Origin of the sequence: Oceanobacillus sp. FSL K6-3682, from assembly GCF_037976165.1 — a bacterium.
Taxonomy (GTDB): domain Bacteria; phylum Bacillota; class Bacilli; order Bacillales; family Amphibacillaceae; genus Oceanobacillus; species Oceanobacillus sojae.
The window spans coordinates 1093295-1150965 of the sequence record NZ_CP150263.1; the positions used below are offsets into that span (position 1 = coordinate 1093295).

Sequence of the window (57671 nt, forward strand, 5' to 3'; positions counted from 1 at the left end):
CATGGATGCAATTCTGGATAATGAAGAACGGCATGCCTGGCTTGATTTAGTCAATTTAATAGAAGAGAATATAGTTGTTGATGAATATACCTATAAACTGGTCCTGAAGCATCCGTATTACCCAACATTAACTGAATTAGGACTTACACGTCCATTTCGTTTCTTGTCTCCAAATGATTTTGTGGATGCAACAACAAGAGATGGAGTTGATGGTTATTCAGGAACCGGGCCCTGGATTCTAACAGAGCATAATGAGAATCAGGAAGCAGTATTTACTGCAAATGTAGAGTATTGGGGAGAACAGCCGGAAGTTGACAATGTAAGGTGGAAAGTGATGCCTGACCATCAGACCATCCTGCTTGCACTTGAAAAAGGGGAAATTGATCTGATTTTTGGTTCTGATGGAGATATGATCGATCTTGACTCATTTTCAGCTTTGGAGGAGCAAGGGAAATATATAACGGAAATGAGTGAACCAATTGCTTCCAGGGCTATTTTATTGAACTCCAATCGTCCAATTACGAAGAATGTTGATGTGAGAGAAGCTTTGCAATATGCGATTGATAAACAATCGATTGCTGATGGTGTTTTAAACGGGACTGAGTCTGTTGCACCTACACTACTTTCTTCAACAGCTCCTTATAGTGATCTTGGACTGGAGGCGCGGGAGTATAATCCCGATAAAGCGAGTGAATTACTAGATGAAGCCGGTTGGAAATTGGATGACAGCGGGTACCGGTATAAAGATGAGGAGAAATTAGAACTCAGCTTGTATTATAATTCAGACAATGCTCAAGAAAAGACAATTAGTGAATATATTCAGCATGATTTGAGAGAAATAGGTGTAGACCTGCATATAACAGGGGAACAGAAACAAGCATTTTTAGACAGGCAAAAATCTGGAGAATTTGACTTGCAATATTCTTTATCATGGGGCACGCCTTATGATCCACAATCCTATCTGTCATCCTGGAGAATTCCGGCACATGGTGATTATCAGGCGCAAATAGGATTAGACAGGAAAGTATGGCTGGATGAAACAATAACAGATTTGATGATTGAAAATGATGAAGCTGAGAGAGAAGCTATGTATGATGAGGTATTATCTTATATCCACGATGAATCCGTGTATATTCCACTCGTGTATTCACGTACAAAAGCTGTTCATCGCCCAGAGCTGCAGGGAGTCACTTTTAATGTTTCTCAGTATGAAATACCATTTGAAAAAATGTATTTTGAAGCGGAATAAGCCAAAAAAGCGGATTTCTATCCGCTTTTTTGGTTCTTTAGCGTAAGAATGTAGGTGAACTAAATGAAGCGTTATATTATTAAAAGATTATTAAGCGTCATCCCTTTATTAATTGGAATATCTTTTTTAGCTTTTATTTTAATTAATTTAAGTGAAAGTGATCCAGCTGAAGTAGCACTGCGCGTAAATGAAATCACACCAACCGGTGAAGCTGTTGCACAAATGCGGGAGGAGCTGGGTCTTGATAAATCTTTTATAGAAAGATACTTAACGTGGGTGACAAGCAGTATCAAAGGCGACTTTGGAAACAGTTTTATTAATAATAAACCAGTGATAAATGAAATAGTACAAGCTTTACCGGCAACGTTACTGCTTGCGCTGGTTTCCTTCATTATTATTGTTGTTATCAGCGTCTCCGCATCCATTATATGTACTATTTTTGAGGAGAGCTGGATTGACCGTACGATTCGCGGACTTGTATTTATAGGCGAAGCTATGCCGGGCTATTGGATTGGACTTTTACTTATGTGGTTTTTCTCTATTAAGTTAAATTTACTGCCGACAAGTGGAATGACTTCATGGGCATCTGTTATCCTCCCTGGAGTAACATTAGCACTTGCTTATATTTCAACCTATGTAAGACTATTACGGAATAATATGGTACAAAACAAAAGTGAAAATTTTGTTTTGTACGCAAAAGCGCGGGGAATGAAAAAGAGAATTATTTTAAAGCGTATTTTTAAAAACTCCCTTCAAACAACAATTACAGCGCTGGGAATGTCTATCCCAAAATTAATTGCAGGTACGGTAATTGTAGAAAATATTTTTGCGTGGCCAGGAATAGGAAGACTAAGTGTGGCGGCGATTTTTAATTATGATTATCCAGTTATCCAGGCGTATGTTTTTCTGATGGCGGTATTATTTGTTGTTTGTAATTTGCTGGTAGACATCGTTACTGCTATGTTAGATCCAAGAATGAGAAAAGAGGTATAATCATGGGGACTCTAAATAAATTGATACAAAATCGTTTCGCCATGATTTGTATCATTTTTCTAGTCACTGTGGTATTAACAGGGTTTTTTGCACCGTGGCTAGCACCGCATAATCCAGTTGATGTGAATGTAAAAGAAAAGCTTGCGGGAATAAGTACGACCTATCCAATGGGAACGGATCAACTAGGAAGGTGTATTCTTTCAAGACTGCTTTATGGTATTCGCACTACTGTATTAATTGCATTTATCACAATGGCGGCAACGATTATAATTGGTACTTTAATTGGTGGAATAGCAGGATTATTTCGAGGGAAAATAGATGAAATAATTATGCGAATCTGTGATATTTTTATGTCTTTTCCAAGTGAAGTAATGATTCTTGCTATCATCGGAATGATGGGACCGGGAATTACTAATATCATTATTGCCAGTATTATAGCAAAGTGGGCATGGTACACCCGTATGATTCGATCGATTGTAATAAAATATACAGATAAAAATTATATTCAATTTGCACGTGTTTCTGGTTTCAGCAGATGGCATATTTTCAGAAAGCATATTATGCCGAACGCCACTGGTGAAATAGCTGTACTTGCTACCCTTGATATTGGTTCCGTTATTTTAATGATTTCAGCTTTATCATTTTTAGGTTTAGGTGTACAGGCACCAACGCCTGAATGGGGAATGATGCTAAGCGAAGCCAAGAACGTTATGATTATACATCCAGGGTTAATGCTTCCGCCAGGTATAGCAATTCTTTTTGTTGTAGCAGCTTTCAATTTCTTGGGAGACAGCTTACAAGATGCCTACAACGTGAAACATAGGAAAAGATGGAGGTGATTAATTAATGCTGCTGGAAGTGAAAAATTTATCGATATATGATGCAGAGACGAAAGACACTATCGTAGAGGACATCTCTTTTACATTAGAACAGCAACGTAATCTGGGAATTGTCGGAGAAAGCGGCAGCGGAAAATCAATGACAGTAAAGGGAATATTAGGTCTTGTTGCTCCCTGGATGAAAGTTTCCGGTACAGCATATTTTGAAGGGGAAGATATGTTAAAGATGAAGGCAAAAGCAATGCAAAATATACGAGCTCGACATATCAGTATGATTCTGCAGGATGCAATGTCTGCATTTGATCCCTTAGATACGGTTGGAAAACAGATGATGGAAACCTTATGCGAACATTTGAAAATATCCAGGAAAGAAGCAAAACAAATATCCTTGAATGAACTGGGAAGCCTGGGAATTCAAGAAGCATCACAGATGATGAAGAAATATCCGCATCAATTGTCTGGCGGGATGCTGCAGCGATGTATGATTGCCATCGCAGTTGCTATAAAGCCTGATGTTATCATTGCCGATGAGCCAACAACTGCGCTGGACGCAATTACACAAAGTGAAGTCATTGCCACATTTCAAAGGCTACACGCCCAAAAGAGAATAACCTTTATTTTTATTTCTCATGATCTTGGAGTAATCCGGCATTTGACCGAGGAAGTGCTTGTAATGAAAGATGGAAAATCTGTGGAATATGGCAGGACGAGGGAGGTATTTCGCTATCCTCAAAATAAGTATACAAAGTATTTGGTAGATACAAGATTAAATCTGGCCTGTTCTTTCGAAAAAATAATGAGAAAGGGTCCTTACGATGCTTGAAATGAAAAATGTCTACAAAAGTTACCCAAAAAAAGGAACAGGTTTTAGAAAGGAGAAGCTATCTGTATTAGCTGATTTGTCATTTCAGATAAATACTGGGGAGTGGGTCGCATTAGTAGGTGAAAGCGGCAGCGGAAAAAGTACATTAGGCAGACTGATATTGGGCTTGGAAGAAGCAGATAGAGGCAGCCTGCTGCTGGAAGGGAGAAATGCAACCGCATGGCGGAAAGAAAATAGAGGACAAATGAGCGTTGTTTTTCAGGATTATACGTCATCCGTTAACCCTGCATTCAGGATAAAAGATATTATCAATGAGCCTTTGAAGGTATCCTGCCGAAATAATTGCATTCGCGAAACTACGAAAAGTTTAATGGGAAAAGTCGGTTTGCCTTTATCATTATTGAATCGTTACCCGCATGAGTTAAGTGGGGGGCAGCTGCAAAGGATATGTATCGCAAGAGCGATTCGTACAAATCCGAGGTTTTTAGTTTTAGATGAAGCAGTCAGTTCATTGGATATTTCTATTCAGACTCAAATTCTGGATTTACTCCATCAACTCAAAGAAGAGATGGATATAACCTGTCTATTTATTGCCCATAATCTACAAACGGTTACTTATCTCTGTGATCATGTAATATTTTTAAATGAAAGAAAAATTGCTGAACAGATAGAGACAAAAAAATTGGCAGATGTTCAGAGTGATTATGCAAAGCGGCTATTGGCATCTGCGGTTCAATTTAATGGTTTAGATGAGGAATTAAGAATTTGAAGAAATAATCGATAATGTATCTAAGCGGGGGGGGGTTAATAGATGTCGATTGATAATCTTAATGGTTTAAGCAATAATTTAAGAAAAATTGAAAGAGAATTTAAACAGATAATAGAACCTTATCGCACCGATTTGTGGAGATATTGTTTAAATTTAACGCAATCACCATGGGATGCTGAGGATCTGGTTCAAGAGACACTATTAAAGTCTCTGTCGGTGCTGGCAAAATTATTTCAGTCCGTAGATACAAAAGCTTATTTATTTAAAATCGCTACAAATTTATGGATTGATCAGAAAAGAAAACAGAAGCATATTGATTTACCTTATAATGATTTGCTGTTTCAAGATATAAGTGCAACAGAATCATTTCAGCTTATGGAAAACCTTAGTGAATTAGTGAGTCACTTGACTCCAACTCAATATATAGCACTTGTTCTAACGGAGGCTTTTCAGTTTAAAGGAAAAGAAGCTGCAGAGATTATGTCCACCTCTGAATCTGCTGTATATACAAACATAAGCAGAGCACGACAGACTTTACGTGACATTTCAAATCCAGAAATAGCTGCCGCTTCCAAAAGAGCAAAGCCGATTAATAATATTTCTCCAACAGCTGCTGTGGAATTATTACTGAAGGGCTTTAGAAATAAAAATCCAGAATTAATTGCCTCCCTCATGGATGAAAATGTCATCACGGATATTACCCATTCAGGGTTGGAATATGGTAAAGATGAAGTGGAGAAGAATTCTTTAAAAGATTGTGCTGAAATTGTTCAGAAACAACATGAAATTGTTTCGGATTATATTGAGTTATGGGGACGTCCAGTTATTATAGAGTTAGAAAGAAAACTAGATACGCATCTTTATCTTAATAACATTCATTATGTGGAAATGAATAATGATAAGATTACTTATTGGAAGTTTTATTGTTTTTCGTGGGATATGATGCAATTAGCAGCTAAAGAACTGGATGTAAAATTGAATGCAGCATATTTTTATCATATTTTTTAAAAGAAAAACAAATTTGGCTGTAAGGTTTTCACTCTCAAAAACGTTATATAAGCTGAAGGAATTTTAAAATAAAGAGGAGTGAAAATATGAGCAGTCCAATAATGAATAAAATGAACACGATTTTTGTACATGTCAGTGATTTGGAGAGGTCAGTAAAATGGTATGCAGAATTACTTGGTCAGGAGTATGATTTAACTGCTGTAGAAAGACCGGTATATAATATCAAAATTGCTGATCATACCGGTTTAACTTTGGATGCTGGTCCGGAGGGGATTACAAAAAGGCAATCGTCCAGTACGTATCCAATATTCAATTTCCATACAGATAATATTGAGGAGTCCTACGCCTATGTAAAAGAGTCAGGATATGATGTTGAATCAGAAATTACCCGCCTTGATGATTTTTCATTTTTTACAATTTGTGATCCAGACAGGAATATTATTATGATTTGTACTGGCTAATTTTTTGAGATGTAAAGCTTTACTATCAGCTATTTAGCTTAGGGAAAGCTGAAGTGATATAAGAAAAGGAGCTGTTTCAGCAGTGAGAAAAAATGAGGTGATGAATGAAACTCCCAATATGAACCTTAATACGGAACGAATCTTTTTAAGACCAGTCATTGCCGAAGATATGAAAGAGTTTTACGAAATAGTGAAGAAAGACAGTGTAGGAAAATGGCTTGGTATAGGAAAAGGCATGTCGTTGGAAGAAACAGAGCAGTACGTGAGTAAAATTATAAAACATTGGAATCAATATGATTTTGGCGTATGGGCGGCAGTAAATAAATCCAGTGGGAAAATAATGGGACATTGCGGCTTAAGGTATATTGATGATACAGAGGATATAGAGATTATATACCTGCTTGATCCTGGTTTTTGGGGGATGGGATATGCTTCAGAAGCAGCGGACAGTGTAATTAAATATGCATTTCAATCGCTTAAAATTGAAAAGCTGACTGCACGTGTAAGGATAAATAATATGAAATCAAAGAAGGTAATAGAAAAATTGGGATTTCAATTTATCGACGATAAGCATTATAACAATCGTAAGCTATCTTACTTTGAATTGTTTCAGGAGAATTTGATTAAATACTAGTAAAAGGTAAATGATTTTGAATTTCTAAAGTGTTAAAAAGGAAAAGAGCCGGCTATCTCACTCTTTTCCTTGTTTTAATAGGTAAATACTTATATAACCGGTATAATTTTGACACAGCGTACATAGCCCATTTGGGGATTTTTTTCGGGAAAAATGGATGTTGATAATACCGTATATATCCGCTTTTTAGGTCCTCCCATTGGGTACACATTTTCTTTTGTGAAAAGCGTGCTACATCAATAATACGTACTTTATCTTCCTTTGTAAGGATAAGATTATGCAGATGAATATCTGAAGGATTTAATCCTGCTGCTTTTGCAAATTCTAATCCATTGTCAACATGTTCAATATAGTGTGGCTTTAATGGGATTCCTTCTGCCAGGCATTCAAAGAATGTCTTTCCTTCAATAAAATCCATAACCAAGTAATTGGTTCCTGCTTCATATACAGTGGGATAATAAGGATTCCCATTTAAACTTTCGTAGTTTTGTTTTTCTTGAATTGCTGTTTTTTCAAAAGTCGGGTAAAAAATTTTAATCACTCTATTTTCATTTTTTATTTTGAATACAGCAGCACTTCTTCCTGTTCCATGTAACTTTAAGTCATCGTGATGTCTGAGTACTTTTATACGTCCATTTCTTTTAGCAAATAAAACAGTGGATGCTAAATCATTGTATCTGGACTGATTCATTATTTCTTAAAACTGCCTTTTCTTTTTGCTAACTCTTTTTTGATGACAGGAAGGGCATGTTTTTGTGCCTGCTTAATTCCTTCTTTTACCATTTTAGATTTTAGAAGCTTTGTTAGTCTTGACATCTCTTTTCCTCCTTGAAGTAAGTGTGGCAAAAGCTAACAAAAAAGACCTTTGCCCACATAATTTGGACAAAGGTCTCGCAAGCAACGAAATAAAACTGCTGCCAGCAGTGCCGAGGATTTCTCCTGTAATGACGACAGCTGCTATTATGCTACTCCCCTTTGGGATTTATTTCAATTTAATATTTCAATTTAATATTTTAATTTATTATATAGGGCTAGTACGATAAGTGCAAATTTTAAAGTAATAAAATTTCTGATGAAGAATATTCCTCCCATTTTAATGATGAAATAGAATAATGTGAATGCCGAGGTTATATTCATCATTTTCTGTGTTTTCTTGAGGAGAAGACACGTATAAAAGACACTGAAAGGAACGGTGAAGCGCGCTGGAAAAATGGTTTTTTATTTGCTCTGAAAGGCTTTGTAATGATGTTTATTGTCAGCTTTATACTTGGAGGGGAACCTTATTGGATCAATATTATTGGTTTTGGGACAGGTGGATTTATTTACGGAGTATTTATTCATCCAATGATGGAGAGGAAAATGAAGTATTGTCGTACTTTAAAGAGCGTGAAGACAAGAATGATAAAATGATTATTCTATGTATAAAATAGCTTTGTCAAAAGAAATGGATTGCTCTTAACACAATAATATACAGTTTAACTTCATTTGATATGTGTAATAAATACTATATAAGCATATTCTAATCAGGACAGTATATTTTAAGGAGGAAGCAACATGCAGCTTAATGCAGCTCAAAAATTAATTCATGATCATTTGCTGTCAGGAGAGATGAAGGCCGGAGAAGAAATTGGAATAAAGATTGATCAGACATTAACGCAGGATGCTACAGGTACGATGGTGATGCTGGAGCTGGAAGCAATGGGAATTGATCGGGTGAAAACAGAGGCTTCTGCACAATATGTAGATCATAACTTGATTCAGGAAGATTTTCGTAATGCGGATGACCATTTGTTTTTAAGAAGTGCAGCACAGAAATTCGGGATTTACTACAGCAGGCCGGGGAACGGAGTCAGTCATCCTGTTCATATGCAGCAGCTGGCACGCCCCGGGAAAACCTTATTAGGGTCAGATAGTCATACATGTGCGAACGGCTGTATGGGAATGCTGGCAATTGGTGCAGGCGGAATTGATGTGACAATGGCGATGACAGGAGAACCTTATTATGTAAAAATGCCCCGTATTATGGGGGTAGAGCTTACAGGGAAGCTTCCAGACTGGGTCAGCGCTAAAGATGTCATTTTAGAAATGCTGCACCGTCATGGCGTAAAAGGCGGAGTCGGCAGGATAATTGAATATTATGGACCGGGTATCAAAGAATTATCTGCTATGGATCGGCATGTTATTGCCAATATGGGTGCTGAGCTTGGGGCGACTGCAACCGTATTTCCTTCTGATAAAGAAGTGAAGCGTTTTCTGAAAACACAGGGACGTGAAGATCAATGGGTAGAATTAAAAGCTGATAACGGAGCGACATATGATGAACATGAAAAAATTGATTTATCTGCGCTGGAACCATTGATTGCAAAACCATCAAGCCCGGGTAATGTTGTACCAGTTACAGAAGTTGCAGGAGAAGCTATATATCAGTCTTATATCGGCTCCTCGGCCAACCCGGGATATCGTGACTTCGCGATTGCCAGTGAAATTGTTAAAGGGAAGCAGGCTGCTAACGGGATTTCTTTTGATATTAATCCAACCTCCCGTCAGTTGCTGGAGCAGCTTGTAGAGAATGGACATATTGCAAATCTTTTGTCCGCTGGAGCCCGGATGCATCAAGCAGGCTGTAATGGCTGTATTGGAATGGGTCAGGCTCCGGCTACAGGACGAAACAGTTTACGTACAACACCAAGAAACTTCCCGGGCCGATCCGGTACAAGAGAAGACAGTGTCTTCCTATGCAGCCCGGAGACAGCAGCCGCTTCTGCATTAACAGGTGTTATTACAGATCCAAGGACATTAGATATTTCTTATCCGAAAATAAAAGAGCCAACTACCTTTTCAACAAAAGGAATGCTGGAAGCACCACCGGAAGATAACAGTCAAATCAAATTGGAAAAAGGACCGAATATCACCGCTATACCAGATTTTCAGCCAATTGAAGATAACTTCGACTTGCCTATTTTATTAAAAATGCAGGATAATATTTCAACAGATGAGATTCTTGCCGGCGGTTCCCGAGTATTACCATTTCGCAGTAATATTCAAAGAATCAGTACTTTTGCGTTTGAGATTATTGATGAGGATTATTACGAAAAGGCCATGAAAAAACGTGATGATGGCGGCCATATGGTGGTAGCAGGCTTTAATTACGGACAAGGATCAAGCCGGGAGCATGCAGCGCTCGCACCACGTTACCTCGGATTAAAGGTTGTACTTGTGAAAGATTTTGCCCGTATTCATCTGCAGAATTTGATCAACTTCGGTATTTTACCGTTAACGTTTGTGAATGAGGAAGACTATGATCTGCTCCATCCGGAGGATATACTTGAATTTCGTCATATCCATCAAACAATTCAAAATCAGCGTACATTTGATATAAAACTGAAAGGAACAGATCGCACGATTACCGTCCAGCATGACCTTACCAAACGGCATCTTGAAATCCTGCTTGCCGGCGGGATTATAAATTGGATTAAAGAAAAACAATAGAAAGGAAGTCAGCTATGGGATCTCAGAAACACGCCTGTAAAGCTTGTGACGGGACTGGGTTATTAATGGACGACGAACAGTGGCACTATACATGTACCGTTTGTCATGGTGACGGGTTTGTTGCCGCTGTAGAAAAGACGGAAAAGCTGCAGGTAGATGAAAACCACAGAGTAATTGATTAATTTGAAGCGGCCGGAGCAGTGCTGTTCGTTTTTACAGTGCTTCTTAATCCGGCTGCTTTTATTATGTTTAAAATAAAAATTTTAAATCCTATCGACAGGAATCTGCTCTTGTGAAATAATATATAAAAAATCCCGTGGTCATATATATTGGTGTGGCACATAGAGAGAGGATGCTGTTTTGATGATACATATTGCTTCGCTGCAAATGGAGGATGAGGATAAGCTGTATGCATTTGAATCAAATAACAGAAATTACTTTGAAAAATTTGTTCCTTCCCGGGGCGATGATTATTATCAAAAGGATTATTTTCGTGACAGGCTTAAAGAATTACTGAAAGAACAAGCTGATAAGCAATCTTATTTTTATTTAATTAAAGATACCAATGGAGAAATTTTAGGAAGAATAAATTTAACAGATATTGATTATTCTTTGAAGAGCGGTTTTTTAGGATATAGAGTAGGAGAAGCTTATACAGGAAAAGGAGTCGCAGGACAGGCATTAGAGCTTCTTAAAAAAGAAGCAAAGATGCTGAAATTGAAGGAAATCAAAGCGCAGACAACTGCTGATAATATAGCTTCTCAAAAAGTATTGAAAAAAAGGGGTTTTGAAGAAATAAGCAGAGAAGAAACTACTTATGAAGGGAAGCATCTCACTTTTGTATACTATCAGGCTGACTTATAATTTAGAAGACAGCTTTAGATCTTAATAAAATTTTAGCAAGTGTTAGAACAGAAAGAAAGACATTCTATGGGATATTAGTAGCACATGAAATATCTATTTAGCGGGTTCAGAATAGATCTGCTATATTCTCCAACCAGTACCTGAAGCGGTAGTGGTTTTTTATTTTTAAAAAGTCTTGAATGAAATTCAGAATAAGCATATCCTCTTTTAATAATTATCTATCCCATTTAGAGATTTGAAATAGAGAGGTGATTTATCAGCCTCTCTATTTTCTTGCATGATGGAAAATATATAAGCTTCTAATTAAACATCCGTACCTAAAGTAAGCCCGCCGTCCACCACAATTTCTGCGCCGTTACAATAAGCACTCTCGTCAGAAGCAAGAAAAGCAGCTACTTGAGCTATATCATTAGCCTGGCCCAGTCTCCTTAATGGAATGGCATCAGCTTCATTGATATTCAGATTACTGCCGCTCACCATATTTGTTTGAATAACACCTGGATGGATAGAATTCACTCTAATCCCTTTTGGACCTAATTCGATTGCAGCAGATTTAGAAAGGTTGGAAACAGCTGCTTTTGATGCTGCATAAGCAGCTGCGTCGTTGATTGGCGCAAAAGCAGAGATGGATACATTATTAACAATAGACCCTTTTTGCTGTTTTTCCATGTAAGGTGCGACTGCCTTTATTCCCATAAAAACACCGAGCTGATTAACATTGATTAACTGTTGAAAATCTTCCACAGATGTATCTAACAAAGGTTTTTTAATGAAAATACCGGCATTATTAATAAGTACATCTATTTTATTATAAGCTTCGATAATAGATTGGACAGCAGCAGTCCAATCAGCTTCGTTTGTCACATCCAATTGGACAGGAAGACTTTGATTCTTTCCGATTTCTGCGGAGAGTGCTTCAGCATCCTCAAAACTTCTGGCTCCTACTGCAACTTTTGCACCGAGGGAAGCGAAGTGTTTAGCAATACCTTTCCCTTGTCCACGATTTGCTCCGGTTATAAGTACGACTTGATCTTTTAAATTTGGCATAATTTCTCCTTTGGTCTCAATTATTTTTAATTAGAATTTACCATAGTTTGTCTGTTTGTAAAATTTAATTGCTTTACTAAGGAGAGAATGGAAGGATGGACTCTTTTATGAATTGAATAGATGTCAAAAATGCATTCAGCATGCTATTATTATTTGGTAATGATCTTATTTATATTATTAATGTAAGAGGTGATTTTGAAATAGAAATGCTTGACCTCTTCTTAACAAAACAGAACGCAATCTCAGAGGAGGGGTAATAATTGAAACAGGGAACCATTAATCTACTATTAGTTATCACAATTATCTGCATATCCTTATCGGCAATACTTGTGAAATTATCGGATGCACCTTCTACCATCATGGTAATGTATCGGATGTTTTTAGCATGCGTATTAATTTTTCCTATGGTTTTTAAATATCGAAAATCATTTTTTAAGATAAACAGAAAAGAGTGGATAGCCATTGTATTTGCCGGGATTTTTCTGGCTGGTCATTTTGGATTATGGTTCGAGTCTTTAAATCATACGTCAGTGGCAAGCTCCACTTTGATCTTAGCGCTGCAGCCTGCAATTGCTTTAATTGGAGGTCTGATTTTCTTTAAAGAAAAATTAGATGTACGTATAGTAATAGCAATGGGAATTGCTTTTATGGGTGTCGTTGTTGTTGGAGGAGGCAGCTTAGGAAGCGGCAGCTCTGCTTTGATGGGAAATATTTTATCCTTCCTGGCTGTTGTTTCTGTGGTACTTTATTTAATGATCGGTCAACGAAATGTAAAATCAATTAATCACTGGGTATACAGCTTTTTAGTATTTCTGGTAGCAGGGATTACGGTTGCTGTGTTTAATCTTATTGGCGGAATAGCTTTTACAGGTTATACTTCAAATGATTGGCTGGTCTTTATCATGCTAGCTATTTTCCCGACCGGGGCACATATTATTTTTAACTTGCTGTTAAACTATGTAAATACAACAACAGTTTCTATGAGTACATTGGGAGAACCGGTTGGTGCATCTATCCTGGCTGTTATTCTTTTACATGAGATGCTTACTCATGTAGAGATAATAGGCGGCGTGCTGATTATTGCCGGGATATTTTATTTCCTGCGGCTGCAGGCTGGATCGAAACAGCCTGTACCAAAGGAATCGGATAGAATATACAATGAGTAAGAGGGTGGACATTATTTTAGTTCATCCTTTTCTAATAATAAAAGACTGGAGGAGTATATCATTGAAAGAAAATAATTTAAAAAAAGCAAGGAAAATCATTGAAAAATACGATATATACAAAAATGATCCAATCCAGGAAATCCAATTGGCTCACCGGATCCATCTGGTGGAAGCTTTTGATATTAAAGAGGGGATGCATGTGCTGGAAATAGGATGCGGGCAAGGGGACACAACGTTGGTACTTGCAGATGCTGTCGGGGAAAGCGGAAGAGTAACAGCCATTGATATCGCAAGTAAGGAGTATGGAGCGCCATTAACTTTGGAAGAGGCGGCCAATCGAATAATGCGAACTTCACTTGGGGATAGAATTACCTTTCATTTTGAAACGGACTTTTTAGCCTTCGAGGAAGAAACAGCCTTTGCCTTTGACGCTGTCGTTTTATCGCATGCTTCCTGGTACTTTGAAAATGAACAGACTCTTATTGATTATATTGATAAAGTAAAGGAGATAGCGAATCAAATCTGCTTTGCAGAATGGGATTTGAATTATACAAGAAGCGGGCAACGGGCACATTTTTTAGCGGCATCATTATTAGCACTTCACAGCAGTCAAATCGGAAATGGTGGAAATATTCAATGCCTGTTTGGAAAAAGACAAGTGAAAGGAATTCTGGAGAACACAGGATTTCAAATAACCAGGGAGACCATTATTGATGCGGCATACCTTCAGGATGGAGGCTGGGAAATCAATGAAGCAAATGATATCCGGGCTGATTTTGATCAAAATGGAGAAGCATATCAATCTCTTATAAATATTTATTATCATTTAATGAATCATCAGCAAGAGGAAGCAAAATCATTGGATAGCTTTGTTATCTGTGCGAAGCGGTAAGAAATTAGCTGTAATGGAGGTATATACTTCATAAAATATTAAAAAGAAAAATCATTGACAATGAAATGAAATCGTTTTACAATATTGTGTAACGGGTTACATAAATCCGTTTTAAATTTATAATTGTATGTAACGGGTTACATAAATAATAGAAGGAGGAATGTTATGGCGACTATCCGAGAGGTTGCAAAGCTTGCCGGCGTATCTGTTGCTACTGTTTCCCGTGTGATGAATAAAAATGGATATATCAATGAAAAAACAAAAGAAAAAGTAGAAGCTGCAATTAAAGAATTAGATTATCGGCCAAATGATGTAGCCAGGACTCTTTTTAAGGGGACGTCTAAAATGATTGCATTATTTGTACCGGATATTATGAACCCCTTCTTTCCTGAGCTGGCTCGGGCGGTAGAGGATACTGCAAATAAGTCGGGTTATACTTTTATTCTTTGTAATACAGACAACAACCGGGAAAAGGAAATGAAATATCTGCATGCCCTTCTGCAAAAAACAATTGGCGGTGTGGTAATGGTTTCAAGCTCCATTCCTTTAGAAACGCTAAATAAAGTAAACGTTCCAATTGTTGCTTTAGACAGGGAAATTGTGGATATGATTTCTGTTACGGTGAATAACCGGACAGGTGCAATAGAAGCAGTAAGGCATCTGCAGGAGTCAGGCTGTAAAAGGATTGCACATATAAGTGGTCCGGAAGATACAACAAGTGCAGTAGAACGTAAAAAAGGTTATTTGGAAGCAGTGGAACAAGAGAATTGGTTTTCAGAAGATTTTATTACCTCGGGAGAATATACCTTTGAGGGCGCCTATCAGGCAGTAAAGGAATTAATAAAAAAACACCCTGAAATTGATGGCATTTTTGCTGCGAATGATTTAATGGGGGTGGGCGTCTTAAAGGCTGCTGAAGCTTTGAACCTGCGTGTTCCAGAAGATTTATCTGTTATTGGATTTGATGGAATTGAATTAGGGAAAATTACAACACCGGCACTGACAACGATGGGGCAGCCCATTTATGAAATTGGACAGCGGGCTGCTGAAATAATTATTGACCGGATGGAAAATAAGCAGAAGGAAGTTACTTCTGAACAATACACTGTTCAATTAATCAAAAGACAATCAACAAAGTAAGGGAATGAATTGTATGAAAAAAAATCCAAGAGTCTGTGTTGTCGGAAGTATCAATATGGATATGGTAACAACAACGGATAAAGTGCCTGAACAGGGTGAAACGGTTCTTGGTGAGTCGTTTACAACTTACCCCGGCGGTAAGGGAGCAAATCAGGCAATTGCAGCAGCCAGACTGGGAGCTGAGGTTGTCATGGTTGGAGCTGTTGGTGATGATGCATTCGGAAAAAGCCTGAAAGAAAGATTTCGTAATGAAGGCGCTAATGATGAAGCAATTATAACCGTTTCTCATGAATCAACAGGTGTAGCAACCATTATTCTTTCTGATGGTGATAATCGAATTATTGTTGCTCCAGGCGCAAATAAATATGTAACACCGGAAATGGTGAAAGATAAACAGGAAATTATTCTTTCCTGCGATATCATATTAATGCAATTTGAGATACCGATGGAAACGATTGAATATACGGTAGAACTTGCATATAAGCATGGTATTCCTGTTGTTATTAATCCGGCCCCATATAACAAGGTTATGAAGAAAGTTGTAGAAAAAGCAACGTTTATTACACCGAATGAATCGGAGCATTCGGCAATGAAGCAATCCATAGATACTTTATCTATAAAAAAGAAGATTATAGAGACAAAAGGAGAGCACGGTGTTGCCTTTACCTTACCGGATGGGGAAGAGAAGACAATTTCTTCTTTTCAGGCAAAGGTAAAGGATACTACTGGAGCAGGAGATACCTTTAACGGAGCCTTTGTAACGGAATATGCAAAAGAAAAAGATATAGAGAAAGCAATTGAATTTGCGAATGCCGCAGCCTCTTTAGCTGTAGAGAAAATGGGAGCTCAGGAAGGAATGCCGACAAGAGCAGAGGTTATCAAAAGAATAAAGAGTCAATAAAGCAGCAAGGCTTTCTCTCAGGTAAGAACAGTAATTATACAGAAGAAAGATGCAGGCATCTGTTAAGCCGGGAGAGAAGATGTCCTGCTTATTATAAAAAAATATTTTTAAAGCATTGAACAAAATTCAACATAGAAAAATATTGGAGGAATTGTCATGAATAAGAAACCAGTTATTATTGATACAGATCCAGGAATTGATGATGCAGTTGCGCTGGGAATTGCTTTATACAGTGAAGAACTCGATGTCCGCTTAATTACAACGGTAAATGGAAACGTCAGCTTAGAAAAAGTTACGTATAACATGCTCCGATTAATGAAATTCTTTGATAAGCAGGTTCCTATTGCCAAAGGTGCTGCAATACCATTAATCGTTGATCCAGTTGATGCCAGTGATATTCATGGAGAGACAGGCATGGATGGTTATGATTTTGAAGAAGCAGATGAAAGCCTTCTTTTAGATGAACATGCTGTAACTGCGATGAAGAGAGAGATTCTAACAAGCGATGAACCAGTGACACTTGTACCGATTGGTCCATTAACAAATATTGCATTGTTATTTAGAACTTATCCGGAAGTGAAGCAGAACATTAAGGAAATTGTCATGATGGGAGGATCAACAGGCAGAGGGAATTCCTCGGTAATGGCTGAATTTAATATTTATGCAGATCCAGAAGCTGCTAAAATCGTTTTTGCAAGCGGTGTCCCTATTGCTATGGCTGGATTGGATGTTGGTCTAAAAGCACTTGTTTATCCGGAAGACAGCGAAGTTTTAAAAGATATGAATAAGACAGGAAATATGATTTATCATTTGTTTAAAAAATACCGGGGTGGAAGCTTCAATCATGGTTTGAAAATGTATGACAGCTGTGCAGTTGCTTATTTGCTAAAACCGGAGCTGTTTGAAGTAGCACATTCCTATGTCGATGTTGAATTAGATGGTGCTTTAACAAAAGGAACAACCGTTGTTGATTTAAAAGGAAAAATGAATAAAACGCCAAATGTAAACGTTTGTGTTGATATTGATGCGAAAGAATTTAAAAAATGGTTTATGGAAAGCATTCAAAAATGTAATTAAGCATTAACCATTCTTCGGAGGGAAGACATCATGTTAGATAATCTTATTATGTACGGTTCCGCTATTTTAGCTGTTGTCGTTATTGTCTATATGCTGATCAAGAAAATGGATATTAAAATTGCCTTATTTTTAATGGGAATTGTTCTGCTTTTGATTAGTTTAGCAATGGGAAAAGATATTGTATTTCAGGACTTTCAGTCTACCGGCTCAGCCCTGCTCGATCCATTACAGGTAATTGTTGAACAGTTCAAAGCAACACTGAGCTCAGCTGGATTAATTATTCTTATTCTTGGAGGATATACCGCTTATATGTCTTCCATTGGTGCAAATGATTTAACCGTTCAAGTATTGACAAAACCTATTAATAAAGTAAAATCGGTTTATTTTCTAGTTCCACTTACATTTTTGCTTGGAAACGTTTTATCTTTGGTTATTCCAAGTGCGTCGACTTTAGCAATTCTGCTTCTTGCAACCTTGTATCCTGTATTAAAACAAGCGGGGATGTCTACATTAAGTATTGGTGCTGTTATTGCCACCTCAGCAACGATCGTACCGACACCGCTGGGCAGTGATAACGTTGCTATTGCAGAGGAACTTGCTAAATATCCTATGTTTAATGATATGACAGTAACACAATATGTATTTAGCTATCACGCGCTTGTATCGATTCCTACCATTTTATTTATCGCGTTAGTTCACTATTTCTGGCAAAAACGAATGGATAAAAAAATGACGGCAGCGGAGTCAGAGGAACAGGTGGAATTAAAAGATATTGAAAAGGTAGAGGGTAGTAAACTTTATAAAACAGTTTATTCGATTCTTCCAGTATTTCCGATTATTATTTTACTCGTTTCTTTTATTGTTGAAATGACAACCTCAGCTACGATAGCTGTTAATGTAGAAATTGCTGTGTTAATTTCATTTATCCTGGCAATTGTCTGTGAATTGATTCGTCATCGTAAGGCGAAAGAGGTCTTTGCGAGCACAGAGAAATTCTTTACAGGAATGGGTAATATGCTCCCAGTTGTAGCATTACTGGTTGCTGCTTCTGTCTTTGTTGCAGGTTTACAATCGATTGGTTTGATTGACACATTGCAGGAAACAATGCAAAGCACACATGGCGAAGGAAACGGATTTATTCTGCCGCTTATTTTAGTAGCTGTCACAGCGTTAATAGTCCTGTTGAGCGGGAGCGGCATTGCCTTATTCTTTGCAATGGTTCCGCTGGTTGTACCACTTGCCGAGGCAGCAGGTATCAGCCCAATTGCTATCAGTGTTCCAATGGGAATGGCAGGGAACTTATTCCGGGCCGTATCCCCTGTAGCTGCTGTTATCTTAATTGTAGCTGGAACGTTAAAATTAAATCCAATTCATATTATTAAGCGTACTTCTGTACCGATGATATCAGGTGTTGTGTTTATGTTTGTGCTATCGATGATTCTTTTCTTGTAAAAGGATAAAATGAAGTTTGCTTCTATTAGAGTTTTACGAACGTTTATCTATGATGAAATTTTAAAAGGCTGTTCCTGATTGCCAGGGACAGCTTTTTTTATGTATGAAAATTAATTTTAAATAATAATGATTATTCCGAAAATATATATTTAGATGAAAAAAATAGCAATATACGAATGTTTAAGTATATCTTCCATATTATAACTTAGGACAACTTTTGTTAAATAGATTCATAATATTTATTGATTAAAAATTTAGAATATTATGTATTATGACGTGGATTTTAAGATCAGCTATTATCACTTTTCTTAGAATTTATTAATTCAAAGAATAAAACAGGGGGAGTATGAATGTCAGAGATAGTCCTGGAATTAAAAGAGTTACATACACATTTTTTTACTGATAATGGAGAAATACCTGCAGCAAATGGTGTAAGCATTAAGGTACACAAAGGAGAGGTAGTAGGTATTGTTGGAGAATCAGGAAGTGGAAAAAGTGTTACTTCTCTTTCCATTATGCAGCTCATTCCCAGCCCGCCGGGAAGAATTGTGAGTGGTGAAATAAATTTCAAGGGAGAAAATCTTGTAAGATCTTCCGAAAAGCGGATGAAAAAATTACGGGGAAATGAAATATCAATGATATTCCAAGAGCCGATGACATCGCTAAACCCGTTGTTTACCATTGGAAATCAGCTGATCGAAGCAATTCGTATTCATCAAAAAATAACGAAAAAAGAATCAAGGCAAAAAGCAATTAAGATGTTGAAACTTGTTGGAATCCCCAGAGCTGATGCGATCGTGGATGAATACCCGCATCAGCTTTCGGGCGGTATGAGACAAAGAGTTATGATTGCGATGGCGATGTCCTGTGATCCGGAGTTATTGATTGCAGATGAACCAACCACGGCACTGGATGTTACAATCCAGGCACAAATATTGGATTTAATGCGGAATCTAAATAAAAAAGAAAATACGGCTATCTTGCTGATTACACACGATTTGGGAGTAGTTGCAGAGATATGTGACAGGGTTGTTGTCATGTATGCCGGGCAGGTAGTAGAACAGGGGACAACCAGAGAAATATTAAAAGATCCACAGCATCCTTATTCTCAAGGATTGATTAAGTCGTTACCTAAGATTCATGAAAGAGAGCAAAAACTGTATTCCATACCCGGGATAGTTCCGAAACCGAAAACAGGAGGGATTGGATGCAATTTTGCTCCAAGATGCGAATTTGCCTTTGAACGCTGTTTTCATGAAGCTCCAGAGCTTTACTCTTTGGAAGATAATCGAAAAAGTAGGTGCTTTTTACATGATAACAACGAAGGGGAGGTAAAAAAACATGCAAAATCCGATATTGAAAGTTGAGGGTCTGAAGAAATATTATGATATCAAAGGTGGACCACTCGGAATAAAAGTCGGTGAGGTAAAGGCGGTAGACGATGTATCATTTTCAGTCATGGAAGGAGAGATTCTGGGGATTGTAGGTGAATCAGGGTGTGGTAAATCTACTACCGGAAAGTCTATTTTGCGCCTGGTGGAACCCACAGAAGGCAAAGTTGTATTTAACGATAAAGATATTACGAATTTAAATAATAATGAAATGCGTAAATTGAGAAGAGATATGCAAATTATATTTCAGGACCCCTATGCTTCTCTGAACCCCAGACATACAGTAGAAAAAATAATTGGTGAACCGTTGTTAGTGCATGGTATGAAATCTGCTAAAGAACGGATTGAAAGAATCCGGGAGCTATTAGAGGTTGTTGGTCTCAGTCCTTATCATGCAAAAAGATATCCACATCAATTCAGCGGAGGTCAGAGACAGCGGATTGGAATTGCCCGGGCACTTGCCAATAATCCCAAATTAGTTATATGTGACGAGCCGGTTTCCGCATTGGATGTATCTATTCAATCGCAAATACTTAATTTAATGGAAAAATTGAAGGATGAATTTAATTTAACGTATATCTTTATTGCACATGACCTAAGTGTGGTTAAGCACATTAGTGATCGAATCGGTGTGATGTATTTAGGAAGAATGGTTGAGCTGACAAATAAAGACAGCCTCTATGATAATCCAAAACATCCTTATACGCAGGCTTTGCTTTCCGCTGTCCCGCTGCCAGACCCTGATTTGCGGAGAGATAGGATTATTTTGAAGGGGGATGTGCCAAGTCCTGCGAATCCTCCATCTGGCTGCGCCTTTCATACAAGATGTCCTTACGCTTCAGATATTTGCAAGGAAGTAAGACCTGAATTTAAATCTGTGGAAGATAATCATTTTGTTGCCTGTCATTTATATGGATAAGCAGGCTGACAGAATATTATTTTTATAAACTAAAAATGAGGGGGAATAGGAATGAGGTTGAAATATTCACTTTTTATTGCACTGCTGTTTGCTGTTTTATTGGTGCTGGCTGCATGTACAGGAGATGGCGGACAAAAAGGAGAGGATACCGCAGAAAATGAAGATCCGGCTGCAGAGGGCGACGAAGGAACAGAAGCTGAAGGTGCAGAAGGAGATCAGGTGTTGATATTTGCTCGAGGAGGGGATTCGGAAAGTCTTGATCCGGCGAGTACAACGGATGGAGAATCCTCTCGTATTACAAAGCAAATTTATGAAAGTCTTTTGGAGTTTGACAAGGATTCCTTTGAGATTATGCCGGGACTTGCCCATGACTGGGAGGTTGCTGATGATGGGTTAAGTTATACCTTCTATTTGGAAGAAGGTGTCACCTTCCATGATGGAACTGATTTTAATGCAGAAGCTGTAAAGATTAACTTTGAACGCTGGGCAGATCCTGAACATGCATATGCCTTTGCGGATGATGGCTATGTTTATTCCATGTATGGAACGATGTTTGGAGGATTTAAGGGGGATGAGAATCATGTCATTGAAGAGATTAATGTAGTCAATGATCATGAAATCGAATTTATATTGAGTCAACCTTTAGGGTTTTTCCTGCAAAATATGGCTATGACCTATTTCCCGATTACTTCACCTGCTGCATTAGAGGAATATGGTGCCGCAATTAATGAAAATCCTGTTGGAACAGGACCGTTTAAATTTGTCAGCTGGAGCAAAGACGACTCTATTGTACTGGATAAATTTGAGGATTATCGTAAGGACGGACTTCCTAAATTAGATCGAGTTGTATTTGAAGTAATTCCGGACAATGCTGCCCGCCTGATTGCTCTCCGGTCTGGAGAAATTGATATTATGGATGGGTTAAATCCTGATGATGCAGCAAGTGTAGAAGCGGAGGATGGTCTGGAACTGTATGAACGGGAGGAAAATAATATTGGATATGTAGGATTTAATGTCCAAAAAGAGCCGTTCGATAATAAGGATTTAAGGCATGCAGTCAGTCATGCCATTGATAAAGAAGCTATTGCAAATGCATTATATGCTGGATATGCGACACCTGCTTCTGTTCCGCTTCCTCCTAGTTATATGGGGTATAACGATGAAGTAGAGAGTCTGGAGTATGATCCGGAAAAAGCTAGTGAATTATTGGCAGAAGCTGGCTATGAAGAAGGTTTGGAAATCGAATTATGGACCATGCCTGTAGCAAGACCATACATGCCAGATCCAGAAACAGTCTCAGAGATTATCCAGAATAATCTTGAGCAAATTGGTATAACAGTTACGATTGTCAGAGAAGAATGGGCTCCGTATTTGGAAAAAACGATGAACGGGGATCATCAAATGTATATGCTCGGCTGGTCAGGAACGAACGGGGATCCTGATTACTTCCTTAGCAGCTTATTGCATGGTGATAATGTAGGAAGCAGTAACAGGGAATTTTATGCCAATGATGAAGTGGATGGGCTTTTAAACCAAGCGAAATTATCTATAGATCAGGATGAGCGGGCTTCTTTTTATCAGCAGGCGCAGGAAATTATTGCAGACGATGCGCCAATGGTTCCTTTAGTACATTCCAGACCGGTACTTGCGACAACAAATGCTGTAGAAAACTATGTGCCGCATCCATCGACAAGCGAATCTTTAGCAGAAGTAGAACTGGTTGACTAATTAATAGAAATAAATAAAGGAGTCCCTTTTTCTACTGGAAATCTATCCTTCTCTTAAAAATCAGCTGATAAGTGCAATAATGATATCTTTGATTATTCAAGAGGAGGGATGCAGGACTTTTAGTAAGGGGCCTCCATTTCTTTACTCTCGGAAAGAACTAAAACTACGTAAAGTAGAATAGAGGTGAAATCATGGTTTCCTATATTATCCGACGATTATTGATGATGGTTCCCGTTCTGATTGGTATGACATTAATCACCTTTTCCATTGTTCATTTGATACCTGGAAATCCGGCCCAAGTCATCTTGGGAGAAACTGCCAATCAAACAGCAATAGAAAATCTGGAAGAAAGTATGGGGCTCAATGAACCTTATCTGAATCAATATGGATTATATGTAAAAGATCTGCTGCAAGGGGATCTGGGAACTTCCTTGCGTTCCAATGCAGAAATATCTGCTGAAATTTGGCCTTATATTGCTGCTACGTTTGAATTAACGATTTTTGCGATGCTTTTTGCAGTATTTATAGGTGTTAATGCAGGAATTATCAGTGCCTGGAAGCAAAATTCCTGGTTCGACTTTCTTGCGATGCTTTTTGCTTTAATTGGTGTTTCCATACCTGTTTTTTGGCTGGCGTTGATGGAACAATGGATTTTTGCTCAGGAGCTTGGATGGTTTCCGGCATATGGCAGGCAGGACAACAGAGATCCGATGGCGCCGATTACTTATTTTTATGTACTTGATTCACTGATTCATTTGGACTTTTCCAGAACAGGAACGATACTGAAGCATTTAGTTCTTCCAAGTATTGCATTGGGTACAATTCCAATGGCTATTATTGCCAGAATGACAAGGTCTAGTATGCTGGAGGTTATGAAATCAGATTATATTCGTACAGTACGTGCAAAAGGTTCAGGACAATTTCTTATTATATACAAACATGCATTAAAAAATGCAATGATTCCGGTATTGACTGTTATCGGTCTGCAGGCAGGGGTCTTATTAGGCGGTGCCATTTTAACTGAAACAATTTTTAGCTGGCCGGGGATAGGAAGATATGTATTTGAAGCAATAAATTATCGGGATTATCCAGTTATTCAGTCTGGCATTTTAGTTGTTGCATTTATTTTTGTTATTATCAATCTTGTTGTAGATATTCTATATAAAATCATTGATCCAAGGATTAATTATTAAGGGGGAGCTGTGATGAAACGAGATGAGAGAAAACCGAAAGACACTGAGCAGCCACTAACGAACCCCATAAATAGAGAAGAGCCGGCAGATGAGGAGCAGTTAGAGGCGATATCTTCCTGGAGAGATACCTTTCGGCGCTTGAGAAAAAATCGTTTTGCTGTGGCCGGCCTGATTATTATTATTTTCTTCCTTATACTTGGACTTGTTGCACCGCTTCTTACATCATATTCATTTCAAGAACAAAATCTGGCCAATCGCCTCCAGCCTCCTTCTGGTGAGCATTGGATGGGAACTGACGATTTAGGAAGAGATATATTTACCAGAATAGCTTATGGAGCAAGAGTCTCGTTGCAGGTTGGTTTTTTTGCTGTTACAGGTGCTTTGGTATTCGGGACATTGCTTGGGATTATCGCAGGCTATTTTGGACGCTGGGTCGATATGATTATCTCCAGGGTATTTGATATACTTCTGGCTTTTCCAAGTATTTTACTAGCTATTGCAATTGTTGCGATTCTTGGGGCTTCCTTGCAGAATGCACTCATTGCAATTGCAATAATTAATATCCCGATTTTTGGAAGGATTGTTCGATCCAGAGTCATTAGCTTGCGGGAAGAAGAATATATTATGGCCGCCAGGGCGCAGGGAATGAAAAATGGCCGGATTATCTTCCGGCATATTTTACCCAATAGTATTACGCCAATTATTGTTCAGTCCACGCTTGGCTTTGGGACTGCCATACTAGAAGCAGCTGCACTTGGATTTCTTGGGCTTGGGGCACAGCCTCCAACACCAGAATGGGGACAAATGCTTGCTAGTTCCAGGGAATTTATTCAGCTGGCTCCATGGACATTGCTTATGCCGGGACTTTCTATCATGCTTGTTGTATTAGGATTTAATTTGATTGGTGACGGGTTACGGGATATTTTGGACCCTAAAATGAGAAATTGATACAGTTAATGTTTGCCAGGGAAAGACATGCCTTCACAACTTATAGAGTCTGCTGTATAGGAGAGGCTGGTCGGATAAATGTTTATAAAAAACCTCTAATCTGTTATTAAATTTTTTACACAGATTAGAGGTTTTTTAGAGCAGCGGATCAAATCATCTTTTGTCTATTCAATCGTAATTCCACCGTTACTTGTATGAGCTTTAATCAATGTCTCCCCATTTCCGTAAGTGATATCCCAATCCTTAGAATCAAATACGCGAATGGTTCCGTTATTTGTACGTAAATCAAAGGTTGCATTTTCAGGCTTTTTATTAGAAATAATAGTGATTTTTCCATTACTTGTTTCTAAATTCATTGGATAATCAAATCCTTTTGCCGCAATGGATACTGCTGCATTATTCGTTTTTGCTGTAATTTCCCCGGAAATATTCTGCAAATCAACCTTCCCATTTGTCGTTTCCACATTTACATTTCCTTGTATAGAATCCAAGGTCAGCTTTGCGTTATTTGTATTTGCTTTCACTTCGCCAATAATATTTTCTAAGGTGATTTTTCCATTTGAAGTTCTAACATTTGTATCTCCTTGTATATTATCCAATTCAATTTTTCCGTTGGATGATTGCAGATTGAATAAAGAAGTTTCTATATCTTCACCTTCAATTCGGCCATTACTTGTATGGAGCTGCAGTTCATCAACTTGCAGATGAACTGCAGCAATTTTTGTATTCGTTGTCTTCACTTTTATTTTATCTATTGTATCCTCAGGCACAAAAATTTCTAATGTAGCTTTGGAACGAAACAAAAAATCTAAATCGAAGAAAGAGAAGGAGGTTTCTTCGATTTGAATTGTTAATTTATCTCCATCAACTGAAGTAAGGATCTCTTGATCTTTAATCTTTTTTCCTGTTGCAGTATATTCTGCCCTGGGTTCTTCGCTGATAGCTGCTTGAAGATGTATTTCTGTATTTTCAGCATCCACTTCAATTTCATTTATTTCATTAGCATTGATAGGAATAGATTCGGATTCTTCATAGAAAGCAGACTGCTTGTAAGATGAAAAAGTAGCAACCATGCCAATAATTCCGATAAGAAGCAGGAATATTGCTAAAATGATAATTCGTTTTCCATTTATCATGCTCGATCCTCTCCTTTTACCAAACGTACATTGAAAGCAATATACCTAGAAAATATGCGGATAGCTGCATTTGTAACATAATTGATTACGATAAAGATTAATAATCCTGATCCTGCCAGTGTAATGGAGGAAAATAGTTCAAATAGATAAAATGATTCAGGATGGATAATCCATTGAACACCTGCTATAAAAAGTTGTGCAACAAAAGAAAAAGCAATAACCCATATGCCCAAAATCGTCCCGGCAATACCGATAGAAGGGCCGAGGATAATAATAAGATTGAAGAAAAAGAGTCCAATGATTATACCTATTCTGGGAAATTGGTTTTGTTCAGAATGATTTACCGGCACTTTTTCATATTGTTGTGTGGACTGCAGGTCTTTCGCAATCTGTTGGGGAGAACCCAGCGAACGAACAATCTCTTCATCTGTTTTTCCTTCTGCCTGCCCCATTTCAAAATGCTCTTCAAAGTCTTGAGTAATCTCTTTTTGATCTTGTGATGATAAGTTTCTTAAGTAGTAGCGAAGTTCTTCTAAAAAATCTAATTTATTCATTATTTTCCTCCTTCATTAACGAATCAACGCCTCGCGTGAATTTCTCGTATTCTTCTTTAAGTTCCAGGAGGTAATCTTGCCCTTCATCTGTTAAATGATAATATTTTCTGCTCGGTCCTTCTGTGGACTCTCTAAGGTAAGTTGTGCAGTACCCCTGTTTCAATATTCGGCGTAATACTGGATAGACAGATCCTTCCGATATTTCGATTTTATCCGTAATACGTTTAATCAACTCATATCCATAGAAATCTTGTTTATCAAGCAATACTAATACACAGAGTTCAAGAACCCCTTTTTTTAATTGTGCAGACACTAAAGTCACCCTCTTTATAGGTTAGGTAATAAGCTGATTCATTTTACTATAGCATTTTGTTCAGTACTATTCAATAACAAGTAGTGGTGTTATTATTTTATGGCTTAATTTACCTCTATAGAAGTATGTGTTTAAAAAAGTACAATGAAAGGAATTAAGAGTTTTAAGGAAGAGAAGGAGGAGTAACAGTTTTGATAAGCTGAGTAATTGGAAATGTTTTAGATGGGGAAGTACCCGTGCCGCCAAAAACATTTGTGATAATTTTTACGTAGTTCATATGATATGAGCGATTTAGTAGAAGGTCATTATCTTACCATGACTATTTTATTGGATTTATTGACTCTTCTATAGAAGAAAGAAAAAAGCTTAAAAGAAATAGACTATTATATTTAATGGGTGAAAGATAGCATGCAGGTATTTACAGCTTAATTTTGCTTCAACAGCGAACAATGGTTTGGTGCTAGAAGTTCAGGTGATTTTTACTTTATAATTTATGAGGCTAAAAGTTTAAATTTCTGAATTGAAATAACTATCAATAATAGAAAGGAGAGTCTTTTTTTGAAAGAATAGTTTGATTATATTTTTTTGAGGATTTCCCCTTGCATCAATGGTAAGGACATGCTATAGTATTAAAAGTCGATTGATTGCACAGGTGGTTGAGAGATTGATTGGAAAATTAACTTTTAAAAATTTATTGCATTGATTTAAGAGATGTGATAGTATATAAAAGTTCGTTTATAATGCGCCCGTAGCTCAATTGGATAGAGCGTTTGACTACGGATCAAGAGGTTAGGGGTTCGACTCCTCTCGGGCGCGCCATCGGGAAGTAGCTCAGCTTGGTAGAGCACTTGGTTTGGGACCAAGGGGTCGCAGGTTCGAATCCTGTCTTCCCGACCAGAAGAAAGTTTGGTTTTTTATTTGTATAAGCGGGTGTAGTTTAATGGTAAAACCTCAGCCTTCCAAGCTGATGACGAGGGTTCGATTCCCTTCACCCGCTCCATAAAGATTATGGGCCTGTAGCTCAGCTGGTTAGAGCGCACGCCTGATAAGCGTGAGGTCGGTGGTTCGAGTCCACTCAGGCCCACTCAACAGCTTATGTTTAAAAAGTTGTTGACAATGGTTTTGAAACATGATATATTAATTTGGTCGCTTTTTTAAACCGACAAAGAAATTGCTCTTTGAAAACTGAACAAAACAACCAGTACGAAAGAAGAAAAACACCTCGTTTTTCTTGAATATTTAAGTCAGAAGTTGACTTCTGAAAGCTAAAGAAACAAACACTTTTATGGAGAGTTTGATCTTGGCTCAGGACGAACGCTGGCGGCGTGCCTAATACATGCAAGTCGAGCGCGGGAAGCGGACAGAACTCTTCGGAGGGACGTTCGTGGAACGAGCGGCGGACGGGTGAGTAACACGTAGGCAACCTGCCTGTAAGACTGGGATAACTCGCGGAAACGCGAGCTAATACCGGATAATACTTATCATCTCCTGATGGTAAGTTGAAAGGCGGCTTTTGCTGTCACTTACAGATGGGCCTGCGGCGCATTAGCTAGTTGGTGAGGTAATGGCTCACCAAGGCGACGATGCGTAGCCGACCTGAGAGGGTGATCGGCCACACTGGGACTGAGACACGGCCCAGACTCCTACGGGAGGCAGCAGTAGGGAATCTTCCGCAATGGACGAAAGTCTGACGGAGCAACGCCGCGTGAGTGATGAAGGTTTTCGGATCGTAAAACTCTGTTGTCGGGGAAGAACAAGTATGATAGTAACTGATCGTACCTTGACGGTACCCGACCAGAAAGCCACGGCTAACTACGTGCCAGCAGCCGCGGTAATACGTAGGTGGCAAGCGTTGTCCGGAATTATTGGGCGTAAAGCGCTCGCAGGCGGTTCTTTAAGTCTGATGTGAAATCTTGCGGCTCAACCGTAAACGTGCATTGGAAACTGGAGGACTTGAGTGCAGAAGAGGAGAGTGGAATTCCACGTGTAGCGGTGAAATGCGTAGAGATGTGGAGGAACACCAGTGGCGAAGGCGACTCTCTGGTCTGTAACTGACGCTGAGGAGCGAAAGCGTGGGGAGCGAACAGGATTAGATACCCTGGTAGTCCACGCCGTAAACGATGAGTGCTAGGTGTTAGGGGGTTTCCGCCCCTTAGTGCTGAAGTTAACGCATTAAGCACTCCGCCTGGGGAGTACGGCCGCAAGGCTGAAACTCAAAAGAATTGACGGGGACCCGCACAAGCGGTGGAGCATGTGGTTTAATTCGAAGCAACGCGAAGAACCTTACCAGGTCTTGACATCCTTTGACCGCTCTGGAGACAGAGTTTTCCCTTCGGGGACAAAGTGACAGGTGGTGCATGGTTGTCGTCAGCTCGTGTCGTGAGATGTTGGGTTAAGTCCCGCAACGAGCGCAACCCTTGATCTTAGTTGCCAGCATTTAGTTGGGCACTCTAAGGTGACTGCCGGTGACAAACCGGAGGAAGGTGGGGATGACGTCAAATCATCATGCCCCTTATGACCTGGGCTACACACGTGCTACAATGGACGGAACAAAGGGAAGCAAGCCCGCGAGGTCAAGCAAATCCCATAAAACCGTTCTCAGTTCGGATTGTAGGCTGCAACTCGCCTACATGAAGCCGGAATCGCTAGTAATCGCGGATCAGCATGCCGCGGTGAATACGTTCCCGGGTCTTGTACACACCGCCCGTCACACCACGAGAGTTCGTAACACCCGAAGTCGGTGAGGTAACCTTTTTGGAGCCAGCCGCCGAAGGTGGGACGAATGATTGGGGTGAAGTCGTAACAAGGTAGCCGTATCGGAAGGTGCGGCTGGATCACCTCCTTTCTAAGGATATATAACGGAATTTTGTACTTGGTTGTTTGGTTCAGTTTTGAGAGAGCAATCTCTCAAGGAACTTCTGTTAAAACCGTCACGTCCATGTGACAACACAGAAGTCACCACATCCGTGTGGAAGCTTGTACCTTGAAAACTAAATAAGAGTAACAACGACATCAAACTTTAGAAATAAGGCAAAAAAGCTATTGATATAGCAACACAACTGATTACGAAGTAATCAGCAAACTTATTCCAAAACTTTAGTTAAGTGAATAAGGGCGCACGGTGGATGCCTTGGCACTAGGAGCCGATGAAGGACGGGACTAACACCGATATGCCTCGGGGAGTTGTAAGTAAACTTTGATCCGGGGATTTCCGAATGGGGGAACCCACTGTTCGTAATGGGACAGGACATCTATCTGAATACATAGGGTAGATGAGGCAGACCCGGGGAACTGAAACATCTCAGTACCTGGAGGAAGAGAAAGAAAAATCGATTTCCTGAGTAGCGGCGAGCGAAACGGAAAGAGCCCAAACCAAGAAGCTTGCTTCTTGGGGTTGTAGGACACTCCATTGGAGTTACAAAGAAATTCTTTAAACGAATCGACTTGGAAAGGTCAGCCGAAGAAGGTAACAGCCCTGTAGTTGAAAAGGAATTTCCTCCGGAGTGTATCCTGAGTACGGCGGAACACGTGGAATTCCGTCGGAATCCGGGAGGACCATCTCCCAAGGCTAAATACTACCTAGTGACCGATAGTGAACCAGTACCGTGAGGGAAAGGTGAAAAGCACCCCGGAAGGGGAGTGAAATAGAACCTGAAACCGTGTGCCTACAAGTAGTCGGAGCCCGTTAATGGGTGACGGCGTACCTTTTGTAGAATGGACCGGCGAGTTACGATTGTATGCAAGGTTAAGTGGAAGACACGGAGCCGTAGCGAAAGCGAGTCTGAATAGGGCGAATGAGTATGCGGTCGTAGACCCGAAACCGTGTGATCTACCCATGTCCAGGGTGAAGGTCAGGTAACACTGACTGGAGGCCCGAACCCACGTATGTTGAAAAATGCGGGGATGAGGTGTGGGTAGCGGTGAAATTCCAATCGAACACGGAGATAGCTGGTTCTCTCCGAAATAGCTTTAGGGCTAGCCTCAAGATCGTGAGTACTGGAGGTAGAGCACTGATTGGACTAGGGGCCCCTACCGGGTTACCGAATTCAGTCAAACTCCGAATGCCAGTTACTTCAACTTGGGAGTCAGACTATGGGTGATAAGGTTCATAGTCGAAAGGGAAACAGCCCAGACCGCCAGCTAAGGTCCCAAAGTATACGTTAAGTGGAAAAGGATGTGGCGTTGCACAGACAACCAGGATGTTGGCTTAGAAGCAGCCATCATTGAAAGAGTGCGTAATAGCTCACTGGTCGAGTGACGCTGCGCCGAAAATGTACCGGGGCTAAACGTATCACCGAAGCTGCGGATTGTTCTTACGAACAATGGTAGGAGAGCGTTCAAAGTGCAGAGAAGTCAGACCGTGAGGACTGGTGGAGCGCTTTGAAGTGAGAATGCCGGTATGAGTAGCGAAAAAAGAGTGAGAATCTCTTTCACCGAATGCCTAAGGTTTCCTGAGGAAGGCTCGTCCTCTCAGGGTTAGTCGGGACCTAAGCCGAGGCCGACAGGCGTAGGCGATGGACAACAGGTTGATATTCCTGTACCACCTCATGATTGTTTGAACAATGGGGGGACGCAGGAGGATAAGGAGTGCGCACTGATGGATGTGCGTCCAAGCATGCGAGGAAGTCAGATAGGCAAATCCGTCTGACATATTTCTGAGCTGTGATGGGGAGGGAAATATAGTACCGAAGTTCCTGATTTCACACTGCCAAGAAAAGCCTCTAGTTAGATCATAGGTGCCCGTACCGCAAACCGACACAGGTAGGCGAGGAGAGAATCCTAAGGTGAGCGGGAGAACTCTCGTTAAGGAACTCGGCAAAATGACCCCGTAACTTCGGGAGAAGGGGTGCTCACTTGTGAGTGAGCCGCAGTGAATAGGCCCAAGCGACTGTTTAGCAAAAACACAGGTCTCTGCGAAGCCGAAAGGCGAAGTATAGGGGCTGACACCTGCCCGGTGCTGGAAGGTTAAGGGGAAGAGTTAGCTCTTCGGAGCGAAGCTTTGAACCGAAGCCCCAGTAAACGGCGGCCGTAACTATAACGGTCCTAAGGTAGCGAAATTCCTTGTCGGGTAAGTTCCGACCCGCACGAAAGGTGCAACGACTTGGGCACTGTCTCAACGAGAGACCCGGTGAAATTATACTATGCGTGAAGATGCGCATTACCCGCGACAGGACGGAAAGACCCCGTGGAGCTTTACTGTAGCCTGATATGGAATGTTTGTGCAGTTTGTACAGGATAGGTGGGAGCCTTTGAAGCGTGAGCGCCAGCTTACGTGGAGGCACCCGTGGGATACCACCCTAACTGTATGACCATTCTAACCCAGGACCGTAATCCGGTTCGGAGACAGTGTCAGGCGGGCAGTTTGACTGGGGCGGTCGCCTCCTAAAAGGTAACGGAGGCGCCCAAAGGTTCCCTCAGAATGGTTGGAAATCATTCGTAGAGTGTAAAGGCAGAAGGGAGCTTGACTGCGAGACCTACAAGTCGAGCAGGGACGAAAGTCGGGCTTAGTGATCCGGTGGTTCCGCATGGAAGGGCCATCGCTCAACGGATAAAAGCTACCCCGGGGATAACAGGCTTATCTCCCCCAAGAGTTCACATCGACGGGGAGGTTTGGCACCTCGATGTCGGCTCATCGCATCCTGGGGCTGTAGTCGGTCCCAAGGGTTGGGCTGTTCGCCCATTAAAGCGGTACGCGAGCTGGGTTCAGAACGTCGTGAGACAGTTCGGTCCCTATCCGTCGTGGGCGTTGGAAGTTTGAGAGGAGCTGTCCTTAGTACGAGAGGACCGGGATGGACACACCGCTGGTGTACCAGTTGTTCCGCCAGGAGCATAGCTGGGTAGCTACGTGTGGAAAGGATAAGTGCTGAAAGCATCTAAGCATGAAGCCCCCCTCAAGATGAAACTTCCCATCACTTCAAGTGAGTAAAATCCCTCAGAGACGATGAGGTTGATAGGTCCGAGGTGGAAGCGTGGCGACACGTGCAGCTGACGGATACTAATCGATTGAGGACTTATCTAAGTTTTTTGATGTCACATTACTCTTATTTAGTTTTCAGGGTGCAAATCCTAAATAAATAAGTCTGGTAGCGATAGCGAAGAGGTCACACCTGTTTCCATGCCGAACACAGAAGTTAAGTTCTTCAGCGCCAATGGTAGTTGGGGGCTTCCCCCTGCAAGAGTAGGACGCCGCCAGGCACAATGAAAAAGAGTTAAGCATACTAATGCTTAGCTCTTTTTTTGAATAAGTAAGTATTAATGCGGCTGAAAAATAAGCCCAGTGTGCTTTGAGGATGGGCTTACTTGCTCCGCTAAGAAATGTTTAAATATTTTTTCATCTCATTCTTTTTATTTCATTGTTTTGGCCATTGCTGCCAACTTATTGACTGTTTTCCAATTACGAGTTGTAGATTGAATATCTAATTTTTGAAGCTGATTTGCCAGTTTAGAGTTACGGACGCTGTCATAAAACAGAAGATAGATTTCTTTGTTTTGAATATGATATTTTTCTTTTTCGTTTTGGAATCTTTGTAAGCTTTCTAAATTAACTATAGACAGATTGCTTGGGAAAAAGGCCACGTAGAGACTCTCTCCTACAGAATCTGCTTCAGCTATTTTGATTTCTTCAGCGGAGAAGGGACAAGCTGTCGTTAATTGTTCCCATTCCTCTGCGGTTCTCAGAATGACTGGAATAGAGAGTCTGTAATCTTCCATAATTTTATGCTTTATTTCCTCTCTAAGTTTCTTTTCCTGCTTATCTGATTGAAATAAAATATTTCCACTCTGTATATACGTTTGAACGTTTTCTAAACCTATTGCTGTAAGGGATTCTCGTAATTTCGCCATCTTAATCATATTTTTTCCACCTACATTAATACCCCGTAACAATGCAATATATACTGTCATATTTCGCCAGCTCCTTTAGCGTGAGTGTAGTCAGATATTTTTATATTATTTTACTCTATGACCTAAAGTAATACAAAAGCAAAATAATAATAATTTGCTTTTTTTCTCAAAGTAGCTGCAGATAGGAAATCCTTTATTTTTTTGATATAATTAACTTAAACGTTAACTTTTAAATTAGTAAAGGAGGTGAGTAACTATGTTTTTAGAGTTGTTTAATAATACTTTTATAGATTCTTCCATCTTTTATATGTACTTTGGTGTTGTTTTGATGACAATGGGAATTATGTATTTTGTTAATCTGCATCATAATACCCCTGTTGTCTATGAATATTCTTTTGGGGGCAGGCACCAAAATATTAAAATTAATATGAATCAAATGGGGAAGACGTTAATTATTAATGAACCCTTTATGATTTGGCTTATCATAACATTTAAAAGAATAGACCAAAAAGATGATAAAATAGACAATTTATCCTCTTATTTTAAAAATGAGTTTAAAATAAGAGGAGGACAATTATGGAAAAACATGGCTTACTCACAGCCTTTAAAAAACACAGGTTTTTAATTTTAGTACTATTGCTTGTCTTTGTACTTGCGGGGTGCGGAGGTAATAACGCACCTATTGACAGCTCATCAACGGGGTTCTTTGATCATTATTTTGTGTATTCCTTTTCTCTGTTGATAAAAAAGATTGCTTCTTTGTTTCAGGGTAACTATGGGATTGCTATTGTATTGATTACAGTTATTATCCGATTTGTGTTAATGCCGTTCTTTATTCGTCAGTCAAAGAATAGTAAAGACTCGCAAAAGAAAATGGCTGTTATGAAGCCTGAGATGGATCAGATTCAAAAAAAATACAAAGGGAAGAGCAGTACAGAAGATCAGTTAAGTATGCAGAGAGAGTTAAGTGTGGTTTATAAAAAGCACGATTTTAATCCTGTAAAGATGGCTGTAGGTTGTTTGCCGCTGATTATTCAGATGCCTATTCTCCTGGGATTCTATTATGCTATTATGCGAACCCCGGAAATAGCTGAACATTCATTTCTTTGGTTTAGCTTAGGAGAAACAGATATTTTGTTTGTTGTTTTTGCTGTACTTATTTACTATCTTCAAGCAAGAGTAAGTCTTATTGGTCTGGATGAAGCTCAGCGAAAGCAAATGGCAGTTATGAGCTTTATATCCCCAATTATGATTGGAGTAGTTTCCTTAAATGCACCTGCAGCTTTGCCTTTGTATTGGGCTGTCGGAGGAATGTTTATGATTGTACAGACGCTGATTATAAAAAAATATGTGATTTAATATGAAAGAATGATAAATGAATATAAAAATATAGATTCCTTTTTCATACTGGAGTCAGATTGATAAGGTCTATTATTCTCAATAACAGTCTGTAAAAAACGCTTATTTTGTCTATTAGACTTGACAAAATAAGCGTTTTTTTATAAATAATATCATCAGACAAGCAATTTATTTGCCTGATATTACTGCCTCAAAGGTTTCAACCTTTTGCTTTGTAGTAAACGAATGCTCGTTCCATTCACTGGCCGGAAAAGAATTTTTTCTTGGTTCTATGAGGAGATGTTCAGAATTTGGGTAATTGTTATATCCTCAAATAACTTTACAATAATTAATAGGATGAGGATAAAAGCAGTTATAAAGGTCAATTCAATATTCTCCTTATTTTTATTTGGTGCTTTTTGAAATTATAGATGATATAGATTAAATGGCACATATTAACAAATTATATCAGATGATATTTTGAATGATAATAGCTGCTTTAAAGAAAACATATATCGGTATCTTCTATCAAGTAATTATTTAATATCATTCAAAATAGTTATAATCACTCCACATTCTGGATAAACTCATGATAAGCAAATAAAATAAAAAAATTTTAAAAAGGTATTGCATTATTCCTTAAAAGGAGATATAATAAATCTTGTCCTTAAATAAGGAATTGAAAAAAATACTAATTATTCATATCGCGGGGTGGAGCAGTTCGGTAGCTCGTTGGGCTCATAACCCAAAGGTCGTAGGTTCAAATCCTACCCCCGCAACCAAATAAGATCCAGATTCACCATCGAAGTACTGGATAAGCTTTGATACTTTACATACTTTAGGTCCGGTAGTTCAGTTGGTTAGAATGCCTGCCTGTCACGCAGGAGGTCGCGGGTTCGAGTCCCGTCCGGACCGCCATGATTTTTTAAAATAATAGTAAACTGCAACACATGGTTTCCGCTAAGAAACATGTGTTTTTTTAATGCCATAAATGGGCTGGTATACTAATCAGCTTGTAAATAAGGGCTCTATACTGAATGTGGTGGTGCCCTCCGTTCCATCGCCAGATGGAACGGAGACAAAAAAATACACTCTATTTCCTCTCTCTGGTAACCTTGAGTTGTCGAGACAAAAGGAATGGGAGAGGAAAAGAGTGCATCATCATTTTATCACAGAGTTGTTAGGAATTAAAGATACGCATGTAGATGTGTGGGATATCAGAGAAGAAGAAAGTTATTTTATTGCAGAATTATTCACGAAACAGCGTATGCAGAAATGTCCTTTTTGCCGTAAAAGAACCAAGCGGATACATGGCTATCGTTGGCAAAGCATTCAAGGACCAGCGTTTACAACCAAGGAAGTTCATCTTTCCCTGCGAAAACGACGTTATATTTGCACGTCGTGTCATCACACATTTTATGAGCGTCTACAAATGATTCATCGGTATCAACGTTGTATGGCGAGTGTGCAAACGACAGCGATGATGCATGCAGCGGTGAGTTCCTTTCGTACAGCGGCGCTAGTAACCGGAGTAACAGTGAATCGTGTCTTACGGTGGTTTGATCAGAAGGAGTTAACTACCAGCAAAGTGTTGCCGCGAGTCATTGCGATCGATGAGTTTAAAGGTGACGCGGATGGAGAGAGGTTTCAATTGAATGTGGTCGATGTGGAGAACCGAAGAATTATCGATATCTTGCCAAATCGAAAAGTGGAAACCATTGAAGCGTACTTAAAGTCCTGTGATACAGGTAAAGTAGAAATGGTAGTAATGGATTTATCTCAAGCGTTTAAACAAGCAATTCGAAAAGCACTGGGAAATCCTCTGATTATCGCTGACCGTTTTCACTTTATGCGTCAGGCCTATTGGGCTCTAGATGAGGTCCGCCGTGAAGTTCAAAAGGAGCTGCCCAAGAAAGATCGAATTCGAATGAAACGTTCCAAAAAACTTCTGTGGAAATCATGGACAACCTGTTCAGATGATCAGAAGAAGAAAGTCGAGCAATTATTAAGGATAGATCCCCGCTTAAAGGAAGCTTATGGTTTAAAGCATGAATTGGATACGTGGTTTAAGGAAAGTGATGCGCACAACGCAACTGCTGGATTAGAAGCGTGCCTGGAGAAGTTGAATGCATCCGCGTTAGAGGGATTTCATCGTGTCGCACGTACATTTAAAAGATGGCAACAAGAAATTCTGCATTCTTTTATGTATCCCTTTAATAATGGCTACATAGAAGGCGTTAATAATACGATTAAAGTATTAAAAAGATTATCTTATGGGATTAAACAGTTTGATCGAATGAGAAAGAAAATTCTATGGCAACAAGAGGTAAAGCTTGTCTTAAAGCAAGCTTATAAATAAAGAGGTGGAGGAATGATATTCCACCACCACATTTGACATAGAACCTAAATAAGTAAAACGTTCTGCAGCAATAATTTGTAGCTATTTTTATGACATAAATTTTTATTTTTTGCCTTTGATTTGCTATGATAAGTAATAGATTAAAAAAGATTGTATTAAGGTCTCCTAATAACATAAAAATATGGCTGATCCAGCATTTCCGTAAATGAGCGGGGAATTGCAGAATCCAGTTCATAAGGAATGAAGCCGAACATTCTTTAACCTGTAATCTTTCTTATACTTTTCCAACCAGAAATAAAGGAATTGGTGATATCGTGGATGAATTTTCATTTATTAATGCTATTAAACCAAAAGCATATAATCAGCCGACATTGATCAAAGGAATTGGAGATGATGCCGCCGTTTTTCGCAGTACTTCAGACATTGTCACAACAGTAGATACTTTTGTGGAAGATATTCATTTTTCTTTAGATACGATGGAGCCTTTTCATATCGGATATCGCGTATTGGCTGCAAATATTAGTGATCTAGCCGCAATGGGGGCTGAACCGGCCTTTTATTTGGTTTCTATGTGTATTCCAAAAAAGTGGAGTCAGAGGGCATTAGAGGAAATTTATAAAGGAATGCAAGAACTTGCGTCAATATATCAAATGGACTTAATTGGCGGAGACACGGTGTCGAGTGATCGTTTAATGATTTCGATTACAGCAATGGGCTATGTGTCAAAAGAAAGAGCAAGGTATCGAAGCCATGCCAAGCCGGGAGATATTATCTTTGCGACAGGAACATTAGGAGATTCAAGAGCTGGACTTGAGATATTGCTGCATCAGCAGGAATGTAAAGACAAAGACTATTATATAAGACGCCATCGATTACCGGAGCCAAAAGCAGCATTTGCATTAGGATTACGGGAAATAGAACGTGTGGCATTAAATGATATTAGTGATGGAATTTCAAATGAAGCAAATGAAATAGCAGAGGCTTCCGGAGTGGAGCTTATTATTATAGAAGAGAAGGTTCCTGTTTCTCAAACCTTTTATCAGTTTTCTGAAGAGCAGCAATACGAATGGAAGCTGTCAGGAGGAGAAGACTTTGAACTTTTAGGGACAGTGCCAGAAAAGGAATGGTCAAGGGTGCAGGAAATCGCTCATCAGGCAAATACACCAATTAAGCAGATTGGCTGCGTACGTGAAGCAGAAGAACCTCGTGTTCTTATTCAATCAAAAGAAGAGATAAAGCGATTAACGAAAAGTGGATACACACATTTAAAGTAGGTGGATACGTTGCAAATGCTTTTAAGAACAGAAAACGATACACAGGATTTTGCGTATCGTTTAGCGAAAGAATTACGGCCAAATGATGTCTTGACACTTGAAGGACAATTAGGTGTTGGAAAGACTACCTTTACGAAAGGTCTGGCAAAAGGGCTGGATGTTAAGCGAAATATCAGCAGTCCGACTTTTACCATTGTAAAGGAATACCGTGGCCGTCTGCCGCTTTATCATATGGACGTATATCGTTTGGAGAATTCGATGGAGGATATTGGCTTTGATGACTATTTCTTTGGGAATGGCATCACCGTGATTGAATGGGCCAGTTTTATTGAAGATTTTCTGCCAAAAGAGCGTTTGGATATTACGCTTTGTTATACAGGTAACGATAATCAGCGTGAAATAACACTTACTCCTTTCGGGGAGCATTTTGAACAAGTTGTCAAAGCATTGAGTTAGGAGTTTTTTTATGAAAATACTTGCGATGGATACTTCCAATCAGGTTTTAAGTGTGGCATTATTAGACGATAAACAATTAATCGGTGAAATCACGACCAATATTGCTAAAAATCATTCCGTGCGTTTAATGCCGGCAGTGGAAAAACTGATGAAGGATGTGAATGTTAACCCTTCTGAATTAGATCGGATTATCGTTGCCAAAGGCCCTGGTTCTTATACAGGAGTCCGAATTGGTTTAGCCACAGCGAAAACAATGGCCTGGGCATTAGATATACCGGTTATTGGTGTATCTAGCTTAGAAGCATTAGCTTATCAGGGGATTTTATTTGATGGAATCATTTGTCCATTTTTTGATGCCAGACGCGGTTTAGTATATACAGGTGCGTATCAATGGAAAAATGAAAAGCTTGAAACTGTGATGGAAGAAGAAAATATATTAATGACAGAATGGCTGGCAAAGCTGAAGAAGTCAGGCGAAAAAGTATTGTTTTTAAGTCAGGACACAGAGGCTTTTAAAGAGCTTATTACAGAGTGTTTACAGGATAAAGCTGTATTTGCTGATGCGTCATTGCAGCTTCCCAGAGCAGCACATTTGGCTCTATTAGGTAGGGGAAGAGAAGCTGGTTCTGCTCATATACTTGTGCCGAATTATCTCCGTTTGGCGGAGGCTGAAGCAAATTGGCAAAAGCAGCAAAAGGAAAAAGCAGATTCATGAGCGAGGCTATTATTCGGCAGATGAATCTGGAGGATGTTCCAGGGGTAATGAAAGTAGAAGAGGCGTCATTTTCAGGTCCATGGGATGTGGAGATTTTTCATAAAGAGCTGTGTGAAAACGATCATGCTTATTATTTTGTAGCCTGTCTGGATGAAAGAATTATTGGCTATATTGGCACGTGGATCGTATTTGAAGATGGACAAATTACAAACTTTGCTATACATCCCGATATGCGTGGACGCAAAATTGGTGAAAAGCTATTTGGGTATGCTCTAACATTTATGGCGGGTAAAGGAGTAGAGCGGTTGTCCTTGGAGGTGCGCATTTCAAATATGGCTGCACAATCCTTATATAGGAAATTCGGGCTTGTTCCCGGCGGGATTCGAAAGCATTATTACACGGATAATTTTGAAGATGCTATTGTAATGTGGGTGAATTTAAAATGAAAAAAGATACAATAATTTTAGGCATAGAAACAAGCTGTGATGAAACAGCAGCGTCTATTGTAAAAAATGGGCATGAAATCCTTTCTAATGTGGTTGCTTCTCAAATCGAAAGCCATAAGCGTTTTGGCGGAGTTGTTCCCGAAATAGCTTCCAGACACCATGTAGAACAAATTACAATGGTCTTGGAAGAAGCAGTAAAACAAGCAGAAGTAATCTGGGATGATATTGATGCAATTGCTGTTACAGAGGGACCGGGGCTAGTAGGAGCACTTCTTGTTGGTGTTAATGCAGCAAAAGCTCTCGCCTTTGCAAAAAATAAGCCGCTTATCGGTGTACATCACATTGCCGGCCATATTTATGCGAACCGTTTGGAAAACGAGTTTGTTTTTCCTTTATTAGCCCTGATTGTCTCAGGAGGACATACAGAGCTTGTTATCATGAAAGACCATTATGAGTATGAGCTGATTGGTGAAACAAGAGATGACGCGGCAGGAGAGGCTTATGATAAAGTGGCAAGAATGCTGAAGCTTCCTTATCCAGGCGGTCCGGAAATCGACCGTTTAAGTGCTGAAGGAAAAGTAACGATTGATTTCCCACGTGCATGGCTGGAGGAAGGAAGCTATGACTTTAGCTTCAGCGGTTTAAAATCGGCTGTTATCAATACGCTTCATAATGCAGAGCAGCGTGGTGAAACATTAGATCCTTCAGATGTTGCAGCAAGCTTTCAACAAAGTGTAGTTGAGGTATTAACTGAAAAAACATACCGCGCAGCACAGGAATATAATGTAAAGCAGGTTATTGTTGCGGGTGGTGTTGCAGCAAATAAAGGCTTACGGGAAAGTCTGAAAAAACGTTTTAGCAGCGAGGATATTGAATTGTACATTCCGCCGATTCATTTATGTACGGATAATGCAGCAATGATTGCAGCTGCGGGGACAATTTTATACAAAAAAGAAAAATTTGCTGCACTTGATTTAAACGCAAATCCTTCTTTAATGTTAGAATAATAATAGCTAATCAACGAAGTCTATGGATAAATACGTGATGAGGTCTTTATGGAATAATTGGCTATTTTGAATTTTCGCTAATGAGAATTATGAAGAATTAAGGCTGGAATAGCTTCATAAAACGACAGGGTAGCGACAGAAGAAATTTGGTGGGAGTCCGATGAATAAAAAACAAAATTATTACTTTCAAACCGATTTAATCTTATTATTGATAGCTTTTGCGATAATAAGTTTTTTAGCGATATATAATGCACAGCAGCTGGAGCAGTATAATACAAACTTTGTGATCCGGCAAATGGTTTTCTACTGCATTGGAATTGGAATGATTGCAGCTGTGCAGTTTTTAGATTTAGAGCAATTATATAAAACAAGTCTTTATATTTATTTAGCAGGTGTTGTATTATTAGGTTTGCTTCCAATCAGTCCGGAATTTATTGCGAGATCCATAAACGGTGCAAAAAGTTGGTACACATTTATACCAGGGCTGACTTTACAGCCAGCGGAGTTTGTTAAGATATCTACAATTCTTTTTTTGGCAGCAGTGATTAGCAAACATAAAGAAAAATTTGAAGTAAGTACCTTTAAAACAGATATACGGCTTCTTGGAAAATTACTGTTGTATACGGCTATCCCTGTGTTTCTGATTATGCTGCAGCCGGATTTTGGAACAGCAATGGTATATTTATTTATTTCTGGGATGATGATTATTTTATCAGGGATTAATTGGAAAATTATCTTTTCTTTAATTATATCAGGAGTTGTCGTTGTTGCAGGTGCCTTACTAATAGTAATTGAATTTCCAAACTTTGCAGAAGAAACAATTGGGGTAAAACCTTATCAAATCGACCGTGTAATGACCTGGTTTGATCCGTCTCAGCAGTCATCGGATGCCAACTTTCACTTTGAACGTTCCCATATGGCACTTGGTTCAGGTCAATTGTTTGGAAAAGGAATGGGAAGCATTGAGGTGAATTATCCGGAAGCCCAGACCGACTTTATTTTCTCTGTTATAGGAGAAAGCTTTGGTTTTGTTGGCAGTGCCTTTGTTGTACTTCTTTATTTCATGTTTTTATATAAATTAGTAACACTTGGTTTAAATATTTATAAGCATTCGCCGTTTGGAGCATATTTTTGTTTTGGATTCTTAAGCTTAATGCTTGTCCATGTTTTTCAAAATATCGGTATGACAGTTGGAATTATGCCAATTACGGGTATTCCTTTACTCTTAATAAGCTATGGAGGAAGCTCGGTGATGTCAACGATGCTGGGTGTAGCAGTTATTTATAGAGTAGCCGTAGAAGAAACCATACAGAATGACTATTTATTTAAATAAAAATAATAAAGCAAAAGCGCATGAGAGATTTTTTAATCTTGATGCGCTTTTGCTTTATTATTAAAACTAACCTATAAATTGATGCTCTATAGTATCCTCATCATGCACGGTAACAATTACTGATTCAATTTTTCCGTTCTTCACAGACTGTATATTAAATAACAGATGTTTAAAGTGTATTTTGTTCTGATTTTCAGGCTGACTGGCAGTTAAACCAGATAAAAAGCTGTCTAATGTTTGATGTGGTGTATCTATGGGAAACTCTATACCGAGTGTACCTTCTAAATCAAATAAGCTGGTTGATCCATTAATCAGATAACGGCTGCCGGTAAGAGGCAGAATATCCTTTGATTCAGCCGCAATTGGCTTTTGATCCTCCAACAAGTCTTTTGTAATATCTCTGATAATATCTTCTAATGTAATTAATCCATGCGTTCCTCCAAATTCATCGAGAACGATGGCAATCGTATAATTTCTTTCCCTCATTTCCTTAAAAATATCATCAATTTCCTGGTTCATTCTGACATATACTGCAGGACGAATAATGTTTTTTAAGGAGAAGAAGGCAGGGGACACGCCTGTTTTTAGAACACGAAAGAAGTCTTTTACGTATAATATACCTGCAATTTGATCAATATCCTCTTCGTAAACCGGAATTCTTGTAAATTCTACCTCTTGAACGAGGGAAAATACTTCCTCCAGTGTTGCATCTATTTGCAGAACAGTTAAGTCGGTACGATGCGTTGCAATTTCTCCTACGTCTTTTCCACTGAATTCAATAATATTTTGAGCTTCACCTGGGCTTTTGTTCGAAGATGTCTGTAAATTTATTTCTGCTTTCCCGATGGAATTGCGGAATACCAGAGATAATCCTTTCCTGACAAGCTGAGGATGATTTTTAGTCAGCCACTTTGGTAATAAGAATCCCAAACTGACCCAAATTCCAAATAATAGCATGCTAAAACCAAGCACAATAATGAATTCATTTATTGCTTGAGAGAATGGCGAAACAGAATTGGAGAAAGACCGGACAATTGGAAGTGAAACAGCCACAGTAAGCCATACGCTGCTGAAGAGGCCGATAAAAATGACCGCAAAGGGAAGAAAACGAAGAATAGAATCGGAACGTACTTCTTCAGTGATTGGGGCAGATAACGTTGTTTCCTTAAATGCGTAGTACGTTAAACTAACAAGAATAAAAAACAAAAAAGTAACGATGGGTATCGCCACGGGACAACAACCTCCATTTATCACATTAGATTATCTATCATAGGAAGAGTGATTACTGCTTTAAACCTGTACAGTATATAAAAAAAGCAGGCCATCATTATGCCTGCTCTCAGTATACAACAATCTGAAAATTATATCAATTGCTTAATTCTCTTCTAATACTGCCCATTCATTCATAAAGACATCCAGCTCTTCTTTTAAAGCTGATAATTTATCTGTTAATTCCATCGTCTTTTTATGATCATCAAATACATCTGGATTAGTCATTTCCAGTTCAATCGCAGCAATTTCTGCTTCCTTTTCTTCAATCAATGTTTCGAGTTCTTCAATTCGTCGTTTTCGTTTTCGTTCCTCGCGTTGGCGTTGTTTATCTTCCTGAAAGCTGAGCTTTTTTGCAGTGGAAGCAGGCTCTTCCTGATCCGTCTGCTGTTCTTGTAATTTTAACAAACGCCGTTCTTCTTCTTCTGCCTTTTTTTCTAAATAATAATCATAGTCGCCAAGATATATTTTTACATTGCCAGCCTGCATTTCTGCAACTTGATCAGCGATTCGGTTAATAAAATAGCGGTCATGAGAAACAAATACAATTGTTCCAGGAAAATCAATTAAAGCACTTTCCAATACTTCTTTACTATCAATATCTAAATGGTTTGTCGGCTCATCAAGTATCAGTAAATTTGCCTTTTGCATTTTTAATTTTGCCAGAGCCAGTCTTGATTTTTCACCGCCGCTCAGGGCTGATACAGGCTTTAATACATCCTCACCAGAGAACAGAAAATTTCCCAGGATAGTACGAATATCCTTTTCATTAATTAAGGGATAATCATCCCAAAGCTCCTGAAGAACCGTTTTATTAGAATTTAAATTTGCCTGTTCCTGATCATAGTAGCCTACTTGAACGTTTGTACCTAATTGTATCTCGCCATGATTAGGCTGATGCTTACCTACAATATTTTTTAATAACGTTGTTTTGCCGACACCATTTGGACCGACCAATGCAATTCGGTCGCCGCGGTTGGCATGAAGTGAAATTTTTTGAAAAATCGGCTGGTCTGTATCTGGATATTGAAAAGCTAAATCCTTTATTTTTAGTACATCATTTCCACTTAAACGGTTAATCTGGAAGGAAATAGATGCAGAGGATTCATCACCTGAAGGGCGGTCGAGGCGCTCTATCTTTTCAAGTTTTTTTCGTCTGCTTTGTGCACGCTTGGTTGTTGAAGCGCGTGCCAGATTACGCTGGATAAAATCCTCCATGCGCTTGATCTCTGTCTGCTGCTTCTCGAATTCTTTCTTCTCCTGTTCATAATCCAGGGCTTTCTGAGTCAAATAATTACTATAGGTCCCATGGAACTTTTTGGAATGGTGTCTGGAAATTTCATAAACAATAGATACGGTTTTATCTAAGAAATAACGGTCATGCGATACAATAACGATGGCACCCGGATAATTTACTAAATAGCCTTCTAACCATGTGAGTGTGTCAATATCCAAATGGTTTGTCGGTTCATCCAGAATAAGAAGCTGCGGCTTTTGCAGGAGAAGCTTCCCAAGTGCTAGTCTTGTTTTCTGTCCACCGCTTAAATCCGTAATCAATGTGTCATAATCATAATCTCCAAAGGATAGTCCATTTAATACGGACTTGATTTCTGCTTGATAAACATATCCGCTGCTCAATTGATAATCATTTTGAAGCTTGTCATATCTTTCAAGCAGCTGTTGGTATGCTGATTGATCGATTGCAGAAGGATCTGCCATCTGTGATTCCAGTTCACGTAATTTTTTCTCCATTGCCAAAAGCGGAGTAAATACATCCAGCATTTCCTTCCAAATTGTTTTTCCAGACTCTAAAGTCATATGCTGCGAGAGGTAACCGAATGTTAAATCTTTTGGTTTGAAAATCTCTCCTTCATCATAAGAGGTTTCGCCCGCCATGATTTTTAGCAGGGTCGATTTTCCGGCTCCGTTTCGGCCGACTATTGCAATACGCTCATTATTTTTAATCTCAATTTTTATATTAGAAAGAATCTCTTCTGCTCCAAAGGATTTAGAGATTCCATTTAATTGCATTAAAATCATCATTGCCATCCTTTCTAACTCACAAAAAAGCTGTTCAAAAAGTAAATAAAATAATGAAAGGATACATGCAGTTACTATCCTTTCTTTTTGAACAATCCTGTAAAAGGGAATAGGGTTCCATCTATAAGTGTAACGTATCCAAATGGAAGCTACAATAAAATTATAATAAAGTTCGCCAACTCGGCTCTATTTCTGTTAATATTAATAGTATAGAATGCGCTAGCGCATTATTTATTTTTTGAAATATAAGAGGATGTTCAAAAAGTCCAATAAAGATGACGCAGCGATAAGAGGATCTTCTACTAAGAACGCCCACGTCGTGTGGGTAATGCAGAAGCCATCGCAACACGTGAGAAGTGCGTTGACTAGCTTTTTCCGTTGGGACTGGGACTGCGATTACTCGTCCCACCGAAAACATTTGCGGACAACACAGAAGTCATCACATCCTGTGAAAGTCCGTTCGGAAAAAGCTAGTCGCCTTGAACTTCTTGATCCTATTTATCGAACTTTTTGAACACGCACTACAAAGAAAACTTATATTTACAAATATTTGATTATGGTAAAATATATGTTTTCTATACTTAGTAACCGAAGAGAGGCCGTTTCAATGGAACAAAATAAAATTCCACAGGCAACAGCAAAGCGTTTGCCTTTATACTATCGATTTCTCAATAATTTATATCAGCAGGGGAAGATGCGCGTATCTTCTAAAGAGTTAAGTGATGCTGTTAAAGTAGATTCTGCAACAATCCGCAGGGATTTTTCCTACTTTGGGGCTCTTGGGAAAAAGGGATATGGATATAATGTTGAGTATTTATTAGGTTTTTTTAAAAGTACACTGGACCAGCATGAGATAACCAACGTTGCTTTAATCGGTGTCGGAAATCTGGGTACTGCATTTTTACATTATAACTTTTTAAAAAATAATAATATTCGGATCACAATGGCATTTGATGCAGATAAATCAAAAGTAGGGACAGAAGTTGGCGGAGTTCCGGTTTATCATGTGGATGAATTAGAAGAGAAAATAAAGGGAATTGAGGTCGCCATTTTAACTATCCCGGCTGAAGAAGCAGATGCAACTGCAAAGAGACTTGTTGATCTAGGTATTAAAGGAATCCTGAACTTCACGCCGGCACGTATTACTGTTCCAAATCATATTCGTGTGCATCATATCGATTTAACAGTAGAATTACAATCGCTTGTATATTTTCTCAAGCATTATTCCTTAGAAAAGGAATAGGATAGTCTGGACGTTGTTTATCCATAAAAAAACTAGCCCCTTAAAGGTCTTCTGAAATGAAAGAGACTGTTTAAGAGCTAGTTTTTTATTTTTTATTCTTTATTTTAAAATAAAATCGCAGCATCCGAAATCCGGCATAAAAATTTAATGCTGCAAATGCGGCCAATATAAGTGTAATAGTATCCCAGACGGTTGCCCCTTTGCTTAGGATACCTAAATAAACAAATAAAGCACCGAATAAAACATAAACAATTGCTTTAACTAAATAAGGTCGATGCATGTTACCCTCCAAAGAATAAAATTGTTTGTTCAAGCTGTTGTTGAATTTTTTCCGGATCTAATGTAAGTTGAGCCACTACTACAAGAGTATTCATTCCTGCATGCACGATGATTGGTACAATAATACGCTTTGTCTGTACATAAAGGAATGCAAAAACAAATCCCATTGCTGTATACACTAGTATATGCAGAAAGTCTAAATGAATCACGGCAAAGATAAGAGATGAAATAAAGGCTGCAAAGAAAAAATTCATTTTTTTATACAAAGATCCAAAAATGATTTTCCGGAAAATAATTTCTTCCAATATAGGCGCAAAAATTGCTGGAAGAATAATGAATATAGGTGCAATACGAGCAAGATCCATAAGAACCTGTGTATTCTCTGAACCAGGATCTATTCCAAATACCTCTAATTCAATCGTAGCAGCCAGTCCTTGAGCAAGAAGCGCCATAATAATTCCTAGAACAGACCAGACAATGATAGCACCAGCGCCAGCAGCGTCGGGATGAGCCCGAACCTGCATATCTGGTCTTAACAGCCATAGAACAATCACAAGGCCGGCAGCAAAACTAAAAACAGCCCAATAAATATTAGCAAGCACCGGGTCTGCATGGAATACCAATACCAGTAATGGTACTGCAAGATAAACAGAAATTTGCATAATGATATATGTAAGCATGACATATATATATCTTCGAGTCATAAAAACGCTCCTTTAATCTAAAATTAAAAACAGCTGTAAAAAAGCATTGGGAAAAGGAACTGCCCATCTTGTCCCGTAAAGCAGAAAACATCATAAGTGATTTTGCTGGACGGGAAATGATACCACTGATCTAAAGACGTGCAAGTTCATCATAACGTATATTCTAACACAACTGTCACTGAAAATTATAATCAGAAGTACATGAAATCATGCATCAAACGATGAAAAAAATCAATTTTGCATATTTGTATTACAAAATTACTCCCAATGTTTTACGATGAGATGAGTAATCACTGCCTAAAAAAGTATTTTATCATAGTAAAAGTTTTAAAGTATGAAGTATAAAGAAAACAACGTATTCTCAAAAATGAATATAAGTTTTTCTAAAAATTCAACATCATGATGCTTGCATTTTTTACAAGAATTAATTATTATATTAATTGGAGTTAGCACTCGCTCGACAAGAGTGCTAATAAAAATAAAATGATTTGGAATTAAGGAGGCAATTCTACATGATTAAACCATTAGGAGATCGTGTTGTTATCAAACTTGTTGAACAAGAAGAAACAACTGCAAGCGGAATCGTACTTCCAGACTCTGCAAAGGAAAAACCGCAAGAAGGTGAAGTAGTTGCAGTAGGATCTGGACGTGTGGAAAATGGAGAAAAAGTTGCTTTAGAAGTTTCTGAAGGAGACCGCATTATTTTCTCTAAATTTGCTGGTACTGAAGTAAAATATGAAGGTACTGAATACTTAATTCTTCGTGAAAATGATATTTTAGCTATTGTAGGCTAAACAAATATACGATGAATCTTTAAAAGGAAATTCAAAAAGTCCAATAAAAATGACACATCGAATTTCTTCGTTAGCTTGCTTTTCCGGTGCTCACGTATTAAAAGCATACGCTGTGCTACTCAAAGCTGCGCTGCCTTGAACTTCTCGGTCATTTTCATCGAACTTTTTGAACATGTACTTTAATGAAACCCTGAATCAATTTGAAGGAGGAATTTTTAATGGCTAAAGATATTAAATTTAGTGAAGACGCTCGCCGTGCAATGCTGCGTGGTGTTGATACATTAGCAGACGCAGTAAAAGTAACATTAGGACCAAAAGGCCGCAACGTGGTTTTGGATAAAAAATTCGGTTCACCGCTAATTACAAATGACGGTGTAACAATCGCAAAAGAAATTGAATTAGAAGATGCATTTGAAAACATGGGTGCACAGCTTGTATCTGAAGTAGCATCTAAAACAAATGATGTTGCTGGTGATGGTACAACAACTGCAACAGTACTTGCTCAAGCAATGATCCGTGAAGGACTGAAAAACGTAACTTCTGGTGCTAATCCAGTTGGAATCCGCCGCGGTATTGAAAAAGCAGTAGCGTTAGCTGTAGAAGAATTAAAAAATATTTCTCAGCCAATTGAAAGCAAAGAAGCTATTTCTCAAATTGCAGCTGTATCTTCAGGCGATAATGAAGTAGGACAATTAATTGCTGAAGCGATGGAACGTGTAGGTAATGACGGTGTTATCACTATTGAAGAATCAAAAGGCTTCAACACAGAGCTTGAAGTAGTGGAAGGTATGCAATTTGATCGTGGATACTCTTCTCCTTATATGGTTACTGACCAGGATAAAATGGAAGCAGTATTAGAAGATCCATATATCTTAATTACTGATAAGAAAATTGGAAATATCCAGGAAGTATTACCAGTATTAGAACAAGTTGTTCAACAGGGTAAGCCGCTTCTTATGATTGCAGAAGATGTAGAAGGCGAAGCACTTGCTACATTAGTAGTAAACAAATTACGCGGTACATTCAACGCTGTAGCTGTTAAGGCTCCAGGATTCGGTGACCGTCGTAAAGCAATGCTTGAAGATATCGCTGTTCTTACAGGGGCAGAGGTAATTACAGAAGATCTTGGTTTGGATCTTAAATCAGCAACAATTGAACAATTAGGTCGTGCTTCAAAAGTTGTTGTAACGAAAGAAGATACTACAATTGTTGAAGGTTCTGGCGATCCAGAAGCAATTTCCGGCCGTGTTGCACAAATTCGTGCACAAGCTGAAGAAACAACTTCTGATTTCGATAAAGAAAAATTACAGGAGCGCCTGGCTAAATTATCTGGCGGTGTAGCAGTAATCAAAGTTGGTGCAGCTACAGAAACAGAGTTAAAAGAACGTAAACTTCGTATTGAAGATGCGCTTAACTCTACCCGCGCAGGTGTCGAAGAAGGAATGGTACCAGGAGGCGGTACAGCACTTGTAAATATTCACGGTAAAGTAAGCGATCTTAACCTTGAAGGCGATGAAGCAACTGGCGCAAGCATCGTATTACGTGCTTTAGAAGAGCCGGTTCGTCAAATCGTTCACAACGCTGGATTAGAAGGTTCTATTATTGTAGAACGTCTAAAAGGCGAAAAAGTTGGTATTGGTTACAATGCAGCTACTGATGAGTGGGTAAACATGGTTGAAGCTGGTATTGTTGACCCAACAAAAGTAACTCGTTCTGCACTTCAAAATGCAGCATCTGTAGCAGCTATGTTCTTGACTACTGAAGCTGTAGTAGCAGATAAGCCTGAAGAAGGCGGAGCACCTGCAATGCCTGATATGGGCGGTATGGGTGGAATGGGCGGCATGATGTAAGTCATTCGCTCTATATAAAGGGTTCAGGGCTTTATAATGTTGCTGAAACCTAAAAATATCACTTTTTATTTCGAAATAATATCTGAAAGGGCGTTTTCGTATAAAGTTTTCACTTTTGCGGAAGCGCCTTTTTTTATTTTCTTTGTAACATGTGTATATATTTATGATGTAGGTAATTAAACTTTATCTAGTAAGTGTAGCTATTGTGTATTGTCTATTTTAAGAAAAAAGCAGCGTCTGCCTATTTTTGCAGATGCTACTCTTTTTACCAGGTTTTGTCCCAGTCTCTATTAAAAAATATAATGCTTATTTGTTTAAATCTATTTCAACATCTATATCTTCACCAATAGTTTCGAAATTTTCATCACTTGTCCCACTGAAGATTAAGCGTACTGATTCTACATCTTCGGCTTTGGAATTCTCAAGTACATAATAGGAAGAGCCTGATTTATTAACATTACCGAAAAACTCACCATCAATATGATCACTCATAAGAAAGTCTGGTTCTAATTGTTCTCCTGTGGAAGTTGTTAAAATAGCTTGTGAAGCATAAAAATCTACGTTATCATCAGATGTATTTTCCACTTCCATATCAACTTGTATATATTCCAATTGATCTGTTTCAAAAGCATCTACATAATCTTCATTTACAGCCATAGAAACTCCATTAACTTTATTAATAGTCAACTCAATTGGTCCAGATTCAAATGTACCAATATTATCTGTTTTGCTGACTAATGTTGATTCTCCACCTTCATTTGTTACAACGTCTCCTACTTCAGATTCAGTATTTTCATCATTTTCTTCTGTTGCTGATTCTTCGTTTTCCTCACTATTGTTTTCTTCTTCTGCACTTGCTTCTGCTGTACCTCCATCTTCCGTAGAAGTTCCAGCTGAAGAATCTTTGTTGTCATCACTACAAGCTGCTAAGAATAACATCATACCTACTAATAAAAATAATAATTTCTTCAAAAAATCGACCCCTTATAATTTTATATCTATATCAAAGCCAAACTACTTGCTGGCTATTAAACTCTTCTTCATTTTTATGAGAAGGCTATAAGTCTAGTAATTGCTTCTACATAAAGAATTTAAAGTGCACTTACCAATATTACCAGTTTCCATACCTGCAGAAACGTGATGAATTATAATAGTATCTAACATTTAAACTCTCCTCGTTCTAATTAATAAATTATAAACCGAACGATTACATAGCATGATAATTAACATCTATATAACAGAAAATATTTCTAATTACTAATAAGATAATATCATGAACGTACGTTCTCTTATGATTACATATACCTAATTCGATTGTAAAAATTTTTGAGGTGATTTACCTCAACTTTTACTAATAGACATATTTCATTTGTTATTCGACAATTACCTTCCATATACTATCTATCTTACACTATTTATCAAATAAATACTATTGGATCAAATAAATAAAAATTATTAACTTTAGACTGTCTATGATTATTAGTTTGCTAAAAAATGTTCAGAGAGTCAGTGATTAAATGGGTTGTTCCTAACTCTTAAATAGCAGAGGTAAGAATTTAAATAAAATTTACTTAAAGTGGGGGCATATCCTGTATCCTTCAAAAATACATAATGATAATTGAATAGTTTCCTCAATTAATACTATCCATATTTTGCAAGTGCTAAGAGGCTCTCCTGAAAATATAAGTGTACAATTATATTTGGCATGCCTGCTAATCAAAATACAATTTTAACAAGAAAAGGAAAGCACAATCTATGTAACCTATTCCAACATAAGTTGTGCCTAAACGTTGTTGTGACAGCGTTGTAAGCGTTTTATAATTATAGTGAGAGGTGAGAGTAACATGTTAGATCAGCGCTCAATTCGACTAGTTGAAGAAATAATGAACCATGAACAGATTACGAAGCTGGAGCTGATGCAGCAGTTAAAATTATCCGATCGACAGCTGATGTATGACTTTGAGAAGGTGAACGGAATATTGGAAGGTTTTAATATTCCAAAGTTAGAAATCAGTCATCGATACTTTCGGATTTCGGCAGAAGCGAAAGAGGTTTTAAGGAAAAAATTACTTTCTGACAGGAGCATAGGACAATATAACTTTTCAGAGGATAATCGAATTTATATGATTTATCTTTACGTTTATATCAAGAAAGAGCCTGTATCTAATTTTCACTTACAATCTCTGTTTAAAGTAAGTAAAAACACCGCTCTAAGTGATGTACGAAGGTTAAAAAAGAGTTGTCAGAATAAGGGTCTAATCTTCAGGTACAGCCGAAATGAAGGGTACTGTATTGAAGGAAATGAGATGGAGAAACGGAGAAGTGTTATTTCATGTATCCATCAATTGTTAGGCCAATCCATGGGAGAGGAATTTATCATTTATATTCTCAGAGCATGGAATCAGGAGGAGTCTCTAAAACAGACAAGGGACATCATGCAAAGATGGCTTGCAGAGCATGGGGTGCAATTAGTTAAAACAAGAAAAATAGAATTGATTTATTATTTTACATTTTTTCAGGCAGGTGGAAAAGAAGAACTATTCTTTTCGGAGGAAGAGAAGGAATTGCTGACAAAACAATCATTACTTCCTTTAGCAGGTTCTCTTTCTGAGCAGTTGTATGGAGAGGCGAGGGCAGTACAAGAAGTATATCTTGTAACGATTTTATTATTAACAGCAATAGAACATATTCAGCGGGTGGATACCCCTGAGCTACTAACATTATCAGAGGAGATTATTGAGGAGTTTGAAAAAAATACACTGCTTCCTGTGAAGAATAAACAGCTTTTGAAAGAAAGTTTATTTAATCATTTAGTTCCTGCCTACTTCCGAATTTTATTTGAAATTCCTTTTCATAATGCTTTATCAACAACTATCCAATCGGAGTATGCTGAGCTGTTCCAATTTGTAAAACGCTCCTTATTACCACTGGAGAGCTGGACAGGAAAAGAAATAAGTGAGGATGAAATTGGATTCTTCACCATGCATTTTGGCAGTATTATTGATCGTCAAAATACAATGGAAATTGGACGGGTTACGGGATTAATTGTTTGTGCAAATGGAATCAGTTCATCCATGATGCTCGCTTCTCAACTGAAAGAATTATTTCCAGAAATATATTTTTCAGAGGTGTTTAATGGAGATCAATTTGCTGATATATCTGTGCAAAACTATGATTTAGTATTTTCAACCATACCGGTAGAATCTTCTAAGCCGACATTTGTAGTGAAGCCGTTGATGACTCAGGTGGAGAAGAAGCATTTGCTGCAATCCGTTTATAAACATTTTCCTAATTTATCGAGCCATTCAAAGCATTTGATGATTGATGAGATTATGACTGTCATCAAAAATAATGCAACAGTCACCAATGAAGAAAAACTTTATGGAAGTCTCGTTCAATTATTTTACGCAACAAGTAATCAAAAAGAGGTGTATAAACCTATGTTATCCGAGTTATTGACAAAAGATATGATTCAAATCACAGAAGAGCATCTGGAATGGGAAGAAGCAATCCGTAAAGCTTCTATTCCATTACTTGACCAAAATAATATTCAAGAATCATATGTAGAAGCCATGATTAATAATGTGAAAGAATTGGGAACTTATATCCACGTTGGAAAGGGTGTAGGTATCCCCCATGCAAGACCTGAGAATGGTGTAAATAAGTTAGGCATGTCAATGCTTAAATTAAAAAGACCAGCCGCATTATTAGGAAAAGAGGAGCACCAGATTGATTTAATCATTTGCTTAGCAGCAGTGGATAATGAAGCACATTTAAAAGCTTTGGCCCAATTAACCAAAATATTAGGAAATGCTTCTTTCCTTAATCGTTTGAAAGAAACAGATTCAATAGACGAAATGATATCAACTATTCAAGAGGGGGAAAAGGTGTTATGAAAATTTTAACAGTGTGTGGATCAGGGTTAGGTACGAGTTTTATGGTAGAAATGAATATTAATCAAATTTTACAAGAATTAGGCGTGACGGGGATAGAGGTGGCACATTCAGATTTGAGTTCTGCAACTCCAGGTGATGCGGATGTCTTTTTCTTAGCGAAGGATATTGCTGACGGTGGAAGTCATTTAGGTGAAGTTATCGTCATGGAAAGTATTATTGATATGGATGAGCTGCGTGAAAAGGTAGAGAAATTGGTACGTGAAAAAGGTTATCTATAAACAGTCACTTAACTGAAAAGGGAGGTTTTCCATGTGAGTACAATGATTGATATTTTAAGTGAACCGGCGATACTTGTCGCTTTAATCGCTTTAATTGGTTTAATTGCTCAGAAGAAAGGTATTGCGGATACCGTTAAGGGAACAACAAAAACTTTTGTCGGTTTCCTTGTTATTGCAGCTGGTGCAGGCATTCTATCTGGATCTCTAACACCATTTGGATCGATGTTTGAAGAGGCTTTTAATGTATCTGGTGTAGTGCCGAATAATGAAGCAGTAGTTGCTTTAGCTTTAACGGATTATGGCACAACAACAGCTCTGATTATGTTTTTTGGGATGATTGTTAATATATTAATTGCCCGCTTTACCAGATATAAATATATCTTCTTAACAGGACACCATACGCTTTATTTAGCTTGTATGCTGGCTGTTATTATGGCAGTTGCCGGTTTTAATACATTCGGATTAATTGCGGCAGGATCAGTTGCTTTGGGTATTGTAATGACATTATCTCCAGCAATCTTGCAGCCTTTTATGCGTCAATTAACAGGAAACGATAATGTTGCGTTGGGCCATTTCAGTGCTGTTGGATATGCAGCAAGCGGCCTAGTTGGAAAACTATTTAAAGGCAGTAAAGAAACGTCTACAGAGAATATCAAATTCCCAAATGGGTTAGGTTTTTTGAGAGATAGTACAGTAAGTATTGCTTTAACAATGATTGTAATGTATTTAATTGTTGCTTTTTTTGCCGGGCCAGCGTTTATTGAAGCGGAATTAAGCGGGGGGACGAACTTTCTTGTCTTTTCATTAATTCAGGCCGGTACATTTGCTGCAGGAGTATTTGTTATTCTATCTGGAGTACGTCTTGTATTGGCAGAAATTGTACCAGCATTTAAAGGTATCTCTACAAAACTTGTTCCAAATGCAAAACCGGCATTGGATGTACCTATTATTTTCACTTATGCACCGAATGCCGTATTAATTGGCTTTTTCTCCAGTTTTCTTGGTGGTATTGCAAGTATGGTAGCCATGATTTTTTTAGGAGGAATAATTATTCTTCCGGGCGTAGTTCCCCACTTTTTTACCGGAGCAGCAGCTGGGGTGTTTGGTAATGCTACCGGCGGGTTTAAAGGATCAGTTGCTGGTGCCTTTGTAAACGGAATTATCATTTCCTTCTTACCAGTTTTCTTAATGCCGGTACTTGGAGATTTAGGGTTTGCCAATACAACCTTCTCTGATGCTGACTTTGGTGTATCAGGTATCTTCTTTGGAAGCCTGGCAAACTATGCAGGTCCGATTGCTATTACGATTAGCTTAGCAGTGATTATTCTTCTGATGATAGTTCCAGGAAAAAAGAAAAATAATAATCAATCAGAAGAATCAAAGGTTGGTTAAACAGAAAAGACGACAAAGAACAAGTACATATAAGTGAGCAGTAATTGTATGCACTTGTTCTGCTATATCAATAAACGAATCTTATCTTATATTGGAGGCAGATTTTTATGACTACAAAGGATTACACTATTTCTGAATTATCCATTAACACAATTCGAACACTAACCATTGACAGTGTAGAAAAAGCGCAGCATGGTCATGCAGGAATGCCGATGGGAGCAGCGGCAATGGCTTATGCTTTATGGAAAAAGCATTTAACGATTAATCCTGAAAATCCAAGCTGGTTTAATAGAGATCGCTTTGTACTCTCAGCAGGGCATGGGTCCAATCTTCTTTATAATTTATTACATTTGTCCGGTTATCCTGTTACCATTGACGATTTAAAGCAGACAAGACAGTGGGGAAGTAAAACACCTGGGCATCCAGAATACGGAATCACTCCGGGAGTAGAGGCAACTACAGGTCCATTAGGTCAAGGCATACCAGTAAGTGTGGGGATGGCCATTGCAGAAAAACATTTGGCTGAGGTTTATAATAGACCAAACTTTAAAATGGTAGATCATTATACGTATACAATTTGTGGTGACGGTGATCTAATGGAAGGCGTTTCCTATGAAGCTATCTCTCTTGCAGGTCACCTTCAGCTGGATAAGCTTATTGTTCTCTATGATTCTAATGATATCAGTTTAGATGGTGACTTAGATATTTCCTTTAGCGACCATATTCAAAAACGCTTTGAAGCAGCCCGCTGGCAATATTTAAAAGTAGAAGCTGGCAATGATACAGAAGCAATTTCAAAAGCAATTGAAGAGGCAAAACAAGATCAAGAGCGTCCAACTGTGATTGAAATAAAAACAACCATTGGCTACGGCTCTCCAAGCTTACAGGGAACCCATCATGCGCATAGTGATCCATTAGGAAAAGAGGAAATTGAACGTACGAAAGAAGTATATGGATGGCAATATGAACCTTTTCATGTACCAGAAGAAGTGTATGAGGATTTTGCGTCTATTAAAGAGAATGGAAAGGCTGCTGAAGAGAATTGGCATAAACAGTTTGAAGCCTATAAAGCAGATTATCCTGAACTTGCAGAGCAATTAAAACGAATTATTGACGGCGAACTGGCTGATGACTGGGATACAGAACTCCCAGCATATTCTCCAGAAGAC

Annotated in this window: 51 protein-coding genes, 6 tRNA genes and 3 rRNA genes (2 of these 60 running past the window's edge); 48 read left to right on the forward strand and 12 right to left on the reverse strand. The window is 38.6% G+C overall.

Features of this window, described 5'->3' with window-relative positions; genetic code table 11:
• The 8 genes from nikA to MHH51_RS05680 form a co-directional block, all read left to right on the forward strand.
• Positions 1–1249: the 3' portion of a nickel ABC transporter substrate-binding protein gene (gene nikA, locus MHH51_RS05645; RefSeq protein ID WP_339284926.1), read on the forward strand. Its footprint begins 335 nt before the window's first position; 1249 of the gene's 1584 nt are visible here — the last part of the coding sequence; its start codon lies off the left edge, out of view; the stop codon is at positions 1247–1249.
• A 63-nt stretch (positions 1250–1312) separates the two neighbouring features.
• Positions 1313–2242, forward strand: coding sequence for a nickel/cobalt ABC transporter permease (opp1B, locus tag MHH51_RS05650; protein WP_339284928.1), 930 nt, complete (start codon positions 1313–1315; stop codon positions 2240–2242).
• A gap of 2 nt (positions 2243–2244) precedes the next feature.
• The gene (gene opp1C, locus MHH51_RS05655) at positions 2245–3081 is read left to right on the forward strand and encodes a nickel/cobalt ABC transporter permease (RefSeq protein ID WP_147211105.1); all 837 of its coding nucleotides are present in this window, start codon (positions 2245–2247) and stop codon (positions 3079–3081) included.
• Between the two features lie 7 nt (positions 3082–3088).
• The gene (locus MHH51_RS05660; protein ID WP_147211104.1) at positions 3089–3904 is read left to right on the forward strand and encodes an ABC transporter ATP-binding protein; all 816 of its coding nucleotides are present in this window, start codon (positions 3089–3091) and stop codon (positions 3902–3904) included.
• On the forward strand, positions 3897–4673 hold the full coding sequence (locus MHH51_RS05665) for a dipeptide/oligopeptide/nickel ABC transporter ATP-binding protein (RefSeq protein WP_339284930.1): 777 nt from the start codon (positions 3897–3899) through the stop codon (positions 4671–4673). The genes MHH51_RS05660 and MHH51_RS05665 overlap by 8 nt, the downstream gene beginning before the upstream one ends.
• 42 nt (positions 4674–4715) lie before the next feature.
• Positions 4716–5681 (forward strand): RNA polymerase sigma factor, encoded by a 966-nt coding sequence (locus MHH51_RS05670; RefSeq protein ID WP_339284931.1) that lies wholly within the window; start codon positions 4716–4718, stop codon positions 5679–5681.
• A gap of 86 nt (positions 5682–5767) precedes the next feature.
• On the forward strand, positions 5768–6142 hold the full coding sequence (locus MHH51_RS05675) for a VOC family protein (protein WP_147211101.1): 375 nt from the start codon (positions 5768–5770) through the stop codon (positions 6140–6142).
• Between the two features lie 100 nt (positions 6143–6242).
• A complete protein-coding gene (locus tag MHH51_RS05680; protein WP_147211279.1) occupies positions 6243–6776 on the forward strand; it encodes a GNAT family N-acetyltransferase in 534 nt (177 codons plus the stop codon).
• Positions 6777–6828: 52 nt separating this feature from the next.
• Here the strand turns inward: MHH51_RS05680 and MHH51_RS05685 are convergent, their stop codons facing one another.
• Together MHH51_RS05685 and MHH51_RS05690 are read right to left on the reverse strand one after the other, a co-directional pair.
• Positions 6829–7467 (reverse strand): RIO1 family regulatory kinase/ATPase, encoded by a 639-nt coding sequence (locus tag MHH51_RS05685; protein WP_147211100.1) that lies wholly within the window; start codon positions 7465–7467, stop codon positions 6829–6831.
• Positions 7467–7592, reverse strand: coding sequence for a hypothetical protein (locus MHH51_RS05690; protein ID WP_281289855.1), 126 nt, complete (start codon positions 7590–7592; stop codon positions 7467–7469). The genes MHH51_RS05685 and MHH51_RS05690 overlap by 1 nt, the downstream gene beginning before the upstream one ends.
• Before the next feature lie 467 nt (positions 7593–8059).
• Here MHH51_RS05690 and MHH51_RS05695 point away from each other — a divergent pair, with 467 nt between their 5' ends.
• From MHH51_RS05695 to MHH51_RS05710, 4 genes are all read left to right on the forward strand, one after another.
• Entirely contained in the window at positions 8060–8206 is a 147-nt protein-coding gene (locus MHH51_RS05695; protein ID WP_156985618.1) for a hypothetical protein, read from the forward strand.
• Between the two features lie 124 nt (positions 8207–8330).
• Positions 8331–10265, forward strand: coding sequence for an aconitate hydratase (locus tag MHH51_RS05700; RefSeq protein ID WP_156985617.1), 1935 nt, complete (start codon positions 8331–8333; stop codon positions 10263–10265).
• Positions 10266–10279: 14 nt separating this feature from the next.
• Entirely contained in the window at positions 10280–10447 is a 168-nt protein-coding gene (locus MHH51_RS05705) for a hypothetical protein (RefSeq protein ID WP_175637143.1), read from the forward strand.
• Between the two features lie 181 nt (positions 10448–10628).
• Complete coding sequence (locus MHH51_RS05710) at positions 10629–11129, forward strand: GNAT family N-acetyltransferase (RefSeq protein WP_147211098.1); 501 nt, start codon at positions 10629–10631, stop codon at positions 11127–11129.
• 303 nt (positions 11130–11432) lie between these two features.
• Here MHH51_RS05710 and MHH51_RS05715 read toward each other — a convergent pair whose 3' ends face one another.
• A complete protein-coding gene (locus MHH51_RS05715; RefSeq protein ID WP_147211097.1) occupies positions 11433–12176 on the reverse strand; it encodes an SDR family NAD(P)-dependent oxidoreductase in 744 nt (247 codons plus the stop codon).
• Positions 12177–12436: 260 nt separating this feature from the next.
• Here MHH51_RS05715 and MHH51_RS05720 point away from each other — a divergent pair, with 260 nt between their 5' ends.
• From MHH51_RS05720 to nikC, 11 genes are all read left to right on the forward strand, one after another.
• Positions 12437–13342 carry a DMT family transporter gene (locus MHH51_RS05720; protein WP_156985615.1) on the forward strand — a complete coding sequence of 302 codons (906 nt, stop codon included), beginning with the start codon at positions 12437–12439 and terminating at the stop codon, positions 13340–13342.
• A 61-nt stretch (positions 13343–13403) separates the two neighbouring features.
• Positions 13404–14234, forward strand: a complete 831-nt coding sequence (locus MHH51_RS05725; RefSeq protein WP_339284937.1) for a methyltransferase domain-containing protein — start codon at positions 13404–13406, stop codon at positions 14232–14234.
• Between the two features lie 165 nt (positions 14235–14399).
• A complete protein-coding gene (locus MHH51_RS05730; RefSeq protein WP_339284939.1) occupies positions 14400–15374 on the forward strand; it encodes a LacI family DNA-binding transcriptional regulator in 975 nt (324 codons plus the stop codon).
• Positions 15375–15387: 13 nt separating this feature from the next.
• Positions 15388–16275, forward strand: a complete 888-nt coding sequence (gene rbsK, locus MHH51_RS05735) for a ribokinase (protein ID WP_147211093.1) — start codon at positions 15388–15390, stop codon at positions 16273–16275.
• A 156-nt stretch (positions 16276–16431) separates the two neighbouring features.
• Positions 16432–17352 (forward strand): ribonucleoside hydrolase RihC, encoded by a 921-nt coding sequence (gene rihC / locus MHH51_RS05740; RefSeq protein ID WP_147211092.1) that lies wholly within the window; start codon positions 16432–16434, stop codon positions 17350–17352.
• 30 nt (positions 17353–17382) lie between these two features.
• Positions 17383–18804 carry a C4-dicarboxylate transporter DcuC gene (gene dcuC, locus MHH51_RS05745; RefSeq protein ID WP_147211091.1) on the forward strand — a complete coding sequence of 474 codons (1422 nt, stop codon included), beginning with the start codon at positions 17383–17385 and terminating at the stop codon, positions 18802–18804.
• Between the two features lie 350 nt (positions 18805–19154).
• On the forward strand, positions 19155–20171 hold the full coding sequence (locus tag MHH51_RS05750; protein ID WP_156985612.1) for an ABC transporter ATP-binding protein: 1017 nt from the start codon (positions 19155–19157) through the stop codon (positions 20169–20171).
• Positions 20146–21114: a dipeptide ABC transporter ATP-binding protein gene (locus tag MHH51_RS05755; protein WP_147211089.1), complete on the forward strand. Its 969-nt coding sequence runs from the start codon at positions 20146–20148 to the stop codon at positions 21112–21114. The genes MHH51_RS05750 and MHH51_RS05755 overlap by 26 nt, the downstream gene beginning before the upstream one ends.
• Positions 21115–21165: 51 nt before the next feature.
• Entirely contained in the window at positions 21166–22842 is a 1677-nt protein-coding gene (locus tag MHH51_RS05760) for an ABC transporter substrate-binding protein (protein WP_339284941.1), read from the forward strand.
• 191 nt (positions 22843–23033) lie between these two features.
• On the forward strand, positions 23034–24035 hold the full coding sequence (locus MHH51_RS05765; protein ID WP_147211087.1) for an ABC transporter permease: 1002 nt from the start codon (positions 23034–23036) through the stop codon (positions 24033–24035).
• 12 nt (positions 24036–24047) lie between these two features.
• Positions 24048–24983, forward strand: a complete 936-nt coding sequence (gene nikC / locus MHH51_RS05770) for a nickel transporter permease (RefSeq protein ID WP_339284943.1) — start codon at positions 24048–24050, stop codon at positions 24981–24983.
• A 164-nt stretch (positions 24984–25147) separates the two neighbouring features.
• Here nikC and MHH51_RS05775 read toward each other — a convergent pair whose 3' ends face one another.
• From MHH51_RS05775 to MHH51_RS05785, 3 genes are read right to left on the reverse strand one after another with little or no spacing between them, the layout of a single operon-like run.
• Positions 25148–26119: a DUF4097 family beta strand repeat-containing protein gene (locus MHH51_RS05775; protein ID WP_339284944.1), complete on the reverse strand. Its 972-nt coding sequence runs from the start codon at positions 26117–26119 to the stop codon at positions 25148–25150.
• Positions 26116–26673: a DUF1700 domain-containing protein gene (locus MHH51_RS05780; RefSeq protein WP_339284945.1), complete on the reverse strand. Its 558-nt coding sequence runs from the start codon at positions 26671–26673 to the stop codon at positions 26116–26118. Before MHH51_RS05780 ends, MHH51_RS05775 begins: the two co-directional genes overlap by 4 nt.
• Entirely contained in the window at positions 26666–26986 is a 321-nt protein-coding gene (locus MHH51_RS05785; protein WP_339284946.1) for a PadR family transcriptional regulator, read from the reverse strand. Before MHH51_RS05785 ends, MHH51_RS05780 begins: the two co-directional genes overlap by 8 nt.
• 742 nt (positions 26987–27728) lie before the next feature.
• Between MHH51_RS05785 and MHH51_RS05790 the strand changes: the two genes are divergently transcribed.
• The 7 genes from MHH51_RS05790 (at position 27729) to rrf (ending at position 33181) form a co-directional block, all read left to right on the forward strand.
• Positions 27729–27805 (forward strand) — tRNA-Arg (locus tag MHH51_RS05790).
• 1 nt (position 27806) lies between these two features.
• Positions 27807–27883: transfer RNA gene (locus MHH51_RS05795), tRNA-Pro, on the forward strand.
• Between the two features lie 29 nt (positions 27884–27912).
• Positions 27913–27986: transfer RNA gene (locus MHH51_RS05800), tRNA-Gly, on the forward strand.
• Positions 27987–27996: 10 nt separating this feature from the next.
• Positions 27997–28070, forward strand: a tRNA-Ile gene (locus tag MHH51_RS05805).
• Positions 28071–28268: 198 nt separating this feature from the next.
• Positions 28269–29831, forward strand: a 16S ribosomal RNA gene (locus MHH51_RS05810).
• 253 nt (positions 29832–30084) lie between these two features.
• Positions 30085–33005: ribosomal RNA gene (locus MHH51_RS05815) — 23S ribosomal RNA — on the forward strand.
• Positions 33006–33065: 60 nt separating this feature from the next.
• Positions 33066–33181, forward strand: a 5S ribosomal RNA gene (gene rrf, locus MHH51_RS05820).
• Together the 16S, 23S and 5S rRNA genes with 4 tRNA genes alongside form the textbook arrangement of a ribosomal RNA operon.
• 150 nt (positions 33182–33331) lie before the next feature.
• On the opposite strand, the gene MHH51_RS05825 is transcribed toward rrf, so the two are convergent.
• Positions 33332–33889 carry a DUF1697 domain-containing protein gene (locus MHH51_RS05825; protein WP_339284948.1) on the reverse strand — a complete coding sequence of 186 codons (558 nt, stop codon included), beginning with the start codon at positions 33887–33889 and terminating at the stop codon, positions 33332–33334.
• 196 nt (positions 33890–34085) lie between these two features.
• Here MHH51_RS05825 and MHH51_RS05830 point away from each other — a divergent pair, with 196 nt between their 5' ends.
• From MHH51_RS05830 to MHH51_RS05880, 11 genes are all read left to right on the forward strand, one after another.
• The gene (locus tag MHH51_RS05830) at positions 34086–34454 is read left to right on the forward strand and encodes a hypothetical protein (RefSeq protein WP_339284949.1); all 369 of its coding nucleotides are present in this window, start codon (positions 34086–34088) and stop codon (positions 34452–34454) included.
• Entirely contained in the window at positions 34406–35188 is a 783-nt protein-coding gene (gene yidC / locus MHH51_RS05835) for a membrane protein insertase YidC (RefSeq protein ID WP_339284951.1), read from the forward strand. Before MHH51_RS05830 ends, yidC begins: the two co-directional genes overlap by 49 nt.
• Before the next feature lie 684 nt (positions 35189–35872).
• Positions 35873–35949: transfer RNA gene (locus MHH51_RS05840), tRNA-Met, on the forward strand.
• 59 nt (positions 35950–36008) lie between these two features.
• Positions 36009–36085 (forward strand) — tRNA-Asp (locus MHH51_RS05845).
• A gap of 235 nt (positions 36086–36320) precedes the next feature.
• Positions 36321–37526, forward strand: a complete 1206-nt coding sequence (locus MHH51_RS05850) for an ISL3 family transposase (protein ID WP_339233414.1) — start codon at positions 36321–36323, stop codon at positions 37524–37526.
• A gap of 314 nt (positions 37527–37840) precedes the next feature.
• Entirely contained in the window at positions 37841–38800 is a 960-nt protein-coding gene (thiL, locus tag MHH51_RS05855) for a thiamine-phosphate kinase (RefSeq protein WP_339284953.1), read from the forward strand.
• Between the two features lie 15 nt (positions 38801–38815).
• On the forward strand, positions 38816–39256 hold the full coding sequence (tsaE, locus tag MHH51_RS05860) for a tRNA (adenosine(37)-N6)-threonylcarbamoyltransferase complex ATPase subunit type 1 TsaE (protein ID WP_339284955.1): 441 nt from the start codon (positions 38816–38818) through the stop codon (positions 39254–39256).
• Between the two features lie 10 nt (positions 39257–39266).
• Positions 39267–39971: a tRNA (adenosine(37)-N6)-threonylcarbamoyltransferase complex dimerization subunit type 1 TsaB gene (tsaB, locus tag MHH51_RS05865; protein WP_339284956.1), complete on the forward strand. Its 705-nt coding sequence runs from the start codon at positions 39267–39269 to the stop codon at positions 39969–39971.
• Positions 39935–40417 (forward strand): ribosomal protein S18-alanine N-acetyltransferase, encoded by a 483-nt coding sequence (gene rimI / locus MHH51_RS05870; protein ID WP_339284957.1) that lies wholly within the window; start codon positions 39935–39937, stop codon positions 40415–40417. Before tsaB ends, rimI begins: the two co-directional genes overlap by 37 nt.
• Positions 40414–41424 (forward strand): tRNA (adenosine(37)-N6)-threonylcarbamoyltransferase complex transferase subunit TsaD, encoded by a 1011-nt coding sequence (gene tsaD, locus MHH51_RS05875; RefSeq protein ID WP_339284959.1) that lies wholly within the window; start codon positions 40414–40416, stop codon positions 41422–41424. The genes rimI and tsaD overlap by 4 nt, the downstream gene beginning before the upstream one ends.
• 160 nt (positions 41425–41584) lie before the next feature.
• Positions 41585–42757, forward strand: a complete 1173-nt coding sequence (locus tag MHH51_RS05880) for an FtsW/RodA/SpoVE family cell cycle protein (RefSeq protein ID WP_147212139.1) — start codon at positions 41585–41587, stop codon at positions 42755–42757.
• 66 nt (positions 42758–42823) lie between these two features.
• On the opposite strand, the gene MHH51_RS05885 is transcribed toward MHH51_RS05880, so the two are convergent.
• Both MHH51_RS05885 and MHH51_RS05890 read right to left on the reverse strand, forming a co-directional pair.
• Positions 42824–43987, reverse strand: coding sequence for a CBS domain-containing protein (locus tag MHH51_RS05885; RefSeq protein ID WP_339284961.1), 1164 nt, complete (start codon positions 43985–43987; stop codon positions 42824–42826).
• A gap of 144 nt (positions 43988–44131) precedes the next feature.
• Positions 44132–46066, reverse strand: a complete 1935-nt coding sequence (locus MHH51_RS05890) for an ABC-F family ATP-binding cassette domain-containing protein (protein ID WP_339286260.1) — start codon at positions 46064–46066, stop codon at positions 44132–44134.
• A gap of 568 nt (positions 46067–46634) precedes the next feature.
• Here MHH51_RS05890 and MHH51_RS05895 point away from each other — a divergent pair.
• Positions 46635–47309: a redox-sensing transcriptional repressor Rex gene (locus MHH51_RS05895; protein WP_339284963.1), complete on the forward strand. Its 675-nt coding sequence runs from the start codon at positions 46635–46637 to the stop codon at positions 47307–47309.
• Between the two features lie 85 nt (positions 47310–47394).
• On the opposite strand, the gene MHH51_RS05900 is transcribed toward MHH51_RS05895, so the two are convergent.
• Together MHH51_RS05900 and MHH51_RS05905 are read right to left on the reverse strand one after the other, a co-directional pair.
• Positions 47395–47589 (reverse strand): YdiK family protein, encoded by a 195-nt coding sequence (locus MHH51_RS05900; protein ID WP_147212142.1) that lies wholly within the window; start codon positions 47587–47589, stop codon positions 47395–47397.
• A gap of 1 nt (position 47590) precedes the next feature.
• The gene (locus MHH51_RS05905; protein WP_147212143.1) at positions 47591–48292 is read right to left on the reverse strand and encodes a type II CAAX endopeptidase family protein; all 702 of its coding nucleotides are present in this window, start codon (positions 48290–48292) and stop codon (positions 47591–47593) included.
• Positions 48293–48804: 512 nt separating this feature from the next.
• Here MHH51_RS05905 and groES point away from each other — a divergent pair.
• Positions 48805–49086, forward strand: coding sequence for a co-chaperone GroES (groES, locus tag MHH51_RS05910; protein ID WP_040983890.1), 282 nt, complete (start codon positions 48805–48807; stop codon positions 49084–49086).
• Positions 49087–49304: 218 nt separating this feature from the next.
• Positions 49305–50936: a chaperonin GroEL gene (gene groL / locus MHH51_RS05915; protein WP_147212144.1), complete on the forward strand. Its 1632-nt coding sequence runs from the start codon at positions 49305–49307 to the stop codon at positions 50934–50936.
• Positions 50937–51242: 306 nt separating this feature from the next.
• On the opposite strand, the gene MHH51_RS05920 is transcribed toward groL, so the two are convergent.
• Positions 51243–51908: a hypothetical protein gene (locus MHH51_RS05920; RefSeq protein ID WP_339284966.1), complete on the reverse strand. Its 666-nt coding sequence runs from the start codon at positions 51906–51908 to the stop codon at positions 51243–51245.
• A gap of 872 nt (positions 51909–52780) precedes the next feature.
• Between MHH51_RS05920 and MHH51_RS05925 the strand changes: the two genes are divergently transcribed.
• The 4 genes from MHH51_RS05925 to tkt form a co-directional block, all read left to right on the forward strand.
• A complete protein-coding gene (locus tag MHH51_RS05925; protein WP_339284967.1) occupies positions 52781–54832 on the forward strand; it encodes a BglG family transcription antiterminator in 2052 nt (683 codons plus the stop codon).
• Positions 54829–55110: a PTS sugar transporter subunit IIB gene (locus tag MHH51_RS05930; protein WP_077604330.1), complete on the forward strand. Its 282-nt coding sequence runs from the start codon at positions 54829–54831 to the stop codon at positions 55108–55110. Before MHH51_RS05925 ends, MHH51_RS05930 begins: the two co-directional genes overlap by 4 nt.
• A 42-nt stretch (positions 55111–55152) precedes the next feature.
• Positions 55153–56502, forward strand: a complete 1350-nt coding sequence (locus tag MHH51_RS05935) for a PTS ascorbate transporter subunit IIC (protein ID WP_339286261.1) — start codon at positions 55153–55155, stop codon at positions 56500–56502.
• Between the two features lie 107 nt (positions 56503–56609).
• A protein-coding gene (gene tkt / locus MHH51_RS05940; RefSeq protein WP_339284969.1) for a transketolase crosses the window boundary here: on the forward strand, positions 56610–57671 show its 5' portion. 933 nt of this gene lie beyond the right edge of the window; 1062 of the gene's 1995 nt are visible here — the first part of the coding sequence; it begins with the start codon at positions 56610–56612; its stop codon lies off the right edge, out of view.

Excerpts from the sequence above, each read along its gene's own strand:
- MHH51_RS05775 (WP_339284944.1), bottom strand. The coding sequence starts at position 26,119 with ATGATAAATGGAAAACGAATTATCATTTTAGCAATATTCCTGCTTCTT.
- MHH51_RS05780 (WP_339284945.1), bottom strand. The coding sequence starts at position 26,673 with ATGAATAAATTAGATTTTTTAGAAGAACTTCGCTACTACTTAAGAAAC.
- MHH51_RS05690 (WP_281289855.1), bottom strand. The coding sequence starts at position 7,592 with ATGTCAAGACTAACAAAGCTTCTAAAATCTAAAATGGTAAAAGAAGGA.
- tsaB (WP_339284956.1), top strand. The coding sequence starts at position 39,267 with ATGAAAATACTTGCGATGGATACTTCCAATCAGGTTTTAAGTGTGGCA.
- MHH51_RS05935 (WP_339286261.1), top strand. The coding sequence starts at position 55,153 with ATGATTGATATTTTAAGTGAACCGGCGATACTTGTCGCTTTAATCGCT.
- dcuC (WP_147211091.1), top strand. The coding sequence starts at position 17,383 with ATGTTAGATAATCTTATTATGTACGGTTCCGCTATTTTAGCTGTTGTC.
- MHH51_RS05750 (WP_156985612.1), top strand. The coding sequence starts at position 19,155 with ATGTCAGAGATAGTCCTGGAATTAAAAGAGTTACATACACATTTTTTT.
- MHH51_RS05925 (WP_339284967.1), top strand. The coding sequence starts at position 52,781 with ATGTTAGATCAGCGCTCAATTCGACTAGTTGAAGAAATAATGAACCAT.
- MHH51_RS05665 (WP_339284930.1), top strand. The coding sequence starts at position 3,897 with ATGCTTGAAATGAAAAATGTCTACAAAAGTTACCCAAAAAAAGGAACA.
- MHH51_RS05670 (WP_339284931.1), top strand. The coding sequence starts at position 4,716 with ATGTCGATTGATAATCTTAATGGTTTAAGCAATAATTTAAGAAAAATT.
- MHH51_RS05660 (WP_147211104.1), top strand. The coding sequence starts at position 3,089 with ATGCTGCTGGAAGTGAAAAATTTATCGATATATGATGCAGAGACGAAA.
- MHH51_RS05755 (WP_147211089.1), top strand. The coding sequence starts at position 20,146 with ATGCAAAATCCGATATTGAAAGTTGAGGGTCTGAAGAAATATTATGAT.
- MHH51_RS05880 (WP_147212139.1), top strand. The coding sequence starts at position 41,585 with ATGAATAAAAAACAAAATTATTACTTTCAAACCGATTTAATCTTATTA.
- MHH51_RS05765 (WP_147211087.1), top strand. The coding sequence starts at position 23,034 with ATGGTTTCCTATATTATCCGACGATTATTGATGATGGTTCCCGTTCTG.
- MHH51_RS05705 (WP_175637143.1), top strand. The coding sequence starts at position 10,280 with ATGGGATCTCAGAAACACGCCTGTAAAGCTTGTGACGGGACTGGGTTA.
- MHH51_RS05675 (WP_147211101.1), top strand. The coding sequence starts at position 5,768 with ATGAGCAGTCCAATAATGAATAAAATGAACACGATTTTTGTACATGTC.
- MHH51_RS05830 (WP_339284949.1), top strand. The coding sequence starts at position 34,086 with ATGTTTTTAGAGTTGTTTAATAATACTTTTATAGATTCTTCCATCTTT.
- MHH51_RS05730 (WP_339284939.1), top strand. The coding sequence starts at position 14,400 with ATGGCGACTATCCGAGAGGTTGCAAAGCTTGCCGGCGTATCTGTTGCT.
- MHH51_RS05825 (WP_339284948.1), bottom strand. The coding sequence starts at position 33,889 with ATGACAGTATATATTGCATTGTTACGGGGTATTAATGTAGGTGGAAAA.
- tsaD (WP_339284959.1), top strand. The coding sequence starts at position 40,414 with ATGAAAAAAGATACAATAATTTTAGGCATAGAAACAAGCTGTGATGAA.
- nikC (WP_339284943.1), top strand. The coding sequence starts at position 24,048 with ATGAAACGAGATGAGAGAAAACCGAAAGACACTGAGCAGCCACTAACG.
- groL (WP_147212144.1), top strand. The coding sequence starts at position 49,305 with ATGGCTAAAGATATTAAATTTAGTGAAGACGCTCGCCGTGCAATGCTG.
- MHH51_RS05680 (WP_147211279.1), top strand. The coding sequence starts at position 6,243 with ATGAATGAAACTCCCAATATGAACCTTAATACGGAACGAATCTTTTTA.
- MHH51_RS05890 (WP_339286260.1), bottom strand. The coding sequence starts at position 46,066 with ATGATTTTAATGCAATTAAATGGAATCTCTAAATCCTTTGGAGCAGAA.
- groES (WP_040983890.1), top strand. The coding sequence starts at position 48,805 with ATGATTAAACCATTAGGAGATCGTGTTGTTATCAAACTTGTTGAACAA.
- rbsK (WP_147211093.1), top strand. The coding sequence starts at position 15,388 with ATGAAAAAAAATCCAAGAGTCTGTGTTGTCGGAAGTATCAATATGGAT.
- MHH51_RS05905 (WP_147212143.1), bottom strand. The coding sequence starts at position 48,292 with ATGACTCGAAGATATATATATGTCATGCTTACATATATCATTATGCAA.
- MHH51_RS05700 (WP_156985617.1), top strand. The coding sequence starts at position 8,331 with ATGCAGCTTAATGCAGCTCAAAAATTAATTCATGATCATTTGCTGTCA.
- MHH51_RS05930 (WP_077604330.1), top strand. The coding sequence starts at position 54,829 with ATGAAAATTTTAACAGTGTGTGGATCAGGGTTAGGTACGAGTTTTATG.
- MHH51_RS05760 (WP_339284941.1), top strand. The coding sequence starts at position 21,166 with ATGAGGTTGAAATATTCACTTTTTATTGCACTGCTGTTTGCTGTTTTA.
- rihC (WP_147211092.1), top strand. The coding sequence starts at position 16,432 with ATGAATAAGAAACCAGTTATTATTGATACAGATCCAGGAATTGATGAT.
- MHH51_RS05710 (WP_147211098.1), top strand. The coding sequence starts at position 10,629 with ATGATACATATTGCTTCGCTGCAAATGGAGGATGAGGATAAGCTGTAT.
- MHH51_RS05685 (WP_147211100.1), bottom strand. The coding sequence starts at position 7,467 with ATGAATCAGTCCAGATACAATGATTTAGCATCCACTGTTTTATTTGCT.
- MHH51_RS05900 (WP_147212142.1), bottom strand. The coding sequence starts at position 47,589 with ATGCATCGACCTTATTTAGTTAAAGCAATTGTTTATGTTTTATTCGGT.
- opp1B (WP_339284928.1), top strand. The coding sequence starts at position 1,313 with ATGAAGCGTTATATTATTAAAAGATTATTAAGCGTCATCCCTTTATTA.
- MHH51_RS05895 (WP_339284963.1), top strand. The coding sequence starts at position 46,635 with ATGTTTTCTATACTTAGTAACCGAAGAGAGGCCGTTTCAATGGAACAA.
- opp1C (WP_147211105.1), top strand. The coding sequence starts at position 2,245 with ATGGGGACTCTAAATAAATTGATACAAAATCGTTTCGCCATGATTTGT.
- yidC (WP_339284951.1), top strand. The coding sequence starts at position 34,406 with ATGGAAAAACATGGCTTACTCACAGCCTTTAAAAAACACAGGTTTTTA.
- tsaE (WP_339284955.1), top strand. The coding sequence starts at position 38,816 with ATGCTTTTAAGAACAGAAAACGATACACAGGATTTTGCGTATCGTTTA.
- MHH51_RS05715 (WP_147211097.1), bottom strand. The coding sequence starts at position 12,176 with ATGCCAAATTTAAAAGATCAAGTCGTACTTATAACCGGAGCAAATCGT.